We start from the raw sequence: 57671 nt of genomic DNA, 5'->3' as shown, positions 1-57671 counted from the left end.
CTAACACGCCATCTTGTTTTAACTTAGACAAGATACTGGTTGCGCGAGTTAAAAAGCGCTGTTGAGTTTCGGTATATAGTCGGTTTAGCTCTTCATCTCTGCCAAGTATGATCACTAGATTGGAGTACATAAAACGGAATTGCCACAAGGTATAAAATAGGGCATCGAAATAGCCGATGAGCAGATCCACATCAACCTCTTCTCCCTCATAAGGCTGGAAACCCGATTCCAGATGCTGTGCATAGAGGGTGAAAATTGAGCGAATAATGTCTTCTTTATTGCGAAAATGGTAGTAGAGGTTGCCCGGACTAATCCCAAGGTGCGCGGCGATATGATTGGTGGTAATGCTACGTTCACCATGCTCGTTAAAGAGTGCCAGGCTGGTATGTATAATTTTGTCGCGGGTTTTCATGAGGATCCTAAATAGGTCAGTTAAAGGTGTTGTTCAATTATTATTCTGAAGTGGGCTTTAAATTGTTAGTCATTTAATTGTTCAGCACCGTACCGTAACGGAGTCTGAAAAGGTAAACATGCGCTTAACAAAAGTCAATTAGTGGCTAATCAGACCAGTGGCTATCTGGCATCATTCTAGTTGTACGCTTAACGAGGATGTTTGGCAACTTTGAGGCTGCGCTAACATTTGGTCGCGCTCCTCTAGACGGTTAAAGGTCGCGATAGAGGTTGATGTTGCGTGCGCCTTAAAAATCATGAACACTCTAAGCAAGCTTTCATAAAGGCTGAAGGTAAAATGAATGATGTCTTCTTTATTCTTAAAGTGATAGAGATGACCTAGGCTAATAGCCATATATACTGCAAGTAATATGGTTAGTGGTAATACACCGTTCACCTTTTATGTTTAATCGCTCTAGGCTAACGTGGACATATTTTTCGCTGTTTTTCATGCGATTACCGCTGCTTTAAGGTGCGATTTTTTTACCTTAAATTGAAGTTATGCCGGAAATGGGGTTGTTAGCAGATGTGGCGCCCGAAATGTCTCGGTTTACTGTGCTTATGTTAGTATTACGGCAACTAAGCAAACAAAATGCAATCAAGCGTACACTTTTATGAATCGAATCTTATACTCTTCCCTGCTATATCTGCTTTCTCCTTTGTTGGTGCTTTATTTAGCTATGCGAGCGATTAAAAGCCCCAGTTATCGAGGGCGTTGGGGGGAACGTTTCGGATTGAGTCGTTTGCAATCAACTGATTTATTGATTCACTCGGTGTCCATGGGGGAGACCTTGGCAGCGATCCCGCTGATCAACAAACTCATGGAGAAGTACCCGCAGCTTAGCGTAACGGTCACTACGACAAGTCCGACGGGCTCCGCTGAAGTGACTAAAGCTTTTGGCGAACGGGTGCAGCACTGTTATCTGCCTTTTGATATTTCTTGGTGCGTAGCGCGTTTTATTAAGCAAGTGCAGCCCAAGCAATGCATCATTATGGAAACAGAGCTTTGGCCCAACCTTATTTATCAAGCTAAACGCCGTGGTATTAAATTAATGTTAGCCAATGCTCGCTTATCTGAAAAATCGGCTAAGCAATACCTGCAGCGCCCTAAATTGTCGACGCCGATGTTGCAGGCTTTAGATGTCATCGCTGCGCAGTCTCATCAAGCGGCTAAGCGTTTCATCGCGTTAGGTGTTGAGCCTGATAAAGTGAAAGTGTGCGGCAGTCTTAAGTTCGATCTCTCAATAGGGCAACAACATATCGATAAAGCAGCCCTATTACGTAGTCAATGGCAGCGAGTCGATACCCCTGTTTGGGTGGCTGGCAGCGTACACCCCGGTGAGTTCGATATCATCTTGGCTAGCCATAAAAATCTGTTGATTCGCTTTCCTGAAGCGCTATTGATTATGGTGCCAAGACATCCCGAGCAGTTCGATGTGGCAGCGAATCGGATTAAGGCTGCTGGATTTAATTTCGCTCGCCGTAGCAAAGGTGATGAAGTCAGCATAAATACCCAAGTGTTACTTGGCGATACCATGGGTGAACTACTTAGCTTCTATGCTGCAGCGGATCAAGCGTTTGTTGGCGGTACGCTTATCACTAACGGAGGCCATAATCCATTAGAGCCAGCAGCACTCGGGTTACCTGTTTACGTGGGGCCTAACCATCGGGACTTTGCCGAAATTACTCAGATGCTCGAACAGGCTGGAGCCCTGAGTGTTGTCGAGTCCTCTGATGATCTAGTGCTACAGCTGGTGGATAAGTTTGATGATAATGTGGCATATCTAAAGACCAGGCAGGCTGGCCTCAAGGTAGTTGCAGAGAATAAAGGGGCATTAGCAGAGCAATTTAAAATCGCATCTCGTTTAATCGAGCAATGATATTCGGTTGTTTATTGCCCAGTCGTTACACTAGTTGCATAAATCAAATAATGAGCTTACCTGCTGGTCGTCTGTTAAGGCGTGATAGCGAGCGATTGCAATCACATTTACGATTTAGCATAACCCGCTAACAGTTGTTGCCAGTTTTGCTCGCTGAAATGCAGCTTAGGTAACTTGCCTTTCTCTTTGTTAAACGAGCGTAACAGCCGTTCTAGGTTGGCTTGTTGCCACTTGGGTGACGGTTTGCGTAGCTCGCCACGGTCGAAATCAATAAGCGTAAAACTGTCACTGCTCACTAAGATATTTTTTGCATTGAGATCAGCATGGTATACACCACGCTGGTGGAATTTGGCGATAAGCGCGCCTAGCGTTTGCCATTGATGTTCATTCAGTGGTGATTTAGATAGTTGCGCCACGAGATCTTGCGCGCCTTCGACACGTTCAATAATGATATCACCACGATAATGCATACCGCTACGCTGCACCTGAGCAGCGACGGGTTTAGGGACTGCAAACCCTTCATTAAAGAGTTGTTCCAGCAGTTTTAGCTCGGCAAAAGCTCGTGTGCGTTTAAGGCCGGTATAGAGATAGGCATCGCGACTGAGCTTTTCCATCATCCCACCACGATAGTAGTGACGTAGTACCCACTGAACTTTGGTATTCGCAGTAATAGGCTGTGGATCGACAAACCAAGTGGTATAGCGCCCCTTTGACGAACCCGTGATCCCACCAAGATCTTGCCAATAATCTACGGTAAACCAATCGGGCGTGATCGGTTTAAGTTCTGGCTGGCAAAAGGCGATATGGCCTGCATCGGTTCGTTTTATGTGCATAAATTACTGGGTTTCATTGGTGGTCTGAAGCAATAGATTCATTGTACCTGATATTTGTAGGTCATCAGAACTCTTTAGCCTGTTGTTTGAGGGTTTGAATCACATCGCTGAGATTCTCTTGCCATGGTTTAGCGGCTCTGATTGCGTGAGATAGTTGGCAGTCTAATGCACTAAAATGAGGACGTTGGGCTGCTGCTGGGTATTTTTGACTATGGACAGGAACGATTGTGACAGGATGGGTAATTAGTCCTTGGGTTCTTCCAAGCAACTCAATTTGCCTGGCAAATTCAAACCAAGAGGTAATACCGCTATCGCTCCAATGATAGATCGGTGAGAGGGTCTCTTGCGCTGCAAGTTGCCAAATAAAATGCGCCAACTCTATGGCTGAGGTTGGGCTACCGAATTGGTCGTCGATTACGTTCAGCTGTTGCTGCTGCATCATCAGTTTGAGCATGGTTTTGACAAAGTTATTACCAAAGGGAGAGTAAAGCCAAGAGCTGCGAACCACGGTGCTATTACTTGGATGATATTCAAATAATGCTTGTTCGCCTGCGAGTTTAGAGTGGCCATAAACATTAATCGGTTTTGGTATATCGCTGACGTTATAAGGTCGAGTTTGCTTGCCGTCGAACAGATAATCACTTGAGATATGGATAAGTTTGATCCGCCGTTTTTCACAGTTCATGGCAAGGTGCTTAACCGCGCGATGATTGAGATCAAAGGCTGCGGATATTTGCGATTCTGCGGCATCGACGGCGGTGTAGCCGCTGGCGTTAATCAGCAGGTCAAACGGCTGTTTTTGTAATAGATCGTCAATTTTACGGGCCGACCTGATATCGAGTTGGTTTCGGCCGCAGAACTTTGCTGCTACATCCATTGGAATAGTGGTGCGCAATGCTTGTGCAAGTTGACCATTATGTCCAACTACCAATGTTCTTAATTTGGGGGGGGTAGCTTGTATGCTCATTAGTTTTGTCTATGTTGAGCAGGACGTTGCTCAAAGGCAAGTTGCGATACCTGTTGGCACCAATCCATATTGTTTACGTACCAAAGGATGGTTTTATTTAGGCCCGTTTCGAAACTCTCTTGTGGTTTCCAACCTAGGGTATTTGCGATTTTATTCGCGTCGATGGCATAGCGGCTATCATGTCCAAGGCGGTCATCGACAAACGTGATAAGTGCGTTAAAATCTTCTATTCCAACGGGTTTAGTTTCTACAATCTGATTCAGCTGGTGACAAATAGCCCGTACAACCTCTAGGTTGGTTTTTTCATTCCAACCACCGATGTTATAGCTCTCGCCCGTTTTGCCTTCAAAGGCAACTTTACAAAGTGCGGCAGCATGGTCATCGACATTGAGCCAATCACGGATCTGTTGGCCGTTTCCGTAGATGGGGATTGGTTTTCCTTGTAATGCATTTAGTATCGTCACAGGGATAAGCTTTTCCGGATATTGGTAAGCACCATAGTTGTTAGAGCAGTTTGATAGCACCACAGGCAGACCGTAAGTTCTATGCCAGGCTCTGACTAAATGATCTGCTGCCGCTTTACTGGCTGAATAGGGCGAACTTGGAGCGTAAGGTGTTTGCTCTTCAAATAAGCCTTCTTCGCCTAAGTCACCAAACACTTCATCGGTAGAAACATGGTGAAAACGAAATAGTTTTGCCATCTTGTTATCTAGGCTATCTCGATATCTGCGACACTGTTCCAGCAGCACGAAGGTACCCATAATATTGGTGTCGATAAAGGTTTTAGGCCCAGAGATAGAGCGATCTACGTGGGTTTCTGCGGCGAGATGGATCACTAAGGAGATGTTATGCTGTTGCAAGGCGCACTGAACCTTTTGTGCGTCATTGATGTCGCCCTGAATGAAATGATATCTCGGGTTGTTCTCTATCGGTATTAGCGATAGTAGATTGCCAGCATAAGTGAGTTTGTCGTAGTTAACAATCTTGTGATCTGTGTGTTCGATAAGATAACGTATTAACGCCGAACCGATAAATCCAGCGCCACCAGTGACGAGAATCGATCTAATTTGCATCACAGTTCCCCTGTTTGGTTACCGATGAGATAGCCGAAGGCTTATCAAATAACGCTGCCTCACTAAAGGCGTTAGCATTGGCATCTTTGTTTGAGATGATCAGCGCTTGCTCTGGGATGATCGGCCATGAGATGGCTAAGGTTGCATCGTTCCACTTGATGCTGTGTTCATCGGTCGGTGCATAGTAGTCTGTGCATTGGTAGAGACATTCAGCCAGATCGGATACTACATAAAAACCATGTGCAAATCCTGCAGGAACCCACATTTGACGACGGTTTTCTGCTGAAAGGTATTGCCCCGCCCATTGGCCAAATGTCGGACTGTCACATCGTAAATCGACACATACATCGAATATCTCACCTGAGATAACTCGGACTAACTTTCCCTGGGGCTGTTGTAATTGATAATGTAGGCCGCGCAGGGTGCCTTTGCATGACTTGCTTTGGTTTTCCTGAACAAAATCGACATCGGCAATATGTTGTTTAAACCAGGCCTCACGGAAGGTTTCGAAGAAATAGCCTCGCTCATCACCGAACACCTGAGGTTCGAGTAATTTTACATCGGGAAGTTGAGTATTTAGGATCTTCATTATTTGTCGTAGCTATTTATCATGCAAATTTGACCCTAAAAAGAGCCTAAACATGGAACCTAGATACATTCTACATTAAACTCGTTGCGGATCCTTCATCACCATTAACCCTGTGACCCTAAATCTTATGAGCTTAAATTTGCAGTCTGCTAATTCTTTGTGTTTGTTGCGTTTATCCGCAATTGGTGATGTTTGCCATGCAGTGGCTATGGTACAAGCGATACAGCGGCAATATCCACAGCTTAAGATCACTTGGGTGATTGGCAAGGTGGAGTATCAGTTGCTTAAGCATCTTCCGGGGATAGAATTTGTGATCTTCGATAAGTCCCAAGGCTGGCGCAGCTACTTCAACCTGCGCAGCGCCCTTAAAGGACGTTGTTTCGATCTGCTGCTGCATATGCAGGTGGCACTCAGGGCGACACTCGCCTCATTAGCCATCCCAGCTAAGATACGTGTGGGCTTCGACCGCGCTCGCGCCAAAGAGGGGCAGTGGCTGGTAACGAATCACAGAGTTGACCCCTTGGCGACTCCCCATGTGCTTGAGGGGTTCATGGGGTTTGCCAAGGCCGTGGGTGTGACAGATCTTCAGCCCAAGTGGGATATTCCCGTCCCCGCCGCCGATACCGAGTTTGCCAGAGGCTTGATCCCTGATGGCGACAAAACCTTAGTGATCTGCGCGGCAGCGAGTAAGGCCGAGCGTAACTGGTTACCAGAGCGTTACGCCCAGGTGGCTGACCATGCCTTGGCTCAGGGGTATCGCGTCATATTATGCGGTGGCCCTGTCCCGATAGAGCGGCAGCTTGCCGAGGCCATCCTCATACACGGTGATGCCCGCATAGAGAATCAGGTGGGTAAAACTACCTTGACGCAACTGCTGGCGCTGCTCAAACGGGCAAGTATAGTGCTTGCGCCAGATACAGGGCCTGCGCACATGGCTGTGACGCAAGGCACGCCGGTTATCGGTCTCTATGCCCACTCTAATCCTGGGCGGACAGGCCCATATACCTGTTTGGATAGTGTGGTCAGTGTCTATGATGAGGCGATTGCCCAGCAAAAAAGCGGCGGTGTGCCTTGGGGGACGCGTGCCAAGGGTGAACATTTGATGGCATTGATTCAGGTTGCGCCTGTGATTGAGCGATTTAATCTGCTCTCGCAACGATTAAGCCGCTAATGGTAAACTAGGCCATATACGCAGCTTGCTCAAGGAAGACGATGCAAGCTATTAACCTAATTTCATTCGGTTGCTTAATGCGTTAAGCAATAGGGATATATTTGATGTCGGTGACGCCAAAGTTTCTGTTTGTCCCAGTTTCTTCTGAAGAGGGGATTGGTGAGTATATGCGATCGTTGATAGTTGCCGATGCTGTTAAGGAGCGTTGGCCCAACGCCTTGGTTCAATTTGTGTTGAGTCGTCACGCTCCTTACGCTAGCACCTGTCCCTATCCCGCTGCATTACTCGATGATACGCCAACTAAAAACACAAAAGCGGTTAATGATTTTGTTTCATATTTTCAACCCGACTTTGTGATTTTCGATGCTTCGGGTAGACGTTCTCAGCTGGTTCATGCGAATGAATTAGGGGCGAAAGTGATCTTTCTGAGTCAGCACAAGCGTAAGCGCAGCCGCGGGATGAAAATATTAAGGGCGCGAGTCACCGATAGTCATTGGGTTGTGCAACCTGAGTTTGTCATTGGTTCGATTAACTGGATAGATAAGTTAAAGCTACGTTTTATCGGCAAGCCTGAACCCACAATCACTGGGCCAATCTTTGTTTCTCCCAATAGCGTTAAGCAGACACAGTTGCTGGCGGCGCACGATTTGAAGCATGGAGAGTTTTTTCTGTTTAATGCCGGCTCGGGGGGGCACAAAAATAGTGGTGGGTATGTTGTCGAAGAGTTTGCTAATGCGGCAAGTGCCCTTTTTAAGGCGACCCAAATTCCCTGCGTGATGATTTATGGCCCTAATTATCCAAGTGAAATGCCCGAGTACGAAGGGGTTATAGCAATAAAAGAGTTAGTCCATAGTGATTTTATCGACTTGCTGGATGCTTCTAAATTAGCGGTATTAAGTGGTGGTGATACTTTGTTGCAAGCAATCGCTCTTAAGAGGCCAACCCTATCGGTTGCGGTGTCTAAAGATCAATACCATCGACTAGGTGTATGTGAGAAAAATGGTTTGACAGTATGCAGTGATAATAATGCTGCGGCAATCACTCGCGGGGTTTTAGCTTTACTCGATACGCAGCGCTTGTCTTTGCTCGAAGCTGCATTAACTGAATGCTCTTGTGTTAATGGTTTAGATATCGGCATGAATATTATTAGTGAACTATTTGAAAGTAAGTTTGGAGTGCGGCAATGAGAATAGCTATAGCAATTGATAGCTTGGCTGGTGGTGGCGCTGAGAAGGTTATGTTGACTCTCGCGAAAGAGTTTACTGCATTGGGCCATGATTCTCATTTTTTAAGTGATGTCAATCGTTTTTGGAATTTGGCTACAGCAGTCACCAAGCTATCTCATAAGATCAAAGAGATAGAGTCGAAAATTGGCAGGTTTGATCTATTTTCATCCAATTTAGACAAGGCCAATTGTCTTATGGCTAAAACCGGTGGCGCACCGATTGTCCTCATGGCCTGAGTGAGACTTTGAGGTGAATTAGCTAAGTTTTTGGTTCTGCGACGAGATCCGTAAGCAGTCAGCCGATAAAGTCGATCAACTCTTGATTGCACCACCCTCAATGGCCAACGCAGGTATTTTAGCGAAAGTATCAGTGTCGCGAATTGCCCAAGAGTATTTGGCTTTAGTTAAATAATTATTGAAGAGTTTTTGTGGGGAGAATTGTCGTGAATAGAGCCAACAAGCGTTATCTATTTTATATAGCGCAAAATTATTCATATGCCATGTTGAGGCCGCTGCAACAGGTTATTCTGGCTAGAGGCGATGAAGTTAGCTGGTTCCTTGAGGGGAAAGAGGTCGATGGGGCATTTTTAAAGCCTAGTGAGACTCAGCTACTTTCAATTGGCGATGTAAAGGCTTGGCAACCCGATGCAGTCTTTGTTCCTGGGAATGTGGTTCCCAGCTTTATTCCTGGTGTTAAAGTCGGTGTATTTCATGGTTTTAATGCTGGAAAAATGAATCGCAAAGGACGTGAAGATCACTTTGAGATTAGAGATTGTTTTGATCTGTATTGCACTCAAGGCCCTGCGACGACCTTACCCTTTATTCGCTTAGCTAAAAAATTTGGTACCTTTAAGGTGGCAGAGACTGGATGGCCAACATTGGATCCCATGTTTACTGATAATGTTGATAATCCCTACAAGCGTGATGGTGATAACCGTCCGACTGTTCTATTTTGCTCCACATTTTCTCGCAGTCTATCTTGTGCTCCGGTGGTCTTTGAGCAGATTAAAGCTATGTCTCAGCAAGGAAATTGGCGCTGGTTAGTGCAGTTTCATCCTAAAATGAGTACAGAGATCGTCGAGCGTTATAAATCGCTGCAAAACGAGAATTTAACCTTTGTCGAGACCGATAATGTACTGCCACTGCTGCAAGCTGCAGATGTGATGCTGTGTGATACTTCATCGATATTGATTATGTTTTTGCTACAGAGAAAGCCTGTGGTGACGTTCAATAATCATACCCATAGAACCCATTTGGTAAACGTCGAACTGCTGGAAGATATTCAACCAGCCTTAGAGAAGGTGCTGACACGTCCGCCAGAACTGATGGCCGAAATTGAGCAATATTGCGATGAGATCCACCCTTACAGAGATGGCCATTCTAGTGAGCGTGTGCTTGCTGCTACCGATAAGCTGATTGAGAATGGTATTGCCGATCTAAAACCTAAACCACTGAATTTAATACGTCATTTAAAAATGCGCCGGAAGCTGGGGTATTGGAAATGGTAACCAGCATGAAACAGCTAAGCCTTGATAGCGGTAAGGTATTAGCCTTTGAAAATACTTACTACAGTTTGTTTTTATACCTGCTTAATGATGATTCTTGGGCACAGAAGGACTTTTTATTTCGGTGATCGTATTTCTTACGAAACGCCTGAATGGCTCAAGTGATATGCGAATGTTCTTGATGAAAGCTATCGTTATATGCCTAGATCTATGCCAAAATTTAAAAAATTCAACCAACTATATTGTTGTAAAATATCAGCAGAAACAGTTACCTAATTGGTTTGGGACTGGTGTGAAAAATGTAAGAGAAATAAATAACTGAGGAGCGGGGAGGACAGTTCGCTCTTGTTTCCCGAGTGAGTGATCACTAAGTCATCATTTAACGCCTTGGCCGCCTCGCTGAGACTGTCTTGCATCGCTTTGCTGTTATCCATTGCAGCATGATCTTGCTGCGGGATAAGCGCCCGCTATCTTGATTATTTCGACTGTCATAGAGCCAAATATCTACCTCTAGATTCGGGTTCTGCCACTTGAGGGCCGCTAAAAAGACTTTAAGATACAAAAAGTTGCCCTGTACAAGTGGCGAAATAAACAATCCCATTCCTAGCAGAATGCATTTCTGTTGGGTAATCAGAGACATTATTTTTGGGCTGTAACCTTATTTGTACTGAGCGGAATTATACCACCACAAGTCAAAATCTAAGGTGAGAACAGCGAATTTTACTGGTGACTCTCTAAATAGTTGATGATCCTATCTGATGCGCAGCCATCCGTTGGACCTACGTGATCACGCGTATACTGATGCCTTTGCGCTGCATATTGTTGTGGGGTCGCCAATTGTTCTACGACAGCTTGCTTCAGGGCTGAATAACTTTGGATATGAGCGCCGATATTATGATAGAGAACATTGTCTTTGCCGAATCGCTTATTAAAACGATATTTAAAAATGCCGCGATAATTCCATTTCAATTTAAAAAAGTTGCATACGATCACTGGTCTGTCGAGGGCTGCAAACTCAAATAGAGTGCTTGAGGCCTCGCTGATCAATAGATCTGCATTTTTCATGAAAGGCAAAAGCGAAAGTTCTTCACTACCTGCAACATAGACATTTTCATACTTGGCCCAACAGGCAAGTTTTTCTCTTTGCTTGTTATATTGTGGGCGTGTCAGGCTGATGGCGTGAGCTTTGATTAGTATGTTGTATTTGGAAAAGTCTTGGGGCCAATCATCTGGGAAGCATTCTAAAGAGCTCGGGTTGAAGGTTGGTGCGTATAGTAATGTTGGTTTGCTTGGATCTAGCCCCAGCTTTGTTAAGTTCAAACCCGGCTCTTGCCCTTTGAAAAGAGGATCTAGCTTGGAAAAACCGACTTGTACGAAGGTGTCATTGGGGTAGAGTTGTTTGATCTTCTCCAGCCGTAGACTGCCTTCGATAAACCTTACTGTCATCGGGGTACATGACTTATGATAATAACTAGGTTTAGGTCCTATGCCATGTCCCAGTTGGGCTGTTTTTGAATTAGAATCAAGCTCGTCCAAATAATCAAATTTTTTGCCAAAAAAGATCCACTCAGGTTTATTCGTCCTATAGATATGGCAGGCTTCTTCATCGTTTTGTGCCCATAAGCACTCGACGTTGAGACTAGCCAATATGGGGTTATAGATGTCCGGGTTGTTTTTGTTAGCATAGCCTATGACCTGTACCTTATGTCCGCGTTCCTTAAGTCGGTTGATGATAGGCGCATATTGCGGCAGGTAGTATATGTTGATCAGATCAAAAGCAATTAACATAAAGCTCTCTTTAGTTGGGGGGTGTTTCTAACGGGCATGCGGATTATAAAGCAGGTTAAAACGGCTCCGCAAATGATAATGGCTGGCGCAGCAGGATACTTTGATGTCTCTGTTAGGCCATTTGCTTATGGAGTTGACCCTAACTCTGAATGTTTACCATATGCTGGCACATGAAACCGATGAAGCCATTTCGTTAACAATAGAACCAATGGACGCTTTTCGGAGAATGGCGTAAAATATTAAGTTAAATTTTTTAGAGCTTATATTTATGCCTCTTGCGACATTACGAAAGTTTGGTTATCCGGCCAGCCTGATAAAAACCTATCGGCATTGGCATTTATTATTGAGGCCAGCGCAACCGACACTAGGTTCCATGGTGTTGATATGCAAAGAAAATGCACATCATTATTCAGAAATTTCAGCCGCCGCCGCAGATGAACAGAAATGGATTATTTCTGATATAGAAAAAGTTCTGTCGCAGAGATTTGAATACAGTAAGATTAATTATTTAATGTTGATGATGGTTGATCCTGCTGTGCACTTCCACGTTATCCCTCGTTATGAATTTTCCGTAGAGTTTTGCGGAAAAGAGTTTGCTGATAGTCAGTGGCCTCTGCCACCGAGCTTAGGGGATGATCTATCTCTGTCACCTCTTTATTATGATGAGTTGTTAAAAACTTTAAAAAGTGATTTTTGTGATCTAGGCGCAAAGGCGGAGGATGGCGTATCCGGTAAGCCTTATCGACGTATGTATACCTCAGGCTGTTTTGATATTTTCCATCAAGGTCATTTGAATATTCTTAAGCACAGTAAGGCATTGTGCGATTATCTAATTGTCGGAGTGTCAACTGACGAGCTTATTATTAAATCTAAAGGGCGACCACCAATGATTCCCTTTGAGGAGAGAATCTCGATTTTGGAGTCTAATCGTTATGTTGATGAAGTTATCCCTCAGATCGATAAAAATAAGCAGGAGATTGTTGATCGTTACCGTATAGATGCTATTTCTGTTGGCTCTGACTGGAAAGGAAAGTATCCAAAGGTGAGTTGTGAGATGGTCTACTTCGATTATACGCCAAACGTTAGTTCGACGATCTTGAAGCAGAAGTTGAATTTAACTTCAAAATCTTGAAAGTAGTCGAGAATGCTAGGCACCAGTGAAAACTGGGGCCTTTTTGTAGTCCGTTTAGTCATAAATAACGAATTGATTTACAATGAAGTGTTGTTAATTCAACCTGATAAGGTATAGGCGTATGACCTGTTCAATTGTTCTACAATTCTTCAGATATCCTGCAGCCCTAAGACTAACTAGATTTGCTTGGGGATAATCTCAGGTAGGTTCCCCAATGTGAGCGTTTATGAGACATATCCCAATATCGTGTTGGTAGTTCAGGGAGAAATTGTTATGTGTAGAGACGACTACAGGATGATGCTGCTTTTATCTCAATAAGTGAATTGCGATTGATTTCCTAGACACCTTTTAGTAGTAGCTGTTTTTTGAGTTGGTATAAGACTGATCATATTCAAGAAGAAATCGCTAATTTTGTCGTCAAGAATGATTAATTATTCATCCAATCATATGAAAACAGATCCGGTGTAGGGTAATAATTGATAATCGCCCTCTTGGTATGCGCCTTGTTCAGCCGCTGCCAATCATACCATTGGCGAATCACTTGCTGGGTATTCTCTCATTAGGTTTTTTACACTAACTTTGAGGCAAATTGTAATTTTTTGAGGATTTGTCGCCAATAAACAATTCGACGTCAGTGGTTCAATACCTAGGGGAAACTCGTTAAACTATGCGCCATTAGGCCCTCAGATTAGGTTTTTGAAAGATGCACACCAAAGCGATTTATCCAGGCACATTTGATCCTGTGACTAACGGTCATACCGACCTTATCGAGCGCGCGGCGAAATTGTTTAAGCAGGTGGTGATCGGCATTGCGGCCAATCCTTCTAAACAGCCCAAATTTAGCTTGGACGAAAGGGTTAAACTGGTCAAAAGGGTGACTGAGCATCTGGACAACGTTGAAGTTGTGGGATTTAGTGGCCTGCTGGTGGATTTTGCTAAGGAGCAGAATGCCAGCGTGTTAGTGCGTGGCCTGCGGGCAGTATCTGATTTTGAGTATGAGTTTCAGCTTGCCAATATGAACAGGCGCCTGAGCGCCGATCTGGAGAGCGTGTTTTTAACCCCAGCCGAAGAGAATTCGTTTATCTCTTCTACCTTGGTGAAAGAGGTGGCATTACATGGTGGTGATGTCAGTCAGTTTGTGCATGAAGAAGTAGCCAAGGCGCTGAAAAAAAAGGATTAACTTGCCCGTTATGATGGAAAAAGTTCGCGCTTATGTTGTTGGAGGCGTAGCGGCCTTAGGCCTGTTGCTCTCTTCCTTAGCCAATTCGGCCCCTTGGGTCGATGTTTCCGATATCTATCTTAGAGCCGATATTCAGGCGCTCGCCGATGCGGGGGTGATCACGGTTCCTGTTAACACCTATCCCTTGATGTGGTCGGGTATTGGTAGCGATCTGAGTAAGGTGGAGCCCTCTGTGCTTTCGCCAGGTCTTGCCACTGCCTTTGCCAGGGTGAACTTCTATTACCGCAATGCCGTCGAGAATCGTGGTAATGCCCGTATTAAGCTTGCTGGCGGCAGCGATCCCGCTCGTTTTCAACACTTTGGCTCTGATTATCGAGAGAAAACAGATCTGCAGGCCTCCTATGAATATTTAGGGGATAGATTTGCCTTTAAGCTGGCCGCCTCGGCGCACTATGATCCTTTCGATGAGAAAGAGGTGCGTCTGGATGATTCCTATGTTGCAGTTGCCTTGGGTAACTGGATGGTAACCGCCGGTGCGATAGAGCAATGGTGGGGGCCTGGGTTTGATTCCGCTTTGCATCGTTCAAATAACGCAAGACCTAGACCCTCTGTTATGCTGAGCCGCAATAACCCTAAAGCATTTGAGACGCCTTGGCTCTCCTGGATAGGCCCTTGGACATTAACAGCAGGGGTTTCCATATTAGAAGAGGAGCGTGCGGTTCCTGATACCTTGCTTTGGAATTTCCGTGGGACATTGCGCCCTATACAACAATTAGAGATAGGTTTCTCTTGGTCGACTCAATTTTGTGGCGAAGGGCAAGAATGCAGCTTCGAGAGTGTATTGAAGTCGATTACGGGTCAACGTGATTGTCGTAATGCGGGTGAGGCGGGATGTACTAACTATGGTAATCAGGTCGCTGGCTATGATATTCGCTACAGCGATACTTGGTTTAATGTCCCCATTGGGCTTTATTATGAGCAGACATGTGAAGATGCCAAAAGTGCTGCTCCATGGGATATTGTGGATTGCGGCCATTTTGGTGGTGTAGATACGCGCTTTAATTTTGATAGCTCACAGTACAAGTTATTCTTCGAATATACAGATACCATGGTGGCCTGCGGTTTAGATCTAAATAGTTTCAATTGTATGTATGAGCATAGCGATTATAAAAGTGGTTCACGCTACTATAGCCGTTCTTATGGCAGTACCTATGACAGTGATGCCAATGTTTATGTCTTAGGGCTTATCGGCCAGTTTGCTAACAGCCAAGGCTTCACCTCTTTACTGCGTTTTGCACAGTTAAATAAGGATGGTAAGACGGTTAACAATAGTTGGGCACCTCAACCGCGTAAAGAAGATCTCTTGATGCTGGAGTTTAGCTATCGTCTTCCTATCTGGAAAGGGATGATGAGCTTGGGAGGCACTGTTTCTCAGTCAGAATTTGAGGCCGACGAGTCGGATACTAATGCCACTCTATTCGGTAGTTATGAGTATCGTTTCTAAACCTGTTTGAGAGAACAAAAAGGCTGACAGGGTGTCAGCCTTTTTTACTGCCTGATTTACCTAGTGGGACAAAAGAACGCTACCTAGGCTGGCATAGGCCACAGAAGACCGTTGCGCGCTGGCCGAGTTTGATTTCGCTCAGCTGGTTGCCACATTGGGTGCAGGTTTCGCCGCCCCGGCCATAGACATGCAGTTTCTGGGCGAAATAACCGGGCTTACCCTCAGCATTGGTAAAGTCTTTGAGTGTGGTGCCCCCCTGTTTAATCGCCTGAGCTAAGATCTGTTTCACCTCGGCGACCAGCACAATGAGCCGCTCTATATCAATCCTGCCAGCCTCTGTTTGCGGGTGAATACCGGCGGCAAACAGGGCCTCGTTGGCGTAGATATTCCCAACACCCACCACGATATGATTGTCCATTAGGCAGAGTTTGATCGCCTTCTTTTTGCTTTTTAGGGCGTTAGCCAGGTAGTCGACATTGAAACCCGACTGCAGGGGCTCAGGCCCCAGCTTAGCCAACAAGGGGTGAGCGGCTTCCGGTAGCTCGCACCATAGCCAGGCGCCGAAACGTCTGGGGTCGTTAAATCTGAGCACCTTACCGCTGGCAAGCTCGAGATCGATATGGTCATGCTTCTCCACAGGCGTCGACTTAGGCAATATGCGCAGGCTGCCCGACATGCCCAAATGAACTATGGTGGTGCCGGCATCGGTATCCAGCAGTAGGTATTTGGCGCGGCGGCGTATGCCTCTGATGGTCTGCCCGACTATCTGCTGGGCGATCTCTGGGACTGGCCAGCGTAAGGATGCGTTGCGCACGGTTAAGCCTGTCACCCGTTGATCGATAAGATGAGGCGTGATCCCTTGGCGGGTCACTTCAACTTCTGGTAATTCTGGCATGCTGTTCTCTATTGACTGTTTGCGTTGATCACGGGCTCCAGTGTACTGCGTAAACTGGGCGGGATTTGATACCAGTTACCGGCTGGAGACTTGAGTAATCCATGTTCTGGATAGATTAACCACAATTGCGGCGTTGCGATATCTTCTACTTGGATCACTAGCTCATGTGCCTTTGACTCCGGAGTGATCAGTTTTTTGATGGGAGAGACTAGTATGTTGCTCCAAGCTTCGGCCCAGACATCACAATTGAGAATGCTGGGTTCACACTGCCAAGAAAAGCCGCCCTGACTTAGCCACAAATCATCATATTGCAGCTGATACAAGGGCGCGGCTTTATCAAATAGCGGTTTTGCATCATCGGGTAGTGAGGGAGTTTCTCGGTCTAAAAAGGTGAGGATCGCAACCATGGCAACGGAGGCGAAAATGATGATGTTATTCCACTTTTTACGAGATAATGCCATCGCTGATTTAGCTCAATTGATATCGATAATGATAATGAGTTTATCACCGAAAAAGCGTGAGGGCATTATCCACCTGTTGCATTCATAAATCGTAAAATTTGTACCTCATCCTCATTGCCAAACACATGCTCTTTCGGTTTTAGTTTTATCGCATCGAGTATCGCGTGTTTTAACCGTTCGATATCACCCGGTGCTTCACGTACGACAGCTTTTAGATCGACCGAATGCTCATTGCCTAAACACAATAGTAAGCGGCCTTCGACCGTGACTCGGACACGATTACATTCATGGCAAAAGTTATTGCTATGGGGAGAGATAAAGCCCACGTGTATGTTACTGCCTGGCATGGTGTAGTAGCGGGCGGGGCCGCCTGTACGCTTATTTGATAGGTGCAAAGGATATCTTTGCTTGATAATGGCTTTTACTTCATCGCTGCTGCAATGACGACTCTTTTTACGTTCATCAATGACTCCAAGAGGCATCTCTTCGATGAAGGCGATATCGAGCTCACGCTTGCGACAAAACTCAATGAGATCCAGTACTTCATCGTCATTCTGGCCGCGTAAGATAACCGCATTGATTTTAATGCGCTCAAATCCAGCGGCTTTTGCTGCGTCGATACCCTCGATCACTCTTTCCAATTTGCCGTTACGGGTCAGTTGAGTGAAGAGTTCAGGTTTTAAGGTATCGAGGCTAATGTTGAGTCGGCGCAATCCTGATTGGCGCATCTTATCGGCAAACTTTGTCAGCCTTGAGCCATTAGTTGTCATCGACAACTCCTGTAAACCAGGAAGTGCACCAAGCAGCTGAACGAGCTGATCACAGTCGGTTCTGACTAATGGTTCGCCACCCGTTAGCCTTATTTTTTTCACCCCTAGTTCGGTAAACGCTTGGCCTATCCAAGCGAGCTCTTCGAGGCTGAGTACCTGCTCTCTATCGAGAAAACAGGGATCTTCGCTCATGCAGTAAACACAGCGAAAATCACACCTATCGGTAACAGATAGGCGTAAATATTCGACGGTGCGGCCAAAGGTATCAACAATCAAACTCATACAAGATCACCTAATGCGGCCAGCTCAATCGGTGAGACTGGCCCGGCTAATACATTGCTCATAAAAGATCGGCAAAGGGCTGAATATAAACAGTATCACCAGGGATAAGCTGTTCATCTTGCTCACCAATGACAATGAGGCAATTGCCTTTCACCATCGAGCTCAACATTCCTGAACCTTGGGCTCCCGTGCTGGTGACATGCAGGCGACCATCGCTACCAAGATGGTAAACGCCGCGGGTAAACTCGGTGCGGCCTGTGCGGCTGCGTAAGTTACAGTCGGCAACTGCTGGCAGCATGGTTGCTGACCATTCAAGTTCACCAGCTAGTTTGCGCAGAGCTGGCTGCACAAACTGCATAAAGGAGACCATCACCGCAACGGGATTACCCGGTAAACCGAAAAATAGGCTATTGCCGATTTGACCAAATGCTAGCGGGCGTCCAGGGCGCATATTGATGCGCCAGAAATTGATTTGGCCGACTTTCGCTAGCGCTAATTTGATAAAGTCGGCATCACCGACCGACACGCCGCCAGAGCTGATCACTACATCGGCGTTAACAGCAGCTGCTTTTAATGCATCAATAAGGGCTTGTTCCGAATCATGAATAATACCCAGATCGATAACTTCGCAGCCTAATTGCTTAACCATTGATTTAATGGTGAAGCGGTTTGAATCATAGATGCAATTAGGTTTTAACGGCTGTCCTGGTTGGCACACTTCATCGCCAGTAGAAAATACGGCAACGCGCGGTTTTCGATAGACGGGGAGTTGACCAAAGCCAAGCGAAGCGAGCATGCCTTGATGGGCTGCCTGTAATCTATGTCCTGCCGAGAGTGCTGTTTGATCTTTTGCGATATCTTCACCCGCTTGGCGAACATGCTGCCCTAGAGATATAGAGCCTGAGAAGCTAACGCTATCGTCACGCTCCTCTGCCAGCTCTTTCATCTGTATGGTATCGGCGCCAGAAGGAATTGGCGCGCCAGTCATAATGCGCACCGCTTCACCGTTGTTTAAAGTATGTTGGTAGCTATGACCCGCCATGACATCGGCAACAATTTTGTACTCGTTTAACATTGGCTCAGAGTATTTAAATGCGTAACCATCCATTGCCGAATTGGTGTGCTGCGGCACATCGACAGGAGATATCGCATCATCAGCAAGCACACGATTACTGCTTTCATCTAAGGGCACCGTTTCCTGTTCTGTGACGGGATGAACATAGCTCAGGATTTTATCGATACCTTGTCTGACAGAAAGCGTTGTACTGCTGTTTATTTCACAGCCACATTCAGTGGCTTGTAATGGCAATGCGCTTGTTGGCTTTTTAAAGTTACTCGCATATTCAATAACAAAGTCGGCGATTTGGCTAACATCATTAATATCGAGGCGTCTAAGTTCCGAAGGTAATTCGGTGTCGTCGCAGCAAGCTATTGCTTGAATATTACTGTCGTGAGTATGAATGAAAGGTTTGCCATGGGAGGCGCGGTGCAATTCAATTTTAGGAAGCTCGAGCTTTTTAAAGCCTTCGACCAAAACTAGATCAACCTTATCTTGTTCTATCTGCTTAAGTAAGTGAGGCAATGACGGGGCTTCTTTGACTAAGTCTTCAGTCATTAGCGCCCAGCGAACATGTGATGCGACCAACATCTGCCTCGCGCCCGCTTTACGCATTTCGTAACTATCTTTGCCTGGAATATCGACATCGAAATCATGATGAGCATGCTTAATTACTGCTAAGCGTATACCGCGACGATTGAGTTCAGGGATCAATTTCTTCAGCAATGTTGTTTTGCCTGTACCGCTATAGGCGCAAAAACCGAGAACGGGGATCGACAGTGGATTGTTAAACGGTATGCTCATGTAGACCTCAAATTTAGTTGGCAATTGCCTCAGAAAGTTGTTGTTTTTGTTCTGGTGTGTTGACGTTGACAAACGCATTGGGTTGGTCAGAAAAGTCACATACAACACAATGATGCTTGGCATACCAGAAGTCGATTTTACGTTCACCCGCATCTAAAAAGGCTTTCATCGATGCTCGCTGCTCAGGCTTTATTAGCAAGACAACGGGTTGCTCTCTTTTACCATCACTGGCCACGGCCATCTCTGCATTGTTCTCTTTGATCTTAGCCAGCATGCGAGGAACTAAGTCCAACGGTAATAGTGGACAATCGCAAGGTACAACAAGTAAAAAATCTGCAGTTGTGTGCCCAAGTGCGGTGATCATGCCAGCTAAAGGTCCTAAATACCCTGAGTCTTCATCACTCAGTACTTTGAAACCAAACTCAGCATACTGGCCTTGGTTGCGGTTGGCATTGATCAGGATCTCTTTCACCTGCGGTCTAATTCTATCTATGGCATGTTTTATCATTGGCTTGCCATTGAGCTCAACCAAGCCTTTATCGTTTCCGCCCATGCGTCTTGCCATTCCACCGGCAAGGATCACGGCATCAATTTGCTGTGACATATCTCAGTTCCTGCTTAGATTTATGGTGGCTAAAAGCCGATATTGTCCCATTTTGTTCATCGGTGACGATAATCTGCTGATCGCAAATATGCCAGCTTTGTTCACAAAGGCTGGTTAAAGAGCAGCTTTGATGACTACTAATAAGCATTCCGGTCCCTTGTGCCTTAAGGTTGCTTATCATGTTAAGCACTAACTGCTGCGACAACTGATCCATGTTAGAGGTCGGTTCGTCGAGCATCAATAGCTTTGGACGCATAATCCAGGCGCGAGCGATGGCTAATCGTTGCCGTTCCCCTCCTGATAAACTTGAGGCTTGCTGCGTAATTAGCGAGCCCAGTTGCGCCATCTCAATGGCTACCGTGGAACGTTGTTTTATCTCAACATGACTTAATTGGCAAAAGGGCTGCACATAGTTCAGGTTGTATTCAACTGAACCGTCAAAGAGGTAAGGGTGCTGATGTAGATAAACAGCTTTGCCTAATAACTGATTTCTTCTCCACCAAGGTGATGCTCCAAAACCCTCTGAATCTATTTTACCTTTACTTGGTGCAAGCAAACCAGCAAACAACTTCATTAGGGTCGTTTTTCCCGAGCCATTATCCCCTTGTAAGTGGATCGTTTGCTGTTGAGATAGGCTGAGTTCATCGAAGCTATAGAGATGACGATTATCGAAACGCATCTCTATATTGCTAGCGGTGATTTTTACCATGACTTAGTGGCTCCTTGGCTCAGCTTTGCCTCTCAAGGTACCTAGCGTAAAGTTAAGTATTAATGAGAGGATAAGTAAAACGAGCCCTAGTGCTATCGCTTGGGCAAAATCTCCTTTGCTGGTTTCTAGAGCGATAGCGGTGGGGATGTTACGAGTCACATCGGCAATGTTGCCGCCCACCATCATTGAGCAACCGACCTCGGTAAGGATACGACTAAATGCAGCAACGATAGCCATCAATAGCGGTACTTTTAATTCTCTGCAGATAACCCACACCGAACGCAACCAAGAGGCACCTAGTGTTCGAGAGGTTTCCCAAGCTCGTTTATCTACACTGGTAAAAGCGGCTTGGCTCATGGCAACTAATACAGGGGCGCAGATCATCATCTGACCTAGTATCATACCTTTTTGGGTGAATAGCCATCTGAGATCACCAAGAGGCCCCATGCGGGTTAGCAATAAATAGACTAATAGACCGATCACAACGGTGGGGATTGATTGTATCGTTTGGACCAAATTAGTGACAAACCAGCGGCCAGGAAAGTGAGCAAAAGCAAGAATAAAACCTAAGACAAGTGACGGTACTAAGGTGATCGCCAGCGCTGCAAACGAGACAGAAAAAGAAACATTAACAATGGACCACACATCGGGGTCTAAAGAAAACAGCAGGCTTAATGCCTGCTGTAATAGGGCTAACCAGCCTTCACTCATTTGCTATACGTTGCCTTAAATAGTTGCTCACCTTCTACGGTGTAGCTATTAATCATAGTTTGGGCTTCGTCGCTAATAAGCCAATCGCTTAATGCTTTTGCACCCTTGTGGTTAAGACCGGGATACATCTCTGGATTGATTAGGATGATTTGGTATGGGTTGGCTAATGCTGCACCACCATCATAATCGATAGCTAGGTCTAGTTTTGCTTTATAAGCAACATAAGTTCCGCGATCAGAAAGGGTATATGACTGCAGCTCATTTGCCATAAGCAGGGTTTTACCCATACCTTGTCCAACCGAGCGGTAACCACTGAAAGTCGGTTCTACCTTAGCACCTTTCCATACGATTAACTCTTTCATGTTGGTGCCTGAGTTATCGCCACGTGATACAAATCCTTCGCCAGAACTTGCTATTTTAGCAAAGGCTTCTTCAGCTGTCTTACTGCTACGGATCTTTGCTGGGTCATTTTTAGGGCCCAAGATCACAAAATCGTTTTCCATTATACCGCGAGGAGTAACACCATAACCTTCTTCAACAAATTTTGCTTCAGCTGCTGGAGCATGGGTCATAACGACATCGACATCTCCTTGGCGAGCCAGTTTAAGTGCTTTACCTGTACCGGTTGCAATTACTTGTACTTTATAACCTGATTCTGCTTCAAATTTAGGCAGTAAATTTTTAAGCAACCCCGAGTTTTCGGTGCTGGTTGTTGTCGCAAGTTTAATGATTTCTTGAGCTTGTGCTGGTGTGATAGCTAAAGCCCCCGCGATAACTGCCACACTGAAAATTGATTTTAGGTTTAACATTTTTGCTCCTTGGCATAATTAAAAAATGCGACTCGCCGCTTTCGCATTTGATTACGTATAAAACAATCTTCGTTAATAGCAAAAAAGGTGCCAATATCGAATTGGACCGAATAATGTCTCAGCTCAGTATTAAAGTGTGAGATAGGTCTCAAGCTTGGCAAAATCAAGGCAGACATAATGTCCCAGAGCCTCATTCATCTGGTTCAGGGTGACCAATTGGCTGGGCTTTGATGCTAGAATAAACTCTATGTGAGTCAAAATGTCCAAAAGAAGACAATATGAGCCTATCAAGTAAAGAGATAAAGCCATTACCCTCAGCAGTCTCTGTGTTGATTGTTGATGATGAACCTGGCATGAGAAGCTTTTTAAAAAAAGCGTTATCGAAGAAGTTTGCCTTGGTTGAGACCGCTGGGAGTGTTGAAGATGCTGAGCAGTTGCGTAGTCGCTGTCACTTCGACCTTCTGATTGTTGATATTCGTCTTCCTGGCCGTTCAGGTATCGAATGGGATGAAGCGCTTAATGACCAAGAACGTCGTTCAGACATCATTTTTATGACGGGTTATGCCGATATGGATGTCGCGATAAAAGCATTGAGAGCAGGCGCATCAGATTTCATTATGAAGCCGTTCCATCTTGAGCAGATGATGAAGGCGGTCGACCGTTGTATCGAGCGCCGTTTGCTTAAGCGTGAAAACTTAATGTTACGGCGTGAGGTCTCTATTGGTCATTCATCTACCATCATCGGTAGTAGTGATGGGATGATGGAGGTGAAGCAGGTTATTGAGCGTGTGGCACCGACTAACGCGGTGATATTAATTGAAGGTGAATCTGGTACGGGTAAGGAGCTGGTGGCACGGCAACTACATCTGCTCAGTGGTCGACAAGGCCCCTTTGTACCGGTCAATTGTGGCGCCATTGCGCCAGAACTCCTCGAAAGTGAGCTATTCGGCCATGCCGCTGGTTCATTTACTGGGGCGAAAGGCAATCGTGAGGGTTTATTTAGCTTTGCATCGGGAGGCACGATTTTCTTAGATGAAATAGGTGAGATGCCACTTAAGATGCAAACGGCATTGCTGCGGGTATTAGAGCAGCGCACGATACGCCCGGTTGGCAGTGAGAAAGAGATTAATATTGATGTACGGGTGCTGGCGGCGACAAACCGTAAGCTCGCTGATGAAGTTGAAGCTGGCAATTTTAGGCGAGATCTTTTTTACCGCTTAAATGTCCTCGACATAGTGATTCCGCCATTAAGAGAGCGTCCAGAAGATGTGGTTGAGCTTACTCATCACTTCATGCGCCAACTGGCTGCCGAGTTAGGCGTAAAAGAGGTCGTATGGAGCCATGAGGATATGCTTAAGCTGCAGCAACACGAGTGGCCCGGCAATATTCGTGAGCTACGCAATATGATTGAGCGTTGCATCTTACTCGGCAAACCACCTGCAGAGTATTGGAAGTCACAGCCTAAAGCCGAGTCTTTTAACGAATTAGGTTATCCGTTAGATTGGACTTTAAAAGCAGTTGAAAAGCACCATGTCACTTCAGTCGTCGATCTTCATCAGGGAAATAAGTCTGCTGCTGCGCGCGATCTTGGTGTGTCGCGAAAAACGCTAGACCGTAAGTACAAAGAGTGGTTTGAGCTTAATCAGTCTGAGGAAGGTTAAGGTGTCATTCTTTCCGCGTATATTGGGTGTTAATTGGCAGCAGATGCGGGCCAAGGTGCGTTATCGCATCTTAATCCTAACCCTATTACCTATTTTGCTCACTTTGGTGAGCCTAGTTTTTATCACTATCTATTGGAATATCAGCTATACGGGTAAGCAGCTTTTTATGAAAGTTAAGGCTGATTTAACCGTAGCAAGTAATACCCTCATTGCGGTGCAAGATAAGCAAGAGAGTCGGCTCGAATTGGTTAAGACCTCTTGGGAGTTTCAAAATGCGTTTCAACATATTAATGCTGCCCCTAAGGCGACACGAAGTAAAATCAATGAGCTACTTGCGTTAAAAAAGGAACAGCTCAATCTGGATTTTTTACGGCTAGTTAGTGTCGCCGAAGCCGCTAGTGATCCCAACTTGAGAATGATGCTACCTAAAATCCATGAAAATGAAGCGGTATCAGGTTTAATGGTGTTGGAGCCGCAAAGGTTAGCCGCACTCGAACCTAAACTGGAACAAGAAGCGGTGATCAAGTTAGTTGATACACCACGCTCGCAAAAACCGAGTAAAGAGATAGAAAAGCGCGGCATGTTGAGTCGCAGTCTATTACCTATATACAGTGACACTGGTAATTTGAGCTGGTATCTCGATGGCGGAATTTTGCTTAATCGTGATATTCGACTTGTCGATCATATACGCGATCTGGTGTACGACAAAGGGACGCTACCGGAGCGTTCAATTGGTACGGTAACGATTTTTCTTGATAACACCCGTATTAGTACCAATGTGCCATTACACTTTTTCCCTCAGGGCAGCGAAAAACAGGGACGTGCACTTGGCAGCTTAGTTTCAGAAGAGGTGAGACAAAAAGTATTGATCCAAGGTTTGATGTGGGTCGATAGGGCTTTTGTATATAACGATTGGTTTATTTCCGCGTATGCGCCGCTTAAGGATATTCGTGGTGAGCGTATTGGTATGATCTATACCGGGTTTTCCGAGTCACCCTTTATTCACAACTATCTGTTGAACATCATAGAGCTGGGCACCATTCTTATGCTGGTGCTGTTGGTCTCTGGCTTATTGGTCTATCGCGGCGCCTACAGCTTGCTGCAACCTATTGAGCGTATTCACCATGTGGTGAAGGCAGTGCAGTCTGGTCGTAACTTACGTATAGGTTCGCTCGGATTAGAAGAGGATAATGAGCTGTCTAATTTGGCTGAGCAGTTTGATCGAATGCTGGATTTGCTGCAACGACGTAATACTCAAATTCAGGCGGCTGCAGAGCTGCTGGAGGTTAAAGTTGAGGAGCGCACTCGCAGTTTACAAGAGAAAACAGAGGAACTGCAGCGCAACGTTGCATTGCTCAACGAGACTCGTCAGCAGCTGGTGACCAACGAAAAGTTGACTGCCCTCGGTGAGCTAACCGCGGGTATTGCCCATGAGATAAATAATCCGACAGCGGTAATTCTTGGCAATATGGAGTTACTTAAATTTGAGCTCGGTGACAAAGCTGCAGATGTTGAAGAAGAGATCGATATTGTTATTCAGCAAGTTGGTCGTATCAGTACCATTATTCGAAGTTTGCTGCAGTATAGTCGTCCCGGTGAGTTTAATGCGCCACTGGAGATGCATCAGCTCACACCTATCATCGAAGAGATGCTGATCTTGGTGCGTCACTCAATTCAAAAGCAAGAAGTGATACTACACCAAGACCTCAATGCCAGCTATCCCATTGAAGTGAATCGTCCCCAGTTACTGCAGGTGTTGATCAACTTAGTTGTCAATGCTGCGCATGCTATGGATGGTCAAGGACGGATCTGGATCCGAACTTATGATTGGGTGCAAAGTGATGAACTTATTGGGGTTAAGATTGAGATTGAGGATGAAGGAAAAGGGATACCTGAAGAGCAACTGGGGCGTATTTTTGACCCTTTTTACACTACACGTAAGGATGGCACAGGCTTAGGGTTATCGCTCAGCTACGGCATCATTAAGCGTATCGGTGGAACGATAGAGGTTAGCTCAACTCTAGGGAAAGGCACTTTGTTTACGATTGGCCTTTACCATAAAGCCAAAGATGACCAGTTTAATCCTCCCTATGAAGGTTTGCATTTCTCTAGTGCGATAGATAAGAAATTCTCTAACCTGAACTCGGAATAACAAACGTATCTCAAACCGTCTTCATTCCGCTAATTGTGTTGTATTCATTTGCAATACGCGGGCTATGGACGCGTCAATACGCTTTGTAAGCAAAGCTAATGACAAGTTTGAGATGAAATAATACAGCGGCTAATTCTCCTCAGGTTATCTTATCGCTTAACCTAAATCGTCAACACATTTTAGGACAAAACAGCAAAAAAAAAGCCGGAATAAAGATAGTCCGGCCACAAAGAGTGTGTGAGCAATGTTGTGCTTGCGAACTCAATCAATTAGGCAGAGATGAAGTGCTTAATAAACTGAGCTTTGGAACGCATGTAAATAGTAATCATTATCATTTGAGTTGGCAAGTGATTTAAATGTAAAGATTGGTTTTTTTCGTGGTTAATTTATATTTTTATTTAAAATCAACTTATTATTGTTAATTTCAAGTTCGTTTTTTTGTAACCCCGCTATTTTATATCCCTGCTGAATAAGCATTTGTAGCATTGCGGAGAAGCGATTATAGGTTGTTACTTCCATTGTTATATAACCATTGTCTTTGGCCCATTTTTCCTGATCGTTTAGCAATGTTTTAGCGAGTCCAAGCTGCCTAAATTCAGGTAAAATCGCCCCAAGCCAGCTATAGAACAAGCCCGATTGTTCACTATAACCAATCTTAAAACCAGCCAACTCACCTTCAATACTAATAATCTGAATCATCAATGGCTTATTATGTAGGCGCTGAAAATAGTCTTGAGGGCTATAACGGCGATCAAATTCTGGTATTTGTTCGGTGAGGTTGATTATTGACTGAAGTAGCTCATCGGTAAGTTGAGTATGACGTTCGATAGTCGTGGTGTACATTTTGACTCTCCAAACAACGACGCCATCAAGGCGACACTAGGACTGACTTAAAAAGTGTCGCGATGATATTATAAAACAACTGGTCAGGCCAGTCTGTCGCGCGCTTTTATTGCTTCTACACTGAGGATTCGATCTTGTAAAACTTTTAGCAGCACGCCGTAGGCAGGAAGGAAGAGTCCTAAACTCACAATAAGCTTAAAGCCGTAATCAACGGTCGCTATCTCTGGCCAGTTCATTGCCATAAATTCGTCGGTGGACGCGTAAAAGGCAACGCTGAAAAATACTAGAGTATCGATAAGGTTACCGATCACTGTTGATGCCGCAGGGGCAACCCACCAGGCCCTTGCTGCTCTGAGTTTGGCAAACACGGTAATATCCATTAGTTGACCAACGAAATAGGCGGCAAAGCTAGCAAAGGCGATGCGAAATACAAAGCTGTTAAATTCAACCAATGACTGGCTGCCTTGAAAGCTGCCTTGGTGGAAGAGAACGCCGATTAAATAGGAGATCACTAATGCGGGAATCATTGCTTTAAGGATAATCTGTCTGGCATTTTGTTGGCCAAAAATTCTGACGGTAAGATCAGTGGCTAAATAAACAAATGGAAAGCTAAAAGCCCCCCATGTGGTATGGAAGCCAAATATCTGAAAAGGGAGTTGTACCAAGTAATTGCTGGCGGAAATAATCAGTATATGAAAACTGACCAATAGCCATAAAGCACGCTGTGTCTGCGCGTGAGATAACATTAACATCTTGTGGCCTTTTTTGGTGGTTAACGCGGGGTGAGGGAACCCGCTATCGGTGAATAGATACCATTCTCAGCCGTTAGCTGTGATGGCGGTTAAAGATTTGGGCGGCAGATTATAGAGAACCCTTAAAAATGAGCAAGGATTATCTGCCGTTTTTATTAAAGTTCTACTTTAAATAACACTGTTTATTTGCGCAAAGCGACCTACACTAGCTGTATAAGGTTCTTTTTTTACGGGAGCATTGAATGGTTTACCGATTTATATGGAGTTTACTGTTGCTATGTTTGCTGTCACTTAAGCTAGTGAGTGCAGAGCCTATTACAATCTCTATTGTAGGTGAAGAGATGATTGATTACAGCAATCGGGATGGTAGCGGTTACTATTTAGATCTCGTTCGTCGTATATTTCCCGAGCCAGAGTGGCAACTAAATGTTGACCTTGTGCCTTTTGCAAGATCTTTATATTTGGTTGAACAAAAAAGGGCTGATATGGGATTAGGTGTCTATTCAGGTGATGTGAGTAGCTCCTATTATAGTCGAGAGCCTATAGAAGTTGACAAAGTCGATGTGGCTGTAACGCCTGAATTAGCTGCAATCTGGAAGGGTGTATCTAGTCTGAAACAGAAGAAAGTACAAGCCATGTTGGAGTATCGTTTCGACAGTTTTGTCAACGTTCCTATGTACTATGAAGAGAATAGTGATCTGCTACAGATGCTTAATCACGTCAATTCGGGTCGTATTGATGCCGTTATGTATTACAAGGATGAGATGGAAAAATTATCCACCAAACTACATCATCCGCGTCAGTATGTCATTATCGAAAATGTACTGGCTCCTGCAGTATATTTTGTATTTGCTCATACTCCCAAGGGAGAGCGGCTTAAAGTGATATTTGATAGCAAGATGGATGAGCTTATTCAATCTGGAGAAGTTGATAAGATTTTTCACAAGTATATGCCAAATCGTGATCGCCTCCAATCGATCCAATAATATTGATTGCAAAAGTTAATGACATTTAAGTTTGCTTTATACTTATTCGTATTACATTTCAGTCAAAATCGACAGTATGGTTCGAAGCTTATTTTCTAACTCGTTCCACTCGGCGTCCGCTTCGGATCCCGATACGATTCCCGCCCCAGCAAATAAATTAATTCTACCTGGCTCGATTAGGGCGCTGCGAATAGCGACAGCAAACTCACTATCGTACTTGTTAATATAGCCACAGGCACCAGCATACCAGCCTCGAGTGTAGCCCTCACGCTGCCTGATAAAGCTAATAGCAGACTCTTTCGGTAGCCCCCCCACGGCGGGCGTTGGGTGCAACGCCTGGAGAATTTGAAAGTCATTCACTCCTGTTTTCAATTCTGCCCTAATAGAGCGGTGCAGATGTTGAATATGGCTAAGTTTAAAAATTTTCGGGGATTCATCGGCACCGACATAGTTACTGAGGGGGGTTAGCGCATCGACAATGTGTTCTCGAACGAGTTGGTTCTCATGGCTATTTTTAGTGTCATCGAGCAACTGCTGCGCCAGCATAATATCTTCATCTTCATTTAGTCCTCGAGTCGTTGTTCCCGCCAGTGCTTCAGTAAAAAGTTCTCGCTGACAGCGACGATAGAGGCGTTCTGGAGTACAAGAGATAAAAGCACTGTCTGGACTGAACTGAAACCCAAATTGAAAACTATTCTGGTTACGGCCTTGCCAACTGGCTAATAACATCCAAGGGTCGACTTTCTCGTTGATCTCAAGTTGAGTCAAACGAGACAGAACGACCTTAGGCGTGTCTTTAATAAATTTATCCTGAGTCACTTGATTGACCAGTTCGCTCCAGCGTCGCTGATTGGGGCGATCGCTGCGACTAAGAATATTAATCTTATTCGGCGGAGATAAGGGCGAAGGTGGTGCTAGCTGAGCGAGTGCTTCAAGGGCTAATTGACGCTCCACTTCCATGTCGTTGAGTTCAATGTTGAGATTGATTAGCAGTTTATATTCGTTGCCGCTTCGACGTAACTCTATACGAGGTAAGATGAAATGAGCTCTGCCATATTCGGGCCAACACTCAGTATGGCGATCGAATGCGACACCGCCGTAATAGCGAATATCTTGATTTGTCGATAATGCGCGCTGTTGCTGATATGCCGCACAAAGCTGATTGTCATCGACAGCGTCTTCAAAAGTAAAGTCTTTACACGAACCGATTGCCGCAACCTCTTCTTGCGTGTCCCGCCCTCTCCAATACACTCTAGGATAACAAGATTGGCTTGCAAGCCAGGCAATTGTTGGCAGGGGACACACGGGCACAGAAAGCTGGATAATGGGTTCTCCATGTTGATGGAGTTCCAATTGTGTAAGCTTATTGATTAAGGATTGTATGGCCTGCTGCAGCGAGGGAACGCTCAATAAATACTCCAACTTTATCGGAAAGTGTCGCGGTTCGTGGCGAGGAAGGGCTTAATCTCCTTCATTAAGGAAACTTATTACGATTGGTAATAAGAATCTTTACCACAAACTAATGCGCCAGCAAAAAACTGTCAAGTTACAGCTTTTTAAGCTGTGAACTTGCCCAAAAATTATTTTGATCTTATTAATCGCACCTCTGTCAAAATGTGAGTTATTTTGTCTTTTTAGATGTGAGAGTGGGTCAAAATGTCCTGTTGAAGTATGCTTGTTTACTGATGATGTCTAAATTAGTCGATCTGAGTTGGTTTTTGTTTTCTTCTAACTTGTTTATAAAGCGATAAGACCGAACAATATTATCTATCGGGTACTTAACTGCATTAATGAACAATGAAATTAAAACAAAAAGTGATTAAGTTATCACTGGTTGCCATTGCTGTCGGTAGCACTCATTCGGTTTTGGCTGACGATATTGATAGATCGCCAATGTTAGATGCCGCAGAAGTTATGGCTGCTGTAGAACGATATTGACTATGTCACTACTTCAATTGCGTCAGGTGAGCTTCAGCTATCAAGCAGCGAGTTCATGGCTGTTTGATGAGTTAGAGTTCACCTTAGATCGAGGAGATTGCCAGCTCATTTATGGTTGTACAGGTTCGGGTAAATCGAGCCTGCTAAAATTGATCTTGGGGATCTTAGTCCCTCCGCTATCTGGCGAGCGAATTTGTGCGCCAAATTTAACCTTCGGCGTTGTTATGCAAGATCCCAGTGTGCAGTTACTTAGGCAAACTTTGGGTGCTGAAGTGGTATTCGCATTGGAAAACCTAGGTGTTGATTCATTTGAGATGCATGGGCAGGTGACCAATGCATTGCGTAAGGTGGGGCTGTTTATTAGCCTCGAAACACCAGTGGTTCAACTCTCTTTAGGTCAGCGTTATCGCTTGATGATTGCGGCTCAGTTAGTATTACAACCCGATGTACTCTTACTCGATGAGCCATGGGCTCAACTTGATAATCAAGGTGTTCGAGAGTTGTCAGCGCTTATTAACGAGCTAAAGTCTCAGGGAATGGCAATTGTCATTGTTGAGCATCATAAGACGGCTTTTACGGGGTGTGCTACACATCATTGGCAGCTGCAACGTGGTCGATTAAGTCTCTATCAACAAGGCGATAAAAACGGCCTTATCGCTATTGCTGATACCCGCTTAGTACCAAACTCGATCTGCACAAATGCACCGCTAATCTGGAGTCGTGGCTTTAAGTTGCGGTTTGGTCGAAAAAAACTCCTATTTGAAACCGATGAGCTAACTCTGCATGCGGGTGAAGTCGTTGGCTTAATTGGTGATAACGGTACAGGTAAAAGTACTTTGCTTAAGTGTTTGGCAGGTATTCAGGCCGATGTCGATCACCTTGATGTAAAGGTCTTAGGTAAGCGTCCCAAGCTGGGGATTTACGGACATAGCTTAGCCTTGCTTCATCAAAGGCCTAGTCGACAACTCTTTGAAACAACCGTGATAGAGGAGATGCAATTTAACCTTAAGCGTTATGGATTTCCCCTTAAGCGCGCTATTGATATGTTAGCGCGGTTAGGATTAACGACCTTAGCGCAAGTGTCACCCCATAAACTTTCTTGTGGGCAGCAGCATCTGATTGCGTTGGCTTCGTTGGCATGTCTACAACCTCAGATCTTGTTACTGGATGACCCATTTGCAGGCTTAGATAATGCAAGCTTTGCCAAGGTCGCTCATCTTATTTTGGAGCTTAGTCAGCAAGGTACAGCTGTGGTGATCGCGAGTCACAGGTCATTGGGTCAATTTCCCTTAGATAAGATCTGGCATATTAGTCAGAAATATCTGCAATCTTGCCTGCCGACTGAGTTTGTTAATGGTCACTATCAAGGTGAGCAGGATTATGCTCGTGTGGGTTAAACAGCGTCAATCTAGTGCAAGCTTTGCCAATTCTAGTCACGTCGATAGTGGGCGTTATGTTGTTCGAAGTGCTGTACTGCTTATTCATGGGTATTTTCGGTGAGGGAAGTTCAGTGGACTGCGTCTGCTGTTTATCACTTAGCTAGCCGTTACCGTATCACTTTATCTGTTGTTGCATGACGTTGAGCGGGTGATGCGAGGGGCTCGTATTACCAAAGGACTTGTGTCGCCCTAAAAATTGGCGTGAGCTTATCTATTGGGTGTTGGATTCGCTAAACCAGTTTATCTTGTCGTTTTGTTAATATTTGTCCGCAGAACGGCCGTAAAGTTATTGGTGATCTCTTTGTTCTCGGCATACTATTAGCGCTTTCATAAAGTGTGTTTTTTTGTTAGACGCGCTATGTTGTTATTCAGCCCGGACTTGAAATGTCGGGAATGAACCGAAGGTGCCGAGTTAGATATATGAATGACAAAGTGGATGATACAACAGGTCTGATGAAATTAGCTGTGCCACACTTACGTTTGGGGATGTTTGTACAGGCGATTGATAGTCAAGGTTTGGTGAATATCACTAACCCAGGGCAGATCAAAAACCGAGAAACCATCAACAAACTGAGTAAAAATGGTATCGAATATGTGTGGGTCGATGTAGAACGCTCAGCCGAGGGTTGTGGGTTAAGAAAGAAGTCAATAAAGCCGGAAATCACCAGTAAGAAAATCAACCGAGCGCAGTCTCAAGATAAAGCTAAGCGCTTAATGGCTGAGGCCAAAGGATTGGTGCAAAAAGTATTGTCGGAAACCTTTGAAGGTAAAGCCATTGAAGTTGCTCCCTTTGAATATTTGGCCGACAACATGATTGAATCGGTAATGTTAGATGACGATGCCTTTAAATGCATCTCTGCTTTGCGCTCTAAAGATGCCTATTTGTTAGAACATTCAATTAATGTTGCCTTTTTACTCGTGACCTTTGGTAAGTATCTTTCTCTCGAACGCGATGAGTTAAAGCATCTTGCTGTTGGAGGGATCTTACATGATATCGGTAAGGTGAAAGTTGATAACAAGATACTGCATAAGCCTGGGCGATTAACTCCAGAAGAGTTTGAGCATATGAAATTGCATCAGGTGTATGCAAAAGAGATTTTGGCTGAAACTCCTGACTTGCCACAAATTAGCCGTGACGTCTGTTTGATGCACCATGAAAAGCTTGATGGTAAAGGTTATCCTAACGGGCTTAAAGGGGAGCAACTGAGTCTGCATGGCAGAATGAGTTGTATCATCGATATCTATGATGCATTGACTGCAACTCGTTGTTACAAGGAAGCGATGAGTCCCGCCGCCGCCTTTAAAATTCTATTGAGCCTAACGCCCTTTCACCTCGATGAAAAACTGGTCTATGAATTTATCCGGTGTATTGGTGTATATCCTGTCGGTTCACTGGTGCAAGTGTCTGATGGACGTATCGGTATTGTATGGGATGCTAAGGGCCGAGATGCACTGCACCCTATCTTGAAATGTTTCTACTCGATCAAACACAAGCGTTATACCGAGGTCGCCATGGTTGATCTGCTTAAAAGTGATGTGAATATCGAGCGAGGTATTTCACCGAGCTCATTAGAGGTCGATCCGACGCCATTTTATTAACAATAGCGCCTTAGCTGATTCAGCTATTTGTTAGTGAAAACGGATATTTGTCGATCGGGATTTGGCACTCAATAATAGCCACTTATACTCAACGCCTAATCTACCAAGGAGGCGAAATGAAAAAGTGGTTTATTCTGTTATCGTGTGGCGCCTTCGTTGTTGCGTCAATGTTCACAACGGGTATGGTGCGCGCGTTAGTCGATCTTATTGCATTTGCTGCTATCTTTGGCTTAGTTTGGTCTATGCAAGATTCAACTGAAGTTAATGATATAAAGTAACGACACAGTCCCGATTGATCCCCACAATAACAAGCCTAATATTAATGGTTTTGCCCCTGCTTGGCGCATTTTACTCACAGTGATACCTGCGCCAATCAGGAAGAGGCAAAGAACCAAAGTACGTTTTGCTGCGCTAAAGATAAGTTGGTAGGCATCTTGGCCTTGGGGGAAGTAGTGCGCTACGGCAATTGCGACACAATACAGCAAAATAAAGTAGGGAATGGCAATTTTACGGCGGTCACCACCAAACAGCAGCGCGCTGATTAATGCCAATGGCACAATCCATAGTGCTCGTGCGAGTTTAATGGTTGTTGCGACCGTTAAGGCTTCATCGCCATAGGCTGAAGCCGCCCCGACTACCGATGAGGTATCGTGGATAGCTATCGCGCTCCACACACCAAAATGATATTGGCTCATATCAAACAGATGCCCTAACGCAGGAAAGAGAAACAGTGCGATAGAGTTGAGTACAAATACCGTTGCCAGCGCGATCGCAGTTTGATGGCTGCCTGCCTTAATCGCCGGTGACACCGCGGCAATCGCACTGCCACCGCAAATGGCGGTACCCGCTGAGATCATATGGCCTAGCTTTGCATCGATTTTGAGTAGTCGACTTAGCAATGTTCCCAAGAGTAGGGTGAATACGATAGAGCCTAAGATCAAAGTGATATTATCGGCACTGGCTTGCAGTGCTGCATCAAGTTGAATCCCAAATCCTAATCCGATAATTGAGTAGGCCAGCAGTTTCTTGGTGATCTTGCCTAGATCTAATGATTTGGGTACTAAGCCTAAACTTGCCAAGGTAAAGCCCAATACCAAGGCAATGGGCGAAGAAACAATTGGGGTCAGGCATATCAGTGCACACAGGATGAAAACAAGCTGAGATGGATCAGATATGAAGGGTTTAAAAAAAGATCTCATCTGTAAATAATCGCGTCCTATTTTTAGAGTTTGGCAGTATAGCCTTGGCATACCATCTAATAAATTCAAGAACACTTATCTAGAGATTAAGTTTTTCTTACTCTTTAGTTTGTCGTCGACACGGCAGCATCATGCTGCCAGCTCGATTAAGACAGTAGCAGTAAGCTGCCTAAGCCTAAGAAGATAAAGAAACCGACGACATCAGTAACCGTGGTCAGGATCACTGAACCGGCAACAGCAGGGTCGATTTTCATCTGTTTTAGCACAAAGGGGATCACCGTTCCCGATGATGCAGCGGCTAAGCTATTAAATACAATAGCAACAAAGATAATGCCGCCAAGGGGCACTGAATTGAACCAATAACTGACCACCAAGCCGATGAGCGCGCCTAGCAGCACACCGTTAAAGGCGGCAATTTTAAGCTCTTTATCCAATAGCAGTTTCAAGTTACTGCGTTTTAAGTGATTAAGGGCAATACCACGCAATGCAACCGCTAAGGTTTGGCTGCCTGCTATGCCGCCCATGCTGGCGACCACAGGCATTAATATTGCCAGTGCGACAACTTGTTGTAGTGCCTCTCCAAATAAGCCGATCACCCACGAGGCCAAAAATGCGGTTAGCAAATTTGTAGTGAGCCAAATCGCGCGCATTTTGGCAGCCACAGAAACTGGGGTAAAGAGATCTTCCTCATCTTGGGCAGTATCAGAGGCGAGGACTTCTAGGCTTCGCTCTTTTAAGCGCAGCATTAAGGTCGAAGCGGCAATTGCCCCAATGATTTTGCCTTCTTTTTGCACTGGGTACCATGCGAAACCAGCGACTGGATTCAGGTGTTGAGCCGCTTTAGTAATATCTTGTTCATCCAATACAGGTTCAATGTCAGTGATGATCTCTGACAGTGGTGTGCTGGGCTCGACATGGCGAAGTTGTTCAATGGTACAAGCCCCTTGATATTCACCTTTTGCATCGACGGCGTAGACGGCGACAAACTCTTTCGATTTATGTTTGCTTAAACGCTCTAATACTCGACTTATTGGCGCTGTGGGGCGCGAACGTAAAATATCACTATTTAGATAACGTCCAACCTCTTCATCTTGATAGCTCAGCGCTTGTTGGATCTGCTCTGTGGTTAGCGATGCTTGCTGATCGAGATAATCTTCGACAACTTCGTTGGGTAGTATCTCAGCGAAGGTAAGAATGTCTAGCTCTGAGATACGTTTTAGCAGGCCTTGCATCTGCTCGGTGGAGAGAAGATCTAAAACGTGACGAGCTGTTTCGTAGTGCAGCAAATGCAGGATAGGCCAACCACGGTCGACGGGGATCTTGCGACACAGTAGCGAACGATATTGGTCGGTAACAGACTCTAATAGATGAGCAAGATCGGCATCACTATATTCACTGATAAATGAAAGCGATACCGTTTCTTGCTGCTCGGGATGACTGACAATGTCAATGACCCGGGAGAGTAAGTCATCTCTTACCTCTTCTTCGGTAAGAGGCTCATATTCAGGCATTGTCATGGAAATATCCTTATCTAAACGCGGTATCGATTCTTATGGCGCCATTCTACAAGGGGCAGATTGTTTTGCTAGCCGTTATTGAGCGATTTATCCGCCGTTAACCAGAAAACTTTCAGCCGGATCCACTAATACACGCTCACCCATTCCTTCACGTCCAAGTAGCATCAAGTAGGTCATATCTTGACGATTACTTAAGGTGAGTTCGATAGGCCACTGATTGTCGCCTAATTGCAGGGTGGTTTGAATGACACAGCGTTGTTCAACTTCACCATTAGATGATTTAATCCGACGCGAGTCGAATACTGGTGCCTTACAATGCACCGTCTGATCTAGATTGTAGATGTCAGGGTGCAGATCAAACTCCACATAGGGTCGGCCTTTCACCTTGATGCGTTTGAGGTTATCGACATGCAAAGAGGAGGTTTTCGCTCCGGTATCTATGCGAACTTGCAGATCACTAATCCCAAGATCGGGTAGGTTGCATGATTCTAAATTTCCGATGATGATTTTGTTCATTTTTTAAACCCAAAGATGACAAAGTTAATCGGTTAAGCCATCGCTATATAATGGGGGTAGCGATGGGCATTATTTGATCGTTCATGATTTCAATATGCTCGACCACTTCATCTGCAGCGCTGCCAAAATAGGCAATATGGAACATGGCATCACCCTCTAGTACCAAGGGGATGTTTTGTTTGCCAATGACAATACCCGCACGATTAGAGGTCACTTGTTGGATCAGCTCACCCAATGGGCTGTTGATCTCTGCAAGCACTTCGCCTTTTTCAACATAAGCACCGAGTTTGGCAAATTCACACACAAATCCACTGGCAGCAGCACGGGTCCAATCGCTGCGGTTGGCCACAAATGGTGCGATTTTCTGCCTTAATCGGCGTTTACGGATCACCCCTAGAGAAGATAAAACATTGAGTATGCCGCGTACCCCAGTTTGAATCGATAACTCGTCGAAACGCAAGGCCTCTCCTGCTTCATACAGTAGCACACGAGCGCCGTTATTGACCGCGGCTTCGCGCAGTGAACCGTCGCGTACGTTAGCGTTCAGTAACACGGGTACACCAAATGCCTGTGCTAAGGCTAAGGTATCGGCATCATCTAAATTCGCTCTAATTTGAGGCAGATTCGAGCGATGTATTGCGCCTGTATGCAGATCGATACCGTAATCGCAATGACGCACAATACTATTGATAAAGGTATAGGCTACCCGGCCAGCAAGTGATCCTTTTTGAGAGCCGGGAAAGCAGCGATTAAGATCGCGCCTATCGGGCATGTAACGACTCTGATTAAGTACACCATAAATATTGACCATAGGCACCAAAATCAGCGTACCTGTAGCGAGTTTTATCTGCTGCTGGATTAAGCGCCGGATGATCTCAATACCATTAAGCTCATCACCATGAACTGCGGCGCTAATAAATACCGTAGGTCCTGGTTTTTTGGCTCGAATAACATGCACCGGAATCGACACCTGAGTATCGGTGTAGAGACTGGCGACAGGCAGTTCTAATTGGCGTTGTTCACCTAGCAGGATATCAACCCCACCAATATTTAACGGTGTTTCCATTAACCTTTTCCACGTGTTTTGTTTGCGTTGGGTTTGGCGTTCTTTTCGATAAAGCCATAAATCAACCCAGCAACATCTTTTCCTGTGGCTTGCTCAATCCCTTCTAATCCAGGAGAGGAGTTAACCTCCATCACAACTGGGCCATTATTAGATTGTAAAATATCGACGCCACAAAGGTTTAATCCCATCGCTTTAGCTGCATTAAGTGCAGTTGCGCGTTCTTCTTTGCTTAGTTTGACTAGCTGAGCCATACCGCCACGGTGAAGGTTTGAACGAAACTCCCCTTCAGCCGCCTGACGTTTCATTGCAGCAACAACTTTGTCGCCCACAACGAAACAACGAATATCGGCGCCGCCAGCTTCTTTAATAAACTCTTGTACCAAAATATTAGCTTTTAAACCCATAAAGGCTTCAATTACGCTTTCTGCAGCTTTGTTCGTTTCTGCCAATACAACGCCAATTCCTTGAGTGCCTTCTAGTAGCTTTATCACGAGTGGTGCGCCGCCAACATTCTTAATTAAATCTTGGATTTTATCGGGTTTACTCGCAAAACCAGTACGAGGTAGACCTATGCCTTTACGCGATAACAACTGCAGCGAACGTAATTTGTCACGAGAGCGACTGATTGCTACCGATTCATTGACACAGAAGGTCCCCATCATCTCAAACTGACGCACAACCGCAGTACCGTAGAAGGTAATTGATGAACCAATGCGAGGGATCACGGCATCATATTTAGGCAACACTTTACCCATGTAGCGCACGGTTGGGTTGCTGCTGGTGATATCCATGTAGCAGTGAAGCGTGTCGATGATATCGACTTCATGTCCACGGGCTTCTCCCGCCTCTTTTAGGCGACGAGTTGAATAAAGATTTTCGTTACGAGACAAAATTGCGATACGCATGTCTGTATTCCTTAATATCTCCCTCGGTAAACTAAGGGATTAAAATTTGCCACTTATCAATGGCTAATAAAAAATAACAACGGCAATAAGTCTGTTTTTCATTGGCCGAAATACTATCGATCTGTAATTGGATAACTACTGTGATCTAACTATAGCCATAAATTATGACGGTCGTGACCAAGAGCAAATATTTCTCTTTTATATCATTCGATTGTCAAATTTGATTGGCGTTTGTCAAAATTAGGACGCGACATTAGGGCGAAAATCGTGATGTGAAAAGCTAATTATTTTTGTCGTCACAACAAGCCGTTTTGCTTGTGGTAGCGTTATGTCTAATAAGCCATTGGTGATCTATTTGCTCATCGAGATTACCGTTCACTTGAAGGCCGCCATCGAGTCCTAAAAATAGGTGCCATGCATTATTTACTGCTGAATGAAAAGAGCTTATTAATGCAATAGGTATCATCTACCGTATCTGCTTTACTACCGATATGCAAATACCCAAACAATTGTAATTATTTGAGTTATTATCATATGTGATTCATTTCATTAGGCTGGCGATAGGGTTTGTGCATATGAGCGGCTTGATCTAGTGATTGGATGCAGGTACCGCTGTTAATGGGGATATATCGGCAGCCATAACTCAGTTTATTCCCTGATACCGCCAAAGGCAGTGGGCGTTTTCTAACGCAATACCAATTGGCGATTTAAATCCGAAATATCACTTTAAAACTTTGCAAGTAAGGCGCTTGCCTGAGAAAAGCTATGAACATTAAAGAGTTTTCTAAATTAGCCAGATTATCACCTTATACACTGCGCTACTATGAGAAAATTGGCTTACTTCAACATGTCCGTCGTAATTCCAGCGGTCATCGAGACTATACAAACAAAGATATGCAGTGGGTTCAATTTGTTACTCGCTTAAAGGATACAGGAATGCCGCTAGCTGAAATTCAGGAATACGCCACATTACGAGAACGGGGAACCAGTACCGTCTTGGCGCGCCAAACATTGCTAGAGCAGCATAAAGATAATTTGAAAGCGCATATTGAATTACAGCAACAGCATTTGGCGGTTTTAGAAGATAAAATTAATCTGTATAAAGCCAATAAAGTGAGTTGACTTAGAGTTAACTCTAACCTGTAAGCTGTGATTCTACTTACATATAGGGAGCGCACTATGGAAGGTTCAAGGTTTGCTTTAGGTTTAGAACAACTGTCTAAAATTGATGGTGAAGCGGGTCATCAAGTCATTGAAAGTCTGCAAGATATCTGTCCTGATTTAGCTCGGTTTATTATCGAATACCCGTTTGGGGATATTTATACTCGGCAAGCTTTAGACTTGAAGTCTAGAGAAATAGCGACGGTCGCCGCGCTTACTGCACTGGGTAACTGCCAGCCTCAACTTAAGGTGCATTTGAATGCGGCTTTGAATGTGGGTTGTAGCGAGGAGCAAATAAAGGAAGTGCTTTTGCAAATGTCTGTTTATGCCGGGTTTCCTGCGGCACTTAACGGGATGTTTGCTTTTAAAGAGGTCCTTCAGGAGCGAAAGGTTCCAGACCAAGTTTAATGCTAGTTCATAATAAGTTGAGCAGCATTACCTGACTATAACGCTGAGCACTAGGGAATCCCCAGATAATTCCTTTTACAATCAATTAGTAGACACGCATGGTGCTGTTTGATCTAATCAATTTCGCCAAAAACAAACTAGAACAACACCATACGTGACATTACGATACTACATGACTCTCTTAGCAATCAATGCTCTTCCATCCACAAAAACGTCTTAATTCTCTTATGGTTGCCACTAAATCATAACTAGGTGGTGATCAACTCTCTTTGACCCAACTAGGCCGTAAATGAGGGGATCCCCCTGCGCCTTTTGTAGTGTGGCATTTAAGCGCTTTCCAGAAAACTGAGTTTTTTGCGACCATTTTTCCTGAAAAGAGTACGGTTTGAAGCTATTTTCCAGAAACTTTACCCTGGTTCTTCGCTAGGCTCAAAGCCCAAGTACTCGGTCTCTTCGCTAATGCATTTTGAAGAGCAATCGCTTGGCGTGTAAATGTATCTACTAGTCACTTCCATTAATTTTGCATCGTTAGCAAAACCCTAGCTGAACTGTTTTCTATCAAAACGCGAAAATACAAAAATTTACCAAACTTAGATAGGTAGCTATCTCCTAATCAACCAAGACTATTTCTATCAATGTTATGACTAAACGCAGCCAAGTCTTGGTTTTCATCGAGCCATCCACTGTCTTGATCCCAGCGAAGGTTGATAAGAGTATGATGAAAATCACAAATGTTAATATCATATTAGTATTGTTAATTTTTACATGTTAATTAAATGGTGTAACGCTCATTTTTAGAGTAGTTAATTAATGGCTATGGATAGTTTTAATTACTGCTGTACTTTCTGCCATTGTTCTAAATTAGCAAATCAAACTTTTACTTGGAGTCAATAATGATAAAGGAAATAACATTAGGCTTTTTAATCTCTGTTACTAATATAGCATTCATCAATAAAGCTAAAGCTGATGGCAGAGAGAGGTTGATTTTATGCTAAAATATTTTTGCCTAAATCTTATATTTTGTTTCTCAACAATATTTTTAATTGAAGATGAGACTACGTCTACGTTTTTAAATTTTTTGATGATATATCTTTCGGCAGAAATTTACCATTTAAAAAAGAATTTTAAATCGTCAAATGATGGTGAAGAAAATGAAAAAAGTAGATTTTTATTCTTGGCGATATTTTTTTTCTTTATGCTAGTAGTAGGGGTCTATACAAAATCAACGTTGACATCTAAAGGTGTCAACGACAAACCGGAGAGCGTTGAGACCTCTAGTAGTTTAGTAGATGGTAGACATTATGAAGATAATTTTTGTCAGGTTGACTTCAGTAATTTTACTAATGAAAATATTAAAGATATAAGTGAGTTAACAAGATCTTTTTTGTTGAAGATGCAAAAAGATAATATATCTGAAAATTCGATTGATTACATTTCCATGATGTTTAAAATAAATGTGGTGAGGGGGAGAATGCTGAGAGATGGTTACAAAACTAATATAACTGTCCCGCCATATGCCAATAGTGATTATGAACTCGCTACATCACAAATTATGAGTGCAGTTCAACATCTTATTGATGAAGGCGATTACTCTTATTTGAAAAATTTGATTATTGATGGGAAAGTGACTGGAAGAACATTCTTTGCAACAGACGGTGAGTTGTTAACTATTTTGTCAAAAATCATTAAAGATAGTCCAGATGGTAAAGAGCAAGTAATCTCACTTATCGATGATGGAGTAGAACCAACTGCCAGTGACTTAATGTATTTAAGTAAAAATGTCGATGATAAATTTTTGATAGATTATATGTATAGAAACTCAAAAGTAAAAAAAGGTGAAAAGTATCTTCATTTGGGAACCTATCATTCTTTTTTACTAGAGTCCATATATTATGGGAAGTTTGAAAATGCAATGTATTGGCTTAGCATGGATGATGACCCTGAACCCGATTCAATGATGCTAAACGCAATTGATGCTTTAGTATTTGCTAAAGATAGGTTTGATGAGTCGAGCGATTTGTATACTTTGGTAAATAAGCTGTATGACAAAAAAATTAATCCAAACATTGAAGAAACATTAAATTTTATAAGCAAAAATTATCCAGATTTCAAATTCAATCAAGATTACATGTTTTCCTTAAGTAGAGATGAGCAACATGATGTTGATAAGTATTCAGATATGCTTTTAAGTTCAACTTTAAACTACTTGAAGAGTGTTGGGTTAATTAATGTTGAAACTGTGTCATGTGATCAAAATAATGTGGCTGATATAATCAAGTATTCATTAGATAAAAATAATAGTAATGAAGTTTCAAAGAAATCGTCGAAGAAAACGGATTCTTCCAATGCTGATTATAAAGAACTTTTATCAAAGTTTGGTACGCCTGAAGCTGTTGAGGAGTATCTTGGTAGATATCAGACTATTAGTTCCAAAAAGGATGTGTATAAATTTAGAATGAGTAGGCTACTAGAGTCAGCTAAAAGTTTAAGAGATGTGAATGTTTCAAATGAAATGTCGTCAGAAAAATTGGATGCTGGTAATAAACTCAATTCTCTTATGAAAACTGGAAAGTGGGATGATGCAATAAAATTATTTAATGAAGATGAGATTTTCGATGGAGAAGATGACTATTCTGCTTTTTTAGGTATGGTGATATCTAATAATCCTCCAGTTTCAATTTTAGAAAAATTGTTTTCTTCTGGTGAAAAAGTTCCTGACTCAGCAGTACTGGCTGTAGCATCATTCAATAACATAGACATGGCCAAGTTTCTTTTGAAAAAAGGTTTGAATTTAAATTATACAGATGCTATGGGGAGTGATGCGGTTTTATTAGCGGCTCAATTTGGATCTATAGATATGTTAAAGTTTCTTATTGAAAGTGGACAATCTGTTTCGAGTGATTCTCAGACTTTTGATGCACTTGATGTTGCCATTTCTCAATATAATGGTTCACAATCATCCAAAGAAATTATTGACGTTATATTAAAGTCTGGAATAGTTATTGAGCCAAGTCATCGTCAAAGTGTTCAACAGTTTATGGATAATAAAGATCTTGCTTCTTATTCATTTTTTGCCACACAACATCCAGAGCTTCTTAATTGATGGTAATGTATTATGCCTTGGTTAAGTTTTTAAAATCTAATAGGGATACAAGAAAGTTTGTGGTTTAATTTATATGCCGTGTAGTGCAACATAAAGGTACTCAGTACTAACCTATTCTTATATCCCATTCTCTTTAATAATTGCAGCCCTTAGGCTGCAATTTTATGGTATGAATCACGACTTTTTATTTGTAGAAATGTTTCTTGATAAACATTTGTAGAATAAATTAACTTAGCCAATATTGACTCACTTTCTAATTAAAATAAACAGAAAATTCTTCATATAAAGAACAGACATCTACCTCGAATTAGAAAAAGCTGGTCGCATATCTTTAGTGTGACCAGCTTATTATTTTATTCCAGAGAGTCAACCTTTTGGAGTGGCTTTTCTACACTAACCCCTCATAGTAACGAACTCTTCGGCGCCAGTCGGGTGAATCGCGACGACAGCATCGAAGTCGGCCTTAGTGGCACCCATTTTCATGGCGACACCGAAACCTTGCAAGATCTCATCCATGCCATAGCCGATACCGTGAATACCCACCACTTTTTCATTGTCGCCAGCGCAGATAAGTTTCATCTTGCACGCCTGACGGTGAGCGGTAACCGCGGTATACATTGAAGTGAAACCAGAGGTGTAGACTTTAATGTTGGCTTCACCATATTGCTCAATCGCTTCAGGCTCGCTTAACCCCATAGTCCCGATAGCGGGGTGGCTATACACGACTGTGGGAATAAGGCTGTAATCCATTTTTGCGTCAGTCATACCGTTAAATAGACGTTCTGACAGCAAGCGACCCGCTTTAACAGCAACAGGTGTTAGCTCTACGCCACCTTCGATAATATCGCCAACGCAATAGATCCCTTTGGCTGTGGTGTTTTGCTGTTCATCAACGACCACGTAGCCTTTGTCGTTAAGTTTAACGTCGGTGTTTTCGATGCCGATGTTATCGGTAGAAGGCTTACGGCCAATGGCCCAGATTAGCGTATCGACTTGATATTGCTCGCCGCTTTCAAGATTCAGTGTTAGGCTGCCGTCATCATTTTTAATCACAGATTGCGGCACGCTGTGTGTATGCAGAGCAAGTCCGTCGGTCGCCATACTTTCCATTAAGGCTTCACTGAGCATTGGGTCGAAGCTACGTAGTGGCGCGTGTTTACGTACAAATAGGTGGGTCTCGCTGCCAAGGGCGTGCAATACGCCTGCAACTTCTACCGCAATATAGCCAGCACCAACAACGGCAACGCGCTTAGGTTGCTCGTTAAGGGCGAAGAAACCATCCGAGTCGATACCATATTCTGCACCAGGAATGTTTGGAATAGTGGGTGAACCACCCGTTGCAATAAGAATATGATCGGCGCTGTAATGTTCACCATTGACTTCGATAGTGTTGTTATTGACGAAATGACCGTAGCCACGAACTAAGGTGACCCCGTTGCTTTCTAAGCCGCGATCGTAAGAGCCATGAATGCGCTCGATATAGGCTTCGCGGCTTTCAACCAGTTTACTCCAGTCGAATTTATTGACCGAAACATCGAAGCCATAATCTTTAGCATAGAGATGCATGGCTTCAGCAACTTGAGCGCCATACCACATCACCTTTTTGGGAACACAGCCAACGTTGACGCAGGTGCCGCCTAATGCTTTGGCTTCGATAAGTAGCACTTTTGCACCGCGCATAGCAGCACGATTGGCCGAAGCAATACCACCGCTTCCTGCGCCTAAACAGATATAGTCAAAATGTTGAGCCATCATTTTCTCCAAATTCGAACGATTGCATATTGCGGTCATTGTAGGGGGAAACCCGCTGTCAAACCAGACCCTAATATTTTCGTGTCGTTAAAGACCTGCTTGGTAGCGATGAGCTTCCTACTTTTACGTTGAATGACCTTATAAGGAAACAACCATTGCATCACCCGTTCCCCTTGAATGAGTTGCCAAAAAAGCACGCTGAGTAGATCACTTTCTTCTACTGATTGGTATTATTAACGTTTGTATTGGCACTTGTTGTGATCGTTTTGACTCGGCCCTTCGGCGCCACATTTCATACAAACCCATTCACTTTTACGGGCATTTAACTCTTCAGCCTGATAACCAAATTGATGACTACGTTGCTTCTTAAGGCTTTTTTCTAGTTGTGTCATACGTTGATTTAGCCAACGACAACTGGGATTGTCAGCGACACTCTGTCTACTTGCGAGTTGCTGTTTTCGACTAAGTCGATGGCTTTTTTTGCTGCTTTTCTTGGTGGGTTTCCGTGAAGGCTTTGTCGTTGGCTTTTGCCGAACTGGCTCTGAGGTGTAATGCAATGCGCTGCTGTGGTCTTTGGGGATTGCAATGGGATTGCCATTGCTGTCGAGTGCGCTGTTGGCGGGCAGGGTGACAGGCTCTGTGGGTTCGTTGGCGGCTATGGGAGAGATAAACACAACAGCGAATAGGCTAAATAGTCTTAAGGTGTTAATTTTGGCAGACATTCCTTGTCCCTCCAATTTATAGAAGGCACTCCTTGCCCCCTTTCATCCTTAAAGCTAGTTCAAGCCCGCGGGGCTTTCAATGTTATGGCCGTTAAAAGCTCCAACTGATATGTACTCCGGCATAGGTTTGGTTCAGATTGGACTCGGAGCCGCTATTCTCTTGTTTGATATCTTCTTGGGCGATAGTGTGACTCACAAGGCCAGACAGCATGACCTGAGTGTTAAGCTGATACTGTGCCTCTAAGCCAAATTGAAAATGGTTAGGCCCATCGTGTGCTTCTGTCGCGTATTTAAAATCGAAAGCCTGGGTGATGTAGGGTGTTACAGTGATGCTGTCTGATAGTGTCCAGTTGCTGTGCAGGCTAACTTCGACAAAATAGCCACCCGCTTCAGTCGAATAGGTATAGCCCAGTGACGGAGTGAGCCAGTCCAGCGCCGTATACTCCAGTAAGGCGAAGAGTTCATTGTCACTGCAACGCTCATCGCCATAGGTTTCTATTCGTTGGTATCCGACGGCCCCAACGAGGTTCTCACTGAGAGTGATGCCATACTCTAGCCCCAGATTCCATTCAATGTAATGTTCACTATCGGCGCGGCCCGATACAGCATACAGCGAAATATTGTCATACTGATAGACTGCCGTTGCCCAGTAGATCCCACCTTTGTCTAAGTTGTTTCGCCCTTCAGATATGTATCTGGAATCCCAACCAAGATCGAGTATGAACTCGGTAGCCGCGACTTCATTATTAGTGACGATTTTATTGAGATGGGCGTCATCAACACTGATGTCTGATGTAAGGTCATCGGCAGCTAGATAACCACTATTTAATAACAGGCTAGTCGTTAATAAGATGGTTGTGAGTTTATTCATCGTTAGAAGAGCGTTATTCAGCTAAGGTATTTTTGAATCATAGACACCATTTTTTTCAACGCAAATAGCAATGAGTTGCATTTGCGATCGACTTATCAATAACCAGTTTGTAAATATTTGGTTAATAATTTTCTTGTAGTAGATCAAAGTATTTTAAATCACAGCCTGTTAGTGCTGGTTTTATGATTGATTATCGTCAGTGGCTTGAATCGCAGCCTATCTGCCCATATCTAGAGTCTATATCAATCGATTTATTGAGGAATAAGAGATGAGTAATCCTTTGCTAAGTGGTGCCGAACTACCGCTGTTTTCGCAAATAAAACCAGAGCATATTCAGCCAGCTGTCGAGCAGGGGATTGAAAATTGTCGCCGCAAAATCGATGAGGTATTAGCAACTGGTGGTCCATATAATTGGGACAACTTTATTGCACCATTAGAGCAAGTTGATGATCAACTTAGCCAAATTTGGTCACCCGTATCACACATGAACTCTGTGCTTAGCACCGACGAATGGCGTGCGGCTCATGATGCTTGCTTACCACTGTTATCTGAGTATGGCACTTATGTCGGTCAGCATCAGGGGTTGTATGAGGCCTATAAGTCATTAAAGGCCAGCGATGAGTTTGCGAGTTTAACTCAAGCCCAGCAGACGAGTATCGAGCATAGCCTACGAGATTTCGAACTTTCAGGTATAGGATTGAGCGATGATGATAAACAAATATATGGAAAATTGGTTAAACGTTTATCTGAACTAACAAGTAGTTTCTCTAATCAGTTACTTGATGCAACGCAAGCTTGGACCAAGTTGATCACAGATGAGTCTGAACTTGCTGGCTTGCCAGAGTCAGCTATCGCGGCAGCGAAAGCCATGGCTACGGCCAAAGAACAGCAAGGTTGGTTGTTTACGTTAGATTTCCCTTCTTATTTGCCCGTAATGACCTATAGCGATAACCGAGAGTTACGAGAGGAGTGTTATAGAGCCTTTGTGACTCGCGCGTCTGATCAAGGGCCAAATGCGGGTGAGTTTGATAATGGTCCCTTGATGGATGAGATCTTGGCGTTACGCCATGAACTTGCGCAGTTACTTGGGTTTGCCAGTTATGCCGATAAGTCGTTAGCGACTAAGATGGCGCAGTCGCCACAGCAAGTGCTCGACTTCTTAAATGAGCTAGCGGATCGCTCAAAAGCGCAAGGTGAGACTGAATTAGCAGAACTAACAGAATTCGCCAAACAGCAGCATGGCGTAACTGAACTAGCGCCTTGGGATCTCACTTATTATGCTGAAAAGCTCAAGCATCATAGATATGAGATCTCTCAAGAGCTTTTACGTCCCTATTTCCCAGAAGATCGAGTGCTGTCAGGCTTGTTCTACACTGTGTCGCGCTTGTTTGGCTTAAGTATCGAAGAGCAGAAAGGCGTTGACACTTGGCACAAAGATGTGCGCTTTTTCCATATTAAAGATGCGACGGGTGAACATAGAGGTAGTTTCTATCTCGATCTCTATGCAAGAGAAGGCAAGCGCGGTGGAGCCTGGATGGACGACTGTCGAGTGCGTCGTCAAACCGCTAACGGCTTGCAGCGCCCTGTTGCCTATTTAACCTGTAATTTCAATGCGCCCGTTGATGGCAAGCCAGCGCTATTTACCCATGATGAAGTCACCACGTTATTCCATGAGTTTGGCCACGGCATTCACCATATGTTGACTCAAATTGATGTTGCAGGAGTCTCTGGCATCAATGGTGTACCTTGGGATGCCGTAGAGCTACCAAGTCAGTTTATGGAAAACTGGTGTTATGAGGAGGAAGCGCTGGCTGAGATCTCTGGACACTTCGAAACGAGCGAGCCGCTACCGAAAGCGATGTTAGATAAGATGTTAGCTGCAAAGAACTTCCAGTCGGGCATGATGATGTTGCGTCAGCTTGAGTTTTCGCTGTTTGATTTCCGTCTGCACCATGAGTTTGACCCTGAAGTCGGTGCCGAAATTCAACAAAAAATTGATGAAGTAAGAAGTCAAGTTGCAGTGGTTAAGGCTGCTGACTTTAATCGCTTCCAGCATAGCTTTGCGCATATTTTTGCTGGTGGTTATGCCGCTGGTTATTACAGCTATAAATGGGCAGAAGTATTATCTGCCGATGCATTCTCTCGCTTTGAAGAGGAGGGGATCTTTAATGCTGAGACTGGGCGCAGTTTCTTAGAAAACATCTTAGAGATGGGCGGTAGTTTGGAGCCGATGACCTTATTTAAGCGCTTTATGGGCCGCGAGCCTAAGATTGACGCCCTGCTAAGACATTCGGGCATCCAAGCGTAATCTCCTTCACAACATTGCGGTTAGATACAAAAATGCCAACCTTTTAGGTTGGCATTTTTGTATCCGATTTTGATGTAATTAAACTCGCCTTAAATTAGTTACCGAAAAACACGCTAAGCAGATCACTTTCTGATACTGATTGGTGTAATGTTATCAATATCTATAAAATTGATTACATTTCGTGATGATAAATCCAATCTGGTTACGTAGCTTCTGTACGCTGGTTGAGCTTGGTCATTTTACTCGCACTGCTGAGCGGCTCTATATGACCCAGTCTGGGGTCAGTCAACATATTCGTAAGTTAGAGGAGCAACTCGACACCCTCCTGTTAGTGCGTGAGGGCAAGCAGTTTTCCCTTACCGATGCGGGGCATAAATTGTATCAGCAAGGGCAAACGGTTTTATTGGCGCTTGAGCAGTTGCAGCAAACTGTGACTCTCGATCCTCCTTTTGCAGGACTAGTGCGGTTAATGTCGCCTGGGAGCATAGGCTTAAAACTCTATGCAGAGCTGCTCGATCTTCAACTTGAACATGATCAGTTGACCTTAGATTATCGCTTTACATCCAATGCTGGCGTTGAAGAAGCGATTAGCCGTTTTGATACCGATATTGGCTTGATGACCCGTAAACCGACTTTACCAGAAGTATACAGCCAGTTGATTGGTGAAGAGCAACTACTACTGGTGCTGCCCGCGAAACATAAGTCATCTAGCTGGGAAGCGTTGCAAGCACTGGGTTTTATCGATCATCCAGATGGTGCTCATCATGCTAATTTGTTACTCGGTGCTAACTATAGTGAGTATCAACACAGTGGACAGTTGCCGTCGAAGGGGTTTTCTAATCAAATTAGTTTGATTTTAGAGCCCGTCAGCCGAGGGTTAGGTTTTACTGTGTTACCCGCCTATGCGGTTGAGGCGTTTGCGAGGCAAGATCTTATTCGTGCTTACGCACTCGATGTCGCGGTGAGCGAACCACTTTACCTGTGTTACCGACGTCAATCAGCGCTGCCTAAACGAGTTAGTTCGGTGATTGGTGTGATTAAAACTTTGCTATAAAAAACGCCGGAGATAATCCGGCGTTGCCATTTTATTACCTGTTATGGCGTGTAATAAGTTGCAGCGCCAGGTCCAACGGGCAGACCTAAGGCGAATACCCATAAGAAGAAAAAGCAGGTCCAACCGATAAAGAACACTATCGAATAGGGCAGCATGGTTGCCACCAAAGTGCCGATCCCAAGGTTCTTTTTATATTGAGAGGCGACAGCCAGAATCAGACCAAAGTAGCTCATCATTGGCGTGATGAGATTAGTTACCGAATCACCTATTCGATAGGCCGCCTGAATCGTTTCGGGGGCATAACCGACTAGCATCAGCATAGGGACAAAAATAGGCGCGGTAACGGCCCATTGTGCCGATGCACTGCCTAGCATTAGGTTGATAAAGCCGCACATCATAATAAACAGCAGAAATACTAGTGGCCCAGTTAGACCAATGGCATTTAAAGCGTCTGCGCCAGTTACGGCTAGTACCGCTCCAAGATTGGTCCATTTAAAAAAGGCGACAAATTGCGAGGCAAAGAATACCAACACAATATACATCCCCATGGTGCTCATGCTGTGTGACATGGCATCGATCACGTCTTTATCACGCTTCATCGTGCCGACAACTTTGCCGTAAACCAAACCAGGAATAGCAAAACAGATAAAGATAAAGGCAACAATTCCCTTTAGAAACGGAGAGCCGGCAACGAGACCTGTGTCTGGGTTGCGCAGCGGCCCGTTTTCAGGAACCACCGTCAGTGCCAAAATCGCACCTAAGACCAAAATTGCGATGCCAGCCGCTTTAAGCCCTCGCTTCTCGATGGCGGTTACGCCATCCATTTTCTGGGCGCTAAGGTCAATGTTCGCTTCACTAGGATCGTATTTTCCCAGTTTAGGCTCGACAATTTTTTCGGTTACTAATGCCCCAAGTGCGGTGATCACAAAGGTTGAGGCAAACATAAAGTACCAGTTAACCTCTGGGCCAACTAAGTATTCTGGATCGATCATCTGTGCGGCGGCTTCGGTGATCCCTGACAATAATGGATCGACCGTACCTAGCAGCAAATTGGCGCTGTAGCCGCCCGATACCCCAGCAAATGCAGCGGCAAGTCCAGCGAGAGGATGTCGTCCTAAAGAGTGGAAAATCAGTGCGGCCATTGGAATTAGCACCACATAACCCAGTTCGGCAGCAGTATTGGAGACAATACCTGCAAAAACCACGGTTAAGGTGACCAAGCGCTTCGATGCGCCCATAACTAACGAGCGCATTGCTGCTGACAATAGCCCAGAACGTTCTGCTATGCCGACCCCAAGGAGCGCAACCAGCACAGTACCTAGTGGTGTAAAACCAGTAAAGTTAGTAACTAGGTTTGAGACGATCATCCGCAAACCTTCACCATTCATTAAGCTCACCACATGGATTAATCCGTCGGCGCTTCGCCCAGGAGCCCCTACTGGACGAGGATCGTTTACGGTGAGCTCAAAATAACCCGCTATACCACTGATGACGATCACGGCTAAACAGAATAAAGCAAACAGAGTGATAGGGTGGGGGAGTAGGTTACCAAGACGTTCGACGACATTTAAGAATCGAACAAATAGACCACTCTGTGGTGGCGGTGAGTTGGCGTTTTTGTTTGACACCGCAAGGTTATCTTGCTGGTTAAGGCTCATGACTCTTCCTTCAATATCGGCCTCTTGGGACCTTATTTATAGTTAGCACTCGGTATTTCCGAGTTAGCCGTTAATGATGAAGTAAGAGCTTTAACTGAAGCTTAATTTGCTAATTTGGGGGCGTTTTGAGTGAGTTTGGATAAAAAAAAGCCCAATTCAAATCTGAATGGGCCTAAAAAAGGATGATGATTGAACCAATTGACAAACGGGGGTTGATAATGTCTGTTGTTTGGTTAATTAAAAGAATATGCCATTAATGCTGTATGTTTACTGAACAAGGAGCGAGTTCGATGACAGATCGTGGTTTTGAGTGCTATCAATAGAAAATGAGTAAAAAAAACCTCCTATCTAGGGGAGATAGGAGGCAAAATGGTATGGGCTAACAAGTGTCTGTTACTTCAATAACATCACTATAAGCTAATTAGGCTGTATATGAGCTGAACAGACGACCATATGGCCTTTTATCTATATTTCTCATCCTTATGGTCGTTATCTAGCTCTGGGCCTTCTGGGTGCCTATTTTATCTGTTTAACTTTCAGTTTTAAGCCGTTTATTTTCGGCTTTTCTTTTTTTATTTCTTTTGTCTATTTTTTATGTCTTTGTTATATATTGCTTTATATTTTATTTTTCTTATTTTAAAAGCCTAATTTGCTATTGTTTTTAAATTTAATGGGTAGGGCGGTTAAATTGCTTTTTAGTTGGGTTTAAAATGTGGTTTTACGTTGCAGTTACTTAAATGTGATTAAGAAGTCATCGCTATCAATCCTGAGCCAATAAGGTAAATCGCCCTAGCTCAAGAAGATAAATAGCTGGAAATATTTATTAAAATCAGAGAAGGTGAGCAGCTAAAGCGTCACTGGACAAATTAAAGCATTATAGAAGGAAATAACGATGCAAGGGTTACTATTAGGTTTAGGTATAGCGGTCATGATTGCTTACCTTTGGTATGTCAGCCTTATCAAGAAGCGTAATGTGGGTCGAGAGGCATTATCAGGCATTGATGTTCAGCTAAAAAAACGCGCTAATCTGATCCCCAATATTCTTAAAATTGCTAAAAAGTTTATGGAGCATGAAAAATCGCTTCTGACTGAGATCACCTCGCTTAGGACTCAGGTTACCGCAGGTTATGATCTCAATGATCCCCAAGCGATTAAAGATCATCTGGTTGCTGCCGAACAGTTGAATAGCAAAATGGGTCAGTTGATGGTGAATGTTGAAAACTATCCTGAGCTTAAGTCTGACAATACCATGCTGCATGCGATGCAGACTTACAATGAGGTTGAGGAGCATATCTCCGCAGCAAGGCGTTTCTACAATGCGGCGGTGTCAGACCTAAATACCGCTGTCGAAATCTTTCCTGGTTCGATTATTGCGTCGATGGCAAATGTTAAAGTGATGCCATTTTATGAAGCAGATGAAGCATCTAGAGCCCCTGTGGATGCTGCCGATTTTCTGTAAAATTGGCTATCTGACGGGGACTCATGAACATCATCAGCTTTATTTTTGGCGCGCCAATCAAGGCGAAGCGTCAGCCTCAGCGTTTGCAGGCAGCATCTAATGAACTCGAGCAGTTTAAGGCTCATTATGCCGAGCATATTGAGCCATTAACTCGAAAATTTGAAAATCATCGTATCGCTAGTCTTAAAGCGTTGCGACAGAGGATCTATACTAGTTTCGCGATGCTATTGGGGTTGGCTTTTGTGGTGTTCTTGTATAGCACTCGCCATTATATCGATGTGCCATGGCTGTTTTTTTTATTGCCCGCATTGCCCCTGATATGGTGGTGTTTACGGCCGATAAAGCGCTATAAAAGTGACGTTAAGCAGCAAGTCTTTCCAAAAATTTTTAAGTATTTTGGCAGCGATTATATCTTTAGCCCGACTCATCACATGAGTATGTCGGTACTTAAACGTTCCAAGTTATTACCCCATTATGATGATGCCCATTTCGATGACTATGTTCAGGGGACGCATAAAGGGGTTGAAATTGTCATCAATGAGTTACAACTCACCAAAGAGGTTCGCCGCGATAAACGTACCGAAACAGAAACTGTGTTTCGTGGCGTTATGGTGCAGTTAAGCAGCCACAAAGGATTTAAAGGCCATACCGTCGTGGTAAAAAATCGTGGTGGCTTGATCAATTTTCTATCCGACTCTTTTAAGGGGCTTACTCGAGTAAAGCTCGAAGATCCGCGGTTTGAGAAACAGTTTGATGTTTTTTCTACCGATCAGATTGAGGCGCGTTACCTATTAACCGTAGGATTTATGGAGCGCTTACAAGCGTTAGCGGCGATGTTTTCGGGCAAGATCCAGTGTGCATTTTATGAAGATAAGCTATTGATCATGCTCGCCAGTCGCGATAATCGCTTTGAGCTAGGTTCAATTTTTCATGGCGCGACATTTGAGTATGAGTTTAGTCAAATAAACCGCGAGATGAAGCAGCTGTTTGCTATGATTGAAGTACTGAAACTCGATCAAGATATTGGATTGTAATGAAACTCGCACGTCATCGTTTATTGGCTGTAGTCTGCTGGATGTTGTCGTTGTTGTTTGCGACAACGCAGGCATGGGCGCAAGAGACGCAAACGACAAAGCCCCATTACAAGGCGACCTATTCCAATAGTAAAATATTGACCAATAGCGATGCCCCCACCGAAGCCCATGTTAAGGCGCAATTTCAAGGCGACAAGCTCAAGGTTTACCAATATACCCAAAGCAATGGCGTGGTGGTATTTGCCGATCACGCACCAAGCAAAGATGATTTTAGAGTGCTGCTTTACGACTGTTACGCATGTAAGCCTGACTCAGATTTAAACTGGCAAAACATGCCACTGTTCAGCGTCGCTTATGATGAGATTATTCGACATGCCGCTAAGATTCACAAACTTGATCCTGCACTTATTCGAGCAGTTATCCATGCCGAGTCAGCGTTCAATGCAACGGCATTGTCTCGCCGTGGTGCCATGGGCTTGATGCAATTAATGCCAGATACCGCCAAGGATATGGGGGTGAGTAATCCTTATCAACCTGCTGAAAATATTGATGGTGGTGCGCGTTATTTAGCGCAAATGTTGGTCAGATTCGATGGCGATGTTGAGCTCGCTTGCGCTGCTTATAATGCAGGTCCAACAACGGTAACCCAGTATAATGGAATACCGCCCTATCCTGAAACTCAAGCCTATGTGAAAAGGGTTAAGATCTTACTCAAGCGCTATCAAAAAGTGGGGTAGTCAGGGATGAAGCAAACCATTATAGAGTTAGAGCTTGCACTATTAACCCCAGAGGTGCGTTCCAGCGTTTCGGCACTCCAACAGCTTGTTCATGATGAGTTTATTGAGATTGGCACTGCGGGTGTTAGCTTTGGTAAAGCGGAAGTGTTACTGCACTTACCACAACAGAAAGCGCCAACCTTTAACATATTTGATATTAACTATCGCCTATTGAGCCATGATTTAGCTCAGTTGACCTATCGCGCAAGTTTTAAGCCTGTCAACGAGCTGGATAAACGCTATTCATTGCGAACGTCCTTGTGGAAATATGAGGGAGAGCGTTGGCAGGTGAGCTATCACCAAGGCACTCCCTGCGAGGCATTTTTTTAGCGGCCTATTCGCCTACTTCCCATGTTACCTGAGTCGAGCCACCACCTTGGTTTAGCAGTGGGCCAAGATAATCGAGTGTGGTTTGTGCTATTTCATCGAGCTGCCAAGGTGGGTTAATGACCCATAGGCCGGCGGCTGTCATGCCAAACTCATCACTGTCGGCTTTAATGGCTTGTTCGATACGTAACTGACGACGAATACCACTTTGCTTTAATAACTCAAACATCGACTCGGTTTGTGCACGATTCACCACAGGATACCAGATCATATACACGCCAGTGGCGAAGCGTTTATGGGCTTGAATCACCGCCTTGGACACCTCTTGATAATCGGTTTTTATCTCATAGCTGGGATCGATTAATACCACGGCGCGGCGCTCCAGTGGCGGCACCGCGGCTATTAGGCCTTGTAGGCCATCGCCTTTAATCACTTTGATTTTTTTATCCGCGCCTAGTTGCTCATCTAAAGTGGCAAAGTCAGCACTGTGCAGTTCATGCAGCACCATGCGATCGTTGTCGCGCAGGTTCATATCGACAAACGAAGGTGAGCCTGGGTATAACTCTAGTTTATCTGGGCTGTTAAAATGTTTCACATCGTTGATGTAATCTTGCAGCGGTGGTGGCAGGTCATCTTTGTTCCACAGTTTAGCGACACCCTCCAAGTATTCTCCGGTTTTTTGCGCAAATTCATCCGACAAGGCATAACCACCAGCCCCAGCATGGGTGTCGATATACACCATAGGTTTATTTTTCTTATGCATCAGCTTAAGGGTTTGCAGTAACAAGGTGTGCTTAAGCACATCTGCATAATTTCCGGCGTGGTAACCGTGGCGATAACTTAACATGGAGTGTCCAATGGTCGAGGGGAGTTGCCTTTATAGGGCGATTATAGGGACTAAGTGCTAAGAGGTAAAACCTAGCGATTAAACGGGTGGTAAAAACTCAGATATCACGGGCAAGTCGTTGTTATGTCGACCTGATAGAGAACACCCAGTAATGAATGATCACTGGGTGTTCAAGAGCGTGCTTTATAGATACTTAATCCAAGCTTGATTATTTTGCTGTTTATAAGCACTAAACTGCTTCACTGGATAATAAAGTAATGGAATTAAAATCACTGTGATTGCCCAAACCCATGCAATGTGATCAACACCAAACAGATCACCATAATTGGCGCCAAACATAAACTTCGCCGTGTTTTGTAACAGCAAAAGAACGTATAGATGCAATATGTAAAAGAACATTGGCACTGAACCAAATACCGCAAGCCAATGACCAACTCGGCCCATATTTTTCTCAAAAGCAATTAAACACAAAAACATACCACCTAAGGTAACCAGCAAGAAGCTTAGAGATGGTGGATATTTGGTTAAGTTAAAGACTGACATTAAGGTTTCACTTAAATTTGTCCCTGCTTGCCATGGTAGAGTCTCACCATAGATATTGAGGCCACGTAAAAACACAAATAGCAGCAAGCTACTGACTCCTAAAAACAGTAATTTTTGTTGGCGTAGTGAAGCTGAATTCTTACCGCTAAATAGTGGCCCCATGACATAACCCAGTAAAATGACACCGATCCAAGGTAGGGTGGGATAACTTACTTTGACTTTAAGCGAGCCCTCGGCAACTAGGTAGCCTCGGTCATGCAGTAAGGTCCACAGGCTGTAGCCCCAATCGCCATAGTTAAAACCTATCGGGGTTAGCAGGTTATGTCCAAATACTATCGCTAAACCTAATAATGCCATCCATAACCTTGGTAGATTAATTAACGCGGCAAGAGCAAGCATACTTAATCCAATCACCCAAATAACTTGCAGCCAAAGCGTATGATAGTTACCCATCCACGAAAAATTTATCACTAAGATCTCGAGGGCAATGAGGAATAACCCACGCTTAATCAAAAATGCCCTCGCAGAACGAGGCTTGCCAGTGGCACCACTATGGTTTCGATTGGCATATAGCCAAGCGGAAACACCAGTCAGAAATACAAATATGGGCGCACAAAAGTGGGCTGCAAATCGGCTGAGGAAAAGGGCCGAAGATGTTGTGCTTAGATCCATTGGA

53 protein-coding genes (2 of these 53 only partly in view) are annotated in these 57671 nt (G+C 44.2%); 24 read left to right on the top strand and 29 right to left on the bottom strand.

Going from position 1 to position 57671, the window contains the following annotated elements; translation table 11 throughout:
* Positions 1-412 carry the 5' portion of a TetR/AcrR family transcriptional regulator gene (locus K0I62_RS18460; protein ID WP_220069471.1) on the bottom strand. It extends 239 nt beyond the left edge of the window, so the window shows 412 of its 651 coding nt (coding positions 1-412); the start codon lies at positions 410-412; the stop codon falls past the left edge of the window.
* A gap of 171 nt (positions 413-583) precedes the next feature.
* Positions 584-805, bottom strand: a complete 222-nt coding sequence (locus K0I62_RS19350) for a hypothetical protein (protein WP_350354796.1) — start codon at positions 803-805, stop codon at positions 584-586.
* A gap of 259 nt (positions 806-1064) precedes the next feature.
* Here K0I62_RS19350 and waaA point away from each other — a divergent pair, with 259 nt between their 5' ends.
* Positions 1065-2330: a lipid IV(A) 3-deoxy-D-manno-octulosonic acid transferase gene (gene waaA, locus K0I62_RS18450; RefSeq protein WP_220069470.1), complete on the top strand. Its 1266-nt coding sequence runs from the start codon at positions 1065-1067 to the stop codon at positions 2328-2330.
* Positions 2331-2437: 107 nt separating this feature from the next.
* On the opposite strand, the gene K0I62_RS18445 is transcribed toward waaA, so the two are convergent.
* The 4 genes from K0I62_RS18445 to rfbC form a co-directional block, all read right to left on the bottom strand.
* Complete coding sequence (locus K0I62_RS18445; protein ID WP_220069469.1) at positions 2438-3163, bottom strand: 3-deoxy-D-manno-octulosonic acid kinase; 726 nt, start codon at positions 3161-3163, stop codon at positions 2438-2440.
* 64 nt (positions 3164-3227) lie between these two features.
* Positions 3228-4130 (bottom strand): dTDP-4-dehydrorhamnose reductase, encoded by a 903-nt coding sequence (rfbD, locus tag K0I62_RS18440; RefSeq protein WP_220069468.1) that lies wholly within the window; start codon positions 4128-4130, stop codon positions 3228-3230.
* Complete coding sequence (gene rfbB / locus K0I62_RS18435) at positions 4130-5203, bottom strand: dTDP-glucose 4,6-dehydratase (protein WP_220069467.1); 1074 nt, start codon at positions 5201-5203, stop codon at positions 4130-4132. Before rfbB ends, rfbD begins: the two co-directional genes overlap by 1 nt.
* On the bottom strand, positions 5193-5792 hold the full coding sequence (gene rfbC / locus K0I62_RS18430) for a dTDP-4-dehydrorhamnose 3,5-epimerase (protein ID WP_220069466.1): 600 nt from the start codon (positions 5790-5792) through the stop codon (positions 5193-5195). Before rfbC ends, rfbB begins: the two co-directional genes overlap by 11 nt.
* 127 nt (positions 5793-5919) lie before the next feature.
* Between rfbC and K0I62_RS18425 the strand changes: the two genes are divergently transcribed.
* From K0I62_RS18425 to K0I62_RS18410, 4 genes are all read left to right on the top strand, one after another.
* The gene (locus K0I62_RS18425; RefSeq protein ID WP_220069465.1) at positions 5920-6963 is read left to right on the top strand and encodes a glycosyltransferase family 9 protein; all 1044 of its coding nucleotides are present in this window, start codon (positions 5920-5922) and stop codon (positions 6961-6963) included.
* 104 nt (positions 6964-7067) lie between these two features.
* On the top strand, positions 7068-8150 hold the full coding sequence (locus K0I62_RS18420; RefSeq protein WP_220069464.1) for a hypothetical protein: 1083 nt from the start codon (positions 7068-7070) through the stop codon (positions 8148-8150).
* Complete coding sequence (locus tag K0I62_RS18415; protein WP_220069463.1) at positions 8147-8425, top strand: glycosyltransferase family protein; 279 nt, start codon at positions 8147-8149, stop codon at positions 8423-8425. Before K0I62_RS18420 ends, K0I62_RS18415 begins: the two co-directional genes overlap by 4 nt.
* A gap of 263 nt (positions 8426-8688) precedes the next feature.
* Positions 8689-9696, top strand: coding sequence for a CDP-glycerol glycerophosphotransferase family protein (locus K0I62_RS18410; protein ID WP_220071457.1), 1008 nt, complete (start codon positions 8689-8691; stop codon positions 9694-9696).
* A gap of 717 nt (positions 9697-10413) precedes the next feature.
* On the opposite strand, the gene K0I62_RS18405 is transcribed toward K0I62_RS18410, so the two are convergent.
* Positions 10414-11481 carry a CDP-glycerol glycerophosphotransferase family protein gene (locus tag K0I62_RS18405; protein ID WP_220069462.1) on the bottom strand — a complete coding sequence of 356 codons (1068 nt, stop codon included), beginning with the start codon at positions 11479-11481 and terminating at the stop codon, positions 10414-10416.
* A gap of 268 nt (positions 11482-11749) precedes the next feature.
* On the opposite strand from K0I62_RS18405, the gene K0I62_RS19310 reads away from it, so the two are divergent.
* The 3 genes from K0I62_RS19310 to K0I62_RS18390 all read left to right on the top strand — a co-directional run bounded on the left by K0I62_RS19310 (position 11750) and on the right by K0I62_RS18390 (position 15297).
* On the top strand, positions 11750-12613 hold the full coding sequence (locus K0I62_RS19310) for an adenylyltransferase/cytidyltransferase family protein (protein ID WP_258405045.1): 864 nt from the start codon (positions 11750-11752) through the stop codon (positions 12611-12613).
* A gap of 703 nt (positions 12614-13316) precedes the next feature.
* Positions 13317-13793, top strand: coding sequence for a pantetheine-phosphate adenylyltransferase (gene coaD / locus K0I62_RS18395; protein ID WP_220069461.1), 477 nt, complete (start codon positions 13317-13319; stop codon positions 13791-13793).
* Positions 13794-13803: 10 nt separating this feature from the next.
* Positions 13804-15297, top strand: coding sequence for a capsule assembly Wzi family protein (locus K0I62_RS18390; protein ID WP_220069460.1), 1494 nt, complete (start codon positions 13804-13806; stop codon positions 15295-15297).
* Between the two features lie 79 nt (positions 15298-15376).
* Here K0I62_RS18390 and mutM read toward each other — a convergent pair whose 3' ends face one another.
* The 8 genes from mutM to K0I62_RS18350 form a co-directional block, all read right to left on the bottom strand.
* Complete coding sequence (gene mutM / locus K0I62_RS18385; RefSeq protein ID WP_220069459.1) at positions 15377-16192, bottom strand: bifunctional DNA-formamidopyrimidine glycosylase/DNA-(apurinic or apyrimidinic site) lyase; 816 nt, start codon at positions 16190-16192, stop codon at positions 15377-15379.
* 8 nt (positions 16193-16200) lie between these two features.
* Positions 16201-16653 carry a hypothetical protein gene (locus K0I62_RS18380; protein WP_220069458.1) on the bottom strand — a complete coding sequence of 151 codons (453 nt, stop codon included), beginning with the start codon at positions 16651-16653 and terminating at the stop codon, positions 16201-16203.
* A 65-nt stretch (positions 16654-16718) separates the two neighbouring features.
* On the bottom strand, positions 16719-17705 hold the full coding sequence (gene moaA, locus K0I62_RS18375) for a GTP 3',8-cyclase MoaA (protein ID WP_220069457.1): 987 nt from the start codon (positions 17703-17705) through the stop codon (positions 16719-16721).
* 58 nt (positions 17706-17763) lie between these two features.
* Complete coding sequence (locus K0I62_RS18370) at positions 17764-19566, bottom strand: bifunctional molybdopterin-guanine dinucleotide biosynthesis adaptor protein MobB/molybdopterin molybdotransferase MoeA (RefSeq protein WP_220069456.1); 1803 nt, start codon at positions 19564-19566, stop codon at positions 17764-17766.
* 13 nt (positions 19567-19579) lie between these two features.
* Positions 19580-20170, bottom strand: coding sequence for a molybdenum cofactor guanylyltransferase MobA (gene mobA / locus K0I62_RS18365; protein WP_220069455.1), 591 nt, complete (start codon positions 20168-20170; stop codon positions 19580-19582).
* A complete protein-coding gene (locus K0I62_RS18360; protein ID WP_220069454.1) occupies positions 20154-20879 on the bottom strand; it encodes an ATP-binding cassette domain-containing protein in 726 nt (241 codons plus the stop codon). Before K0I62_RS18360 ends, mobA begins: the two co-directional genes overlap by 17 nt.
* 3 nt (positions 20880-20882) lie before the next feature.
* A complete protein-coding gene (locus K0I62_RS18355) occupies positions 20883-21590 on the bottom strand; it encodes an ABC transporter permease (RefSeq protein ID WP_220069453.1) in 708 nt (235 codons plus the stop codon).
* Positions 21587-22399 (bottom strand): ABC transporter substrate-binding protein, encoded by an 813-nt coding sequence (locus K0I62_RS18350; protein ID WP_220069452.1) that lies wholly within the window; start codon positions 22397-22399, stop codon positions 21587-21589. The genes K0I62_RS18355 and K0I62_RS18350 overlap by 4 nt, the downstream gene beginning before the upstream one ends.
* Positions 22400-22677: 278 nt before the next feature.
* Between K0I62_RS18350 and K0I62_RS18345 the strand changes: the two genes are divergently transcribed.
* Positions 22678-24060, top strand: coding sequence for a sigma-54-dependent transcriptional regulator (locus tag K0I62_RS18345; protein WP_220069451.1), 1383 nt, complete (start codon positions 22678-22680; stop codon positions 24058-24060).
* Position 24061: 1 nt separating this feature from the next.
* A complete protein-coding gene (locus K0I62_RS18340) occupies positions 24062-26212 on the top strand; it encodes a sensor histidine kinase (RefSeq protein ID WP_220069450.1) in 2151 nt (716 codons plus the stop codon).
* A 381-nt stretch (positions 26213-26593) separates the two neighbouring features.
* On the opposite strand, the gene K0I62_RS18335 is transcribed toward K0I62_RS18340, so the two are convergent.
* On the bottom strand, positions 26594-27055 hold the full coding sequence (locus K0I62_RS18335) for a GNAT family N-acetyltransferase (protein WP_220069449.1): 462 nt from the start codon (positions 27053-27055) through the stop codon (positions 26594-26596).
* Between the two features lie 83 nt (positions 27056-27138).
* Positions 27139-27807: a 7-cyano-7-deazaguanine/7-aminomethyl-7-deazaguanine transporter gene (locus K0I62_RS18330; RefSeq protein WP_220069448.1), complete on the bottom strand. Its 669-nt coding sequence runs from the start codon at positions 27805-27807 to the stop codon at positions 27139-27141.
* Between the two features lie 242 nt (positions 27808-28049).
* On the opposite strand from K0I62_RS18330, the gene K0I62_RS18325 reads away from it, so the two are divergent.
* Positions 28050-28793 (top strand): substrate-binding periplasmic protein, encoded by a 744-nt coding sequence (locus tag K0I62_RS18325; protein WP_220069447.1) that lies wholly within the window; start codon positions 28050-28052, stop codon positions 28791-28793.
* A 51-nt stretch (positions 28794-28844) separates the two neighbouring features.
* On the opposite strand, the gene K0I62_RS18320 is transcribed toward K0I62_RS18325, so the two are convergent.
* Positions 28845-30203: an isochorismate synthase gene (locus tag K0I62_RS18320; RefSeq protein ID WP_220069446.1), complete on the bottom strand. Its 1359-nt coding sequence runs from the start codon at positions 30201-30203 to the stop codon at positions 28845-28847.
* A 387-nt stretch (positions 30204-30590) separates the two neighbouring features.
* Between K0I62_RS18320 and K0I62_RS18315 the strand changes: the two genes are divergently transcribed.
* From K0I62_RS18315 to K0I62_RS18300, 4 genes are all read left to right on the top strand, one after another.
* Positions 30591-30731 (top strand): hypothetical protein, encoded by a 141-nt coding sequence (locus K0I62_RS18315; RefSeq protein ID WP_220069445.1) that lies wholly within the window; start codon positions 30591-30593, stop codon positions 30729-30731.
* A 2-nt stretch (positions 30732-30733) separates the two neighbouring features.
* Positions 30734-32128, top strand: coding sequence for an ATP-binding cassette domain-containing protein (locus K0I62_RS18310; protein ID WP_220069444.1), 1395 nt, complete (start codon positions 30734-30736; stop codon positions 32126-32128).
* Between the two features lie 462 nt (positions 32129-32590).
* Positions 32591-33769 (top strand): cyclic di-GMP phosphodiesterase, encoded by a 1179-nt coding sequence (locus K0I62_RS18305; protein ID WP_220069443.1) that lies wholly within the window; start codon positions 32591-32593, stop codon positions 33767-33769.
* 116 nt (positions 33770-33885) lie between these two features.
* On the top strand, positions 33886-34047 hold the full coding sequence (locus K0I62_RS18300) for a hypothetical protein (protein ID WP_220069442.1): 162 nt from the start codon (positions 33886-33888) through the stop codon (positions 34045-34047).
* Here K0I62_RS18300 and K0I62_RS18295 read toward each other — a convergent pair.
* The 5 genes from K0I62_RS18295 to rimK all read right to left on the bottom strand — a co-directional run bounded on the left by K0I62_RS18295 (position 34021) and on the right by rimK (position 38972).
* Complete coding sequence (locus K0I62_RS18295) at positions 34021-34968, bottom strand: YeiH family protein (protein WP_220069441.1); 948 nt, start codon at positions 34966-34968, stop codon at positions 34021-34023. The genes K0I62_RS18300 and K0I62_RS18295 overlap by 27 nt on opposite strands.
* A 146-nt stretch (positions 34969-35114) precedes the next feature.
* On the bottom strand, positions 35115-36485 hold the full coding sequence (locus K0I62_RS18290; protein ID WP_220069440.1) for a magnesium transporter: 1371 nt from the start codon (positions 36483-36485) through the stop codon (positions 35115-35117).
* A gap of 87 nt (positions 36486-36572) precedes the next feature.
* Positions 36573-37001, bottom strand: coding sequence for an ATP-dependent zinc protease family protein (locus tag K0I62_RS18285; RefSeq protein WP_220069439.1), 429 nt, complete (start codon positions 36999-37001; stop codon positions 36573-36575).
* Between the two features lie 43 nt (positions 37002-37044).
* Positions 37045-38067, bottom strand: coding sequence for a succinylglutamate desuccinylase/aspartoacylase family protein (locus K0I62_RS18280; RefSeq protein WP_220069438.1), 1023 nt, complete (start codon positions 38065-38067; stop codon positions 37045-37047).
* Positions 38067-38972 (bottom strand): 30S ribosomal protein S6--L-glutamate ligase, encoded by a 906-nt coding sequence (gene rimK / locus K0I62_RS18275; RefSeq protein ID WP_220069437.1) that lies wholly within the window; start codon positions 38970-38972, stop codon positions 38067-38069. The genes K0I62_RS18280 and rimK overlap by 1 nt, the downstream gene beginning before the upstream one ends.
* 765 nt (positions 38973-39737) lie before the next feature.
* Between rimK and K0I62_RS18270 the strand changes: the two genes are divergently transcribed.
* The 3 genes from K0I62_RS18270 (at position 39738) to K0I62_RS18260 (ending at position 43644) form a co-directional block, all read left to right on the top strand.
* Positions 39738-40094, top strand: a complete 357-nt coding sequence (locus tag K0I62_RS18270; protein WP_220069436.1) for a MerR family transcriptional regulator — start codon at positions 39738-39740, stop codon at positions 40092-40094.
* 57 nt (positions 40095-40151) lie between these two features.
* The gene (locus K0I62_RS18265) at positions 40152-40541 is read left to right on the top strand and encodes a carboxymuconolactone decarboxylase family protein (RefSeq protein ID WP_220069435.1); all 390 of its coding nucleotides are present in this window, start codon (positions 40152-40154) and stop codon (positions 40539-40541) included.
* 988 nt (positions 40542-41529) lie between these two features.
* The gene (locus tag K0I62_RS18260) at positions 41530-43644 is read left to right on the top strand and encodes an ankyrin repeat domain-containing protein (protein ID WP_220069434.1); all 2115 of its coding nucleotides are present in this window, start codon (positions 41530-41532) and stop codon (positions 43642-43644) included.
* Positions 43645-44037: 393 nt separating this feature from the next.
* Here K0I62_RS18260 and gorA read toward each other — a convergent pair whose 3' ends face one another.
* From gorA to K0I62_RS18245, 3 genes are all read right to left on the bottom strand, one after another.
* The gene (gorA, locus tag K0I62_RS18255) at positions 44038-45396 is read right to left on the bottom strand and encodes a glutathione-disulfide reductase (protein ID WP_220069433.1); all 1359 of its coding nucleotides are present in this window, start codon (positions 45394-45396) and stop codon (positions 44038-44040) included.
* 233 nt (positions 45397-45629) lie between these two features.
* On the bottom strand, positions 45630-46118 hold the full coding sequence (locus K0I62_RS18250; protein WP_220069432.1) for a hypothetical protein: 489 nt from the start codon (positions 46116-46118) through the stop codon (positions 45630-45632).
* Between the two features lie 91 nt (positions 46119-46209).
* On the bottom strand, positions 46210-46989 hold the full coding sequence (locus K0I62_RS18245) for a hypothetical protein (protein ID WP_220069431.1): 780 nt from the start codon (positions 46987-46989) through the stop codon (positions 46210-46212).
* Between the two features lie 268 nt (positions 46990-47257).
* Between K0I62_RS18245 and prlC the strand changes: the two genes are divergently transcribed.
* Positions 47258-49297: an oligopeptidase A gene (prlC, locus tag K0I62_RS18240; RefSeq protein ID WP_220069430.1), complete on the top strand. Its 2040-nt coding sequence runs from the start codon at positions 47258-47260 to the stop codon at positions 49295-49297.
* Positions 49298-49481: 184 nt separating this feature from the next.
* A complete protein-coding gene (locus tag K0I62_RS18235; RefSeq protein ID WP_220071455.1) occupies positions 49482-50351 on the top strand; it encodes a LysR family transcriptional regulator in 870 nt (289 codons plus the stop codon).
* A gap of 41 nt (positions 50352-50392) precedes the next feature.
* Here the strand turns inward: K0I62_RS18235 and K0I62_RS18230 are convergent, their stop codons facing one another.
* Positions 50393-52009, bottom strand: a complete 1617-nt coding sequence (locus K0I62_RS18230) for an AbgT family transporter (RefSeq protein WP_258405044.1) — start codon at positions 52007-52009, stop codon at positions 50393-50395.
* Positions 52010-52901: 892 nt separating this feature from the next.
* Between K0I62_RS18230 and K0I62_RS18225 the strand changes: the two genes are divergently transcribed.
* From K0I62_RS18225 to K0I62_RS18210, 4 genes are read left to right on the top strand one after another with little or no spacing between them, the layout of a single operon-like run.
* On the top strand, positions 52902-53468 hold the full coding sequence (locus K0I62_RS18225; RefSeq protein WP_220069429.1) for a LemA family protein: 567 nt from the start codon (positions 52902-52904) through the stop codon (positions 53466-53468).
* 23 nt (positions 53469-53491) lie between these two features.
* Positions 53492-54502: a DUF3137 domain-containing protein gene (locus K0I62_RS18220; protein ID WP_220069428.1), complete on the top strand. Its 1011-nt coding sequence runs from the start codon at positions 53492-53494 to the stop codon at positions 54500-54502.
* Entirely contained in the window at positions 54502-55239 is a 738-nt protein-coding gene (locus K0I62_RS18215) for a lytic transglycosylase domain-containing protein (RefSeq protein WP_220069427.1), read from the top strand. Before K0I62_RS18220 ends, K0I62_RS18215 begins: the two co-directional genes overlap by 1 nt.
* A gap of 6 nt (positions 55240-55245) precedes the next feature.
* The gene (locus tag K0I62_RS18210; RefSeq protein WP_220069426.1) at positions 55246-55608 is read left to right on the top strand and encodes a nuclear transport factor 2 family protein; all 363 of its coding nucleotides are present in this window, start codon (positions 55246-55248) and stop codon (positions 55606-55608) included.
* A gap of 4 nt (positions 55609-55612) precedes the next feature.
* Here the strand turns inward: K0I62_RS18210 and K0I62_RS18205 are convergent, their stop codons facing one another.
* Together K0I62_RS18205 and K0I62_RS18200 are read right to left on the bottom strand one after the other, a co-directional pair.
* Positions 55613-56452 carry a 23S rRNA (adenine(2030)-N(6))-methyltransferase RlmJ gene (locus tag K0I62_RS18205; protein ID WP_220069425.1) on the bottom strand — a complete coding sequence of 280 codons (840 nt, stop codon included), beginning with the start codon at positions 56450-56452 and terminating at the stop codon, positions 55613-55615.
* Positions 56453-56635: 183 nt separating this feature from the next.
* Positions 56636-57671, bottom strand: partial view of an acetyltransferase domain-containing protein gene (locus K0I62_RS18200; RefSeq protein ID WP_220069424.1) — the 3' portion only. Its footprint extends 170 nt past the window's final position; the window shows 1036 of its 1206 coding nt (coding positions 171-1206); its start codon lies beyond the right edge, outside the window — the gene reads right to left on this strand; it ends in the stop codon at positions 56636-56638.

Source organism: Shewanella psychrotolerans (genome assembly GCF_019457595.1).
Taxonomy (GTDB): Bacteria; Pseudomonadota; Gammaproteobacteria; order Enterobacterales; family Shewanellaceae; genus Shewanella; species Shewanella psychrotolerans.
Note: the sequence above shows the minus strand (reverse complement) of the source record. Positions and strands in the feature narration are given on the sequence as shown.

Bases quoted from the DNA above. Each gene is read 5' to 3' on its own strand.
- K0I62_RS18425 (WP_220069465.1), top strand. From the start codon at position 5,920: ATGAGCTTAAATTTGCAGTCTGCTAATTCTTTGTGTTTGTTGCGTTTA.
- rfbD (WP_220069468.1), bottom strand. From the start codon at position 4,130: ATGAGCATACAAGCTACCCCCCCCAAATTAAGAACATTGGTAGTTGGA.
- K0I62_RS18235 (WP_220071455.1), top strand. From the start codon at position 49,482: ATGATAAATCCAATCTGGTTACGTAGCTTCTGTACGCTGGTTGAGCTT.
- K0I62_RS19310 (WP_258405045.1), top strand. From the start codon at position 11,750: ATGCCTCTTGCGACATTACGAAAGTTTGGTTATCCGGCCAGCCTGATA.
- K0I62_RS18210 (WP_220069426.1), top strand. From the start codon at position 55,246: ATGAAGCAAACCATTATAGAGTTAGAGCTTGCACTATTAACCCCAGAG.
- K0I62_RS18405 (WP_220069462.1), bottom strand. From the start codon at position 11,481: ATGTTAATTGCTTTTGATCTGATCAACATATACTACCTGCCGCAATAT.
- K0I62_RS18220 (WP_220069428.1), top strand. From the start codon at position 53,492: ATGAACATCATCAGCTTTATTTTTGGCGCGCCAATCAAGGCGAAGCGT.
- K0I62_RS18250 (WP_220069432.1), bottom strand. From the start codon at position 46,118: ATGTCTGCCAAAATTAACACCTTAAGACTATTTAGCCTATTCGCTGTT.
- mobA (WP_220069455.1), bottom strand. From the start codon at position 20,170: ATGTCACAGCAAATTGATGCCGTGATCCTTGCCGGTGGAATGGCAAGA.
- K0I62_RS18350 (WP_220069452.1), bottom strand. From the start codon at position 22,399: ATGTTAAACCTAAAATCAATTTTCAGTGTGGCAGTTATCGCGGGGGCT.
- K0I62_RS18305 (WP_220069443.1), top strand. From the start codon at position 32,591: ATGAATGACAAAGTGGATGATACAACAGGTCTGATGAAATTAGCTGTG.
- K0I62_RS18300 (WP_220069442.1), top strand. From the start codon at position 33,886: ATGAAAAAGTGGTTTATTCTGTTATCGTGTGGCGCCTTCGTTGTTGCG.
- K0I62_RS18265 (WP_220069435.1), top strand. From the start codon at position 40,152: ATGGAAGGTTCAAGGTTTGCTTTAGGTTTAGAACAACTGTCTAAAATT.
- K0I62_RS18445 (WP_220069469.1), bottom strand. From the start codon at position 3,163: ATGCACATAAAACGAACCGATGCAGGCCATATCGCCTTTTGCCAGCCA.
- rimK (WP_220069437.1), bottom strand. From the start codon at position 38,972: ATGCGTATCGCAATTTTGTCTCGTAACGAAAATCTTTATTCAACTCGT.
- K0I62_RS18280 (WP_220069438.1), bottom strand. From the start codon at position 38,067: ATGGAAACACCGTTAAATATTGGTGGGGTTGATATCCTGCTAGGTGAA.
- K0I62_RS19350 (WP_350354796.1), bottom strand. From the start codon at position 805: ATGGCTATTAGCCTAGGTCATCTCTATCACTTTAAGAATAAAGAAGAC.
- coaD (WP_220069461.1), top strand. From the start codon at position 13,317: ATGCACACCAAAGCGATTTATCCAGGCACATTTGATCCTGTGACTAAC.
- K0I62_RS18270 (WP_220069436.1), top strand. From the start codon at position 39,738: ATGAACATTAAAGAGTTTTCTAAATTAGCCAGATTATCACCTTATACA.
- K0I62_RS18330 (WP_220069448.1), bottom strand. From the start codon at position 27,807: ATGTTAATGTTATCTCACGCGCAGACACAGCGTGCTTTATGGCTATTG.
- K0I62_RS18245 (WP_220069431.1), bottom strand. From the start codon at position 46,989: ATGAATAAACTCACAACCATCTTATTAACGACTAGCCTGTTATTAAAT.
- gorA (WP_220069433.1), bottom strand. From the start codon at position 45,396: ATGGCTCAACATTTTGACTATATCTGTTTAGGCGCAGGAAGCGGTGGT.
- K0I62_RS18410 (WP_220071457.1), top strand. From the start codon at position 8,689: ATGTTGAGGCCGCTGCAACAGGTTATTCTGGCTAGAGGCGATGAAGTT.
- K0I62_RS18370 (WP_220069456.1), bottom strand. From the start codon at position 19,566: ATGAGCATACCGTTTAACAATCCACTGTCGATCCCCGTTCTCGGTTTT.
- K0I62_RS18325 (WP_220069447.1), top strand. From the start codon at position 28,050: ATGGTTTACCGATTTATATGGAGTTTACTGTTGCTATGTTTGCTGTCA.
- K0I62_RS18285 (WP_220069439.1), bottom strand. From the start codon at position 37,001: ATGAACAAAATCATCATCGGAAATTTAGAATCATGCAACCTACCCGAT.
- K0I62_RS18380 (WP_220069458.1), bottom strand. From the start codon at position 16,653: ATGGCATTATCTCGTAAAAAGTGGAATAACATCATCATTTTCGCCTCC.
- K0I62_RS18295 (WP_220069441.1), bottom strand. From the start codon at position 34,968: ATGAGATCTTTTTTTAAACCCTTCATATCTGATCCATCTCAGCTTGTT.
- K0I62_RS18420 (WP_220069464.1), top strand. From the start codon at position 7,068: ATGTCGGTGACGCCAAAGTTTCTGTTTGTCCCAGTTTCTTCTGAAGAG.
- K0I62_RS18225 (WP_220069429.1), top strand. From the start codon at position 52,902: ATGCAAGGGTTACTATTAGGTTTAGGTATAGCGGTCATGATTGCTTAC.
- K0I62_RS18290 (WP_220069440.1), bottom strand. From the start codon at position 36,485: ATGACAATGCCTGAATATGAGCCTCTTACCGAAGAAGAGGTAAGAGAT.
- K0I62_RS18355 (WP_220069453.1), bottom strand. From the start codon at position 21,590: ATGAGTGAAGGCTGGTTAGCCCTATTACAGCAGGCATTAAGCCTGCTG.
- K0I62_RS18260 (WP_220069434.1), top strand. From the start codon at position 41,530: ATGCTAAAATATTTTTGCCTAAATCTTATATTTTGTTTCTCAACAATA.
- K0I62_RS18310 (WP_220069444.1), top strand. From the start codon at position 30,734: ATGTCACTACTTCAATTGCGTCAGGTGAGCTTCAGCTATCAAGCAGCG.
- K0I62_RS18205 (WP_220069425.1), bottom strand. From the start codon at position 56,452: ATGTTAAGTTATCGCCACGGTTACCACGCCGGAAATTATGCAGATGTG.
- waaA (WP_220069470.1), top strand. From the start codon at position 1,065: ATGAATCGAATCTTATACTCTTCCCTGCTATATCTGCTTTCTCCTTTG.
- K0I62_RS18415 (WP_220069463.1), top strand. From the start codon at position 8,147: ATGAGAATAGCTATAGCAATTGATAGCTTGGCTGGTGGTGGCGCTGAG.
- K0I62_RS18390 (WP_220069460.1), top strand. From the start codon at position 13,804: ATGATGGAAAAAGTTCGCGCTTATGTTGTTGGAGGCGTAGCGGCCTTA.
- rfbB (WP_220069467.1), bottom strand. From the start codon at position 5,203: ATGCAAATTAGATCGATTCTCGTCACTGGTGGCGCTGGATTTATCGGT.
- K0I62_RS18345 (WP_220069451.1), top strand. From the start codon at position 22,678: ATGAGCCTATCAAGTAAAGAGATAAAGCCATTACCCTCAGCAGTCTCT.
- K0I62_RS18315 (WP_220069445.1), top strand. From the start codon at position 30,591: ATGAAATTAAAACAAAAAGTGATTAAGTTATCACTGGTTGCCATTGCT.
- K0I62_RS18335 (WP_220069449.1), bottom strand. From the start codon at position 27,055: ATGTACACCACGACTATCGAACGTCATACTCAACTTACCGATGAGCTA.
- prlC (WP_220069430.1), top strand. From the start codon at position 47,258: ATGAGTAATCCTTTGCTAAGTGGTGCCGAACTACCGCTGTTTTCGCAA.
- moaA (WP_220069457.1), bottom strand. From the start codon at position 17,705: ATGAGTTTGATTGTTGATACCTTTGGCCGCACCGTCGAATATTTACGC.
- rfbC (WP_220069466.1), bottom strand. From the start codon at position 5,792: ATGAAGATCCTAAATACTCAACTTCCCGATGTAAAATTACTCGAACCT.
- K0I62_RS18215 (WP_220069427.1), top strand. From the start codon at position 54,502: ATGAAACTCGCACGTCATCGTTTATTGGCTGTAGTCTGCTGGATGTTG.
- K0I62_RS18230 (WP_258405044.1), bottom strand. From the start codon at position 52,009: ATGAGCCTTAACCAGCAAGATAACCTTGCGGTGTCAAACAAAAACGCC.
- K0I62_RS18360 (WP_220069454.1), bottom strand. From the start codon at position 20,879: ATGGTAAAAATCACCGCTAGCAATATAGAGATGCGTTTCGATAATCGT.
- mutM (WP_220069459.1), bottom strand. From the start codon at position 16,192: ATGCCAGAATTACCAGAAGTTGAAGTGACCCGCCAAGGGATCACGCCT.